Raw genomic sequence first — 57,671 nt, forward strand, 5'->3', positions numbered from 1 at the left:
TTGAATTTCTTGATGTTCAGCGGTTAATGCCTTAGCTTTTTGAGGCGTATTTCCGGCTCGTTCTTCTTGCAGTTGAGTTACCCAGCGTCGAATCGCTGTTTGACCAACACCCACGGCGTCACACGCTTCTTGAATGGTGTATCCTTGATCTAAAACTAGAGCTGCTGATTCGTGTTTAAATTTAGGAGGATAGTTTTTATAGGCCATTTGTAGGTTCCTTTGTTTAGGGCAGTTTACCCTACAAGCTGGTACGAGATTATTAAACCACTACAAACCTTGCCAACCAGACCCATAATAATTGGGATGGCGATGACGGCTGATATCACTCCTTCTACACTCGGTGAGATATCCATAATCCATTCCTTTATCACTAATTTATCAATCAACGTATTGCCTTAAGAAGACCGTGAAAGAACCAATGTCAAAATCACTACACAACTATCTTGCTTGGCAATTATTTCCGTTATTTAATATGCCGTAAATCATCAGCCTCTTTTAATTTAACCAACTAATGATACGATTTCGACAATTTTTCGTTTCTCTAGCTCACCATACTGCCATAATTAGTCAGTTTCTCAATATTATCAGCCATGCAATAATTTCCAAGGACAGTCTGCGTTGGGGTTTATCGAATTAAAGAGATTAGATCGCTTCTGAATTGACTTTCTTTGATTGTATAAAGTAGTCGAAATCAACCCTATTACAGAAATTCCATATCGTAGACATATTTTCAGTAATCGCCGTCGACACTGGGTTTCATCCAGTTCATGCAATGACATCTTCTTTTAATGTATTCTGAGAGACGTTAAAATCATTAGCTGAAATCAGCTCACCACCTCTATCTCTCCTTAATTACCAATTTCTTCACATCTTCAATCACTTACAGTTCTTGAAATTGGCGACAGATGCTTGTATCGCGAGATTCTCTAGGTTAATCAGAATTTCCTAAAATAAATATTGTAAAAACACTTCATAAGCTAACATGATTATGGTGGGAAAATAACGCCGAATGCCATTGGCACCAAATTATTGAGCGGATAAATAGTGCGATCTTTTATTTTTCACATCCGAGAATTATCGGCAATGTCGTTTGGGCGAAAGCATCAATGGAAAAATCTGGTAATATTTACTCCAAGAGTAAAACAAGGGACACCGGTACAATACCAATGCGACTACATTATCAAGTCGCGCCACCCACGCACTGGACAATTTTTATACTCACGAAATACTTAATCTGAGTTAATTATTTTTAAGGTTTAAACAGGAAATTAGCTAGCTCCTCCAAAAAGATAGCCCTTTAACATATATAAATATAAGCCCGTCGCTAAAATAGGTGAAAGGTATAGAGCGTGATAAATACCTTCGAATGGTATAAGAATATAAGCTAGGGTCATGCCTACCACGCCAGATCCTAAACAGGTAATAATGACCCATGGTTTCTCTACCATTAACTGAGGTTTACACAATTTTAAATTCACTTGCGCAACACCGTACAAACCTGCGATACCTAGAACTGATAAACCGAAAAATATTAGACTAACATATCCATTTTCGAAATCTACGTTAAATACCAAAATTCCAAATGCAATCGAAATTATAAGTAAGCAAGCCGGCCAGAAAAAGCAAGCGAGCAGTAATATTCTAATTAATATTTTTATCATTACACTCATATACATATTTACCACCACGATAAGAATTACACGCTAGCGTGCATCATCCAACAGTCTACTTTCCTTTTTCTAAGAAAATTCACGCTGAAATTTTAAAATAACTATGAACCGCAATTACGGTATAACAACACTCAACGATCTACTAAAAATCAGTCAGTGGTGAGTTCAATAGGAATGCCCTTTTCTACCTTATGCCTAATCGATTTTTGTAAGTTTTTGACATAGTTAAAGCTTGACAACCCTGATTAGATTTATTGCTAAGATCGCGGACCGAATAACTGAGAACCTACCACGTTATTATGCGAGTGAAAAACGCTGAAGGGAGAAAATTTAAAAAATTTTAGTTGATTGGCACAATAAAAGCTCGACACTTTATAGCATTGAGACTTATAGTCTCAATGAAGTGATTTTAGATGACAAATAATGGACGAATTGAAACTAGAAATCTAGAAAGACACACTATACCTTTTGTAAGAACCTCGCTTGTAAATACCTCGAAAGAGAAGCTTTAAGTGTAAGATTGAAAAGATATTAATCGTTTTAGACTCGATTAATTCGATTAAATTTTTCACCTATAAACACAAGATTTTTTAAGAATAAATCCACTCAGTTATTTCCGTTATTTAATTTCAACAATTAAACGACCCTAAATTAATACACCCATGAACTGACCGCTTATAATTACCGAAAAATAAAAACAAATTTTAAAAACGAAAAAACCAGCAAGATGCTGGTTTTTAATATTCACAAAGCTGACTGATGTGAGCAGTATTATTTTTTGTTATGGTTAAAAAAATTACACCCCGATAACGTTCTCGGCTTGTAATCCTTTTTCACCTTTGAGCAAATCAAATTCAACCATTTGGCCTTCGTTAAGTGATTTATATCCATTCCCCGATATATTTCTATAGTGAACAAAGACGTCTTCCCCTTTCTCGTTACGAGTAATAAACCCATAACCACGCGCATTGTTAAACCATTTCACTGTTCCACGACTTCTGTTTGACATGCCTATAACCTCATTATTTTTATAAAACACAAAATAAAACAACTACCACAAAGATTGACACTCTGGCAGGAATTACCGAAAAGGATTAATTGAAAAACTCATCGCGCAATACGAATAATTAAATTAGGAATTTTTCAAACTAAAGTTTTGCATTAAGCGCATCTAAATTTCAACGAATAAATAAAAATAAAAAAACATCTTAAAATAACTTTGAGAAATTAAACAATCTGAGAAATAAAAAATGCAACCAGAACAAAACAGTATTTACAATAATGATGAATCAATTTAACCAAAACAAAAGGCGAAACAGACTAATTCACGAGCTTCACATAAAGTTGAAAGCAACTGATTTTTTTCGCAATTATTCGTCCAGCATATTTTGTATTTTTAAAAAATGCTTATGATTTGATATTGCTTCTTATTTTTATACCTTAACGCAATTACATGGATGCCCGTTTATTCCCATCAGATACTCTAAAAATTTAAACGCTTTGTAAGCTATTTTTTGTATTCTCACACGAATTTATTAAAAAAATAATGAAGTAAATAACAAATCCACATTTAAAATTAATATGATACCTATTAAAAATGTCCACGCGGATAACAGATTCGCTATTGCGTTTATATTTGGCACTTAAAATCACATACGCAATCAAAACCTTTAAATACGTCGATACTCTATAGCATTGATTATGGGATTTTTTCTACTGACAGTCTCGGCAAAATAACCGATTAGCTTCTTTTTTTTGAAAACGACTTACGAACTGAATCAATTAAGAAAGTGCCAAGTATTTTTCTTGGCAATAAAAAAGCTTCTCTTAATTGGTAATTAGGAGAAGCTTTTTTGGGGATGGTTTTATAAAAATCGCGGCCTAGCGCTGTGCTTATCTTTTTTCAGCTACCGCGTAGATTCCAGGGAGATTTCGGTAGTAGGTTTTGTAATCCATACCGCAACCGAATACATAACGGTCGGGTACGTCCAAGCCAAGGTAGTCTGCGACTAAATCCGTTGCTTTGCGATCGTGAATTTTTTGTATGAGTAGTGCTGTCTTTACCGATGCACAATTTTTCTCGCGGCAGTAGTTTACAAGCTCTTGCAGCGTTACACCTTCATCAAGAATGTCGTCAACAATAATAATATCTCTACCTTCTAGGTCGAACGTGGGTTCTGCGATCCAAGAAAGCTTAGCACCTGTGGTTTTACTGCCGTATCGCGTGGCATGGATGTAATCCAATTGTATTGGTGTTGTGATTTTTTCAATCAGTTTAGCGGTGGTCATTAAACCGCCATTCATTACACACAACACAACCGGTACTTTGTTTTCGTAATCGCGATCAATCGCTTGTGCCATATCCGACAAAGCTTGGTCGATGACCTCAGGTGAATGAATAAGATCTGCGGTCTCTAAGATGGCTTGGGCTTCTTGAGCGAGGGCTAAAAATTCTGTCACGACTTGGGTTCTTCTTTAATTAACGGGTTTATTTCTTGAGATGTGACGGCATCAGGCAAGCTTTCTAAATGCAAACTGCTGGTAGGGAAAGCTATTTCTGCTTGATTACTCCGAATGATGTTTAACACTTTAAACAACACATCTTGCTTAACTGAATGATAGGTCACCCAATCAGTAGTTTTGGTTAAAGTATAAATAAAAAAGTTAAGTGAACTTTCTGCAAATTTATCAAAATTCACAATTATCACCAGATTTTGATCAATATCGGGATGTGATCTCAACATGGATTCGGTCTGTGCCACGATTTTTGGCAACTTATCAGCATCTTGATAACGAACACCAATAGTCTCGTAGATACGACGATTGGTCATTCGTGAAGGGTTCTCGACCGCAATTTGCGTAAAGATGGCGTTGGGTACGTACAAAGGACGCTTATCAAAGGTACGAATACAAGTTATGCGCCAGCCAATGTGTTCAACCACACCTTCAATGGATTTGTCTGGGGAGCGAATCCAATCGCCAACCTTAAAAGGTCGATCTAGGTGGATCATTAATCCGCCAAAAAAGTTAGCTAGCAGATCCTTTGCGGCGAACCCAACGGCAATTCCGCCAATGCCGCCAAAGGCTAACACCCCAGAAATACTGTATCCACGCATCTGTAGAATAATGAGAAGCGTCGAGATCACTACGCAAACACCCAAAATTCGACTCAGAGCAGCGGCGGTGGTTGGGTCGATCTTATGATTTGCAGAAACTTCGTTTTGGTAAATTTTCTCGGATCGGCGAATACCGCGAATTAAAAACCAAGCCAATAACAGGATAAGTCCGTATTGTCTGGCCGAAAATGCGTATTCAACAATTAGCTCTTGATCGCTAAAAGGTAGTGAAATGGCAAAGCTGATACCCAGCAGAAGAACCGCGAAGTTGAGCGGGGTTTTAAGGGCGTAAAAAAGGCAATCATCCCAAGGATTGACGGTTTTTTTGGCTTGGCAAAGCGAGCGCCTTAATAGCTTGCGCACCAGCCACGCGACAATCACCGTAGCCAATAACAAAAGGCTACACTGCGCGACCGGGTTTTCGACTAGTGTTGCGTACAATTGCGCCATAACGTTTACAGCTCGTTTGCTAGCCGGTCAAGGATATTCATTCTACGTTGGCTGAGTTGCGGATTAAATTCGTAACTGCCGTGGCAAAGCATGGTTTTTTTAATGTTTAACGCTTGTTTAGAAAGCGCAAAACCATCTAAACCATCAACTATTTCGGTGGCGCCGGATCGGTTGTTACACATCAAAACAAAATCACAACCGGCGGTTAACGCAGTAGCAGCTGCGGCCAAATAACCACCAGCTAATTTCGCACCGGCCATGTTCAGATCGTCGCTAAATATCAATCCATTAAAACCATAACGCTTTCTTAATATGTCTTTTAGCCATAGCGCCGAAAACCCGACAGGATTGCCATCGACATCTTCAAAAACGATATGCGCAGGCATTACTCCGGCAAGGCAAGACTTTTTAATCAGCTGCTCGAAAGGAACTAGGTCCCGAGCGGCGATCTCGGCAAGAGGCCGATGATCTCTCGGCAAATCAATGTGACTGTCAACTTTAACGAATCCGTGACCCGGAAAATGCTTACCAACAGCCTGCATACCCGCTTCGTTCATTCCTAAAATAAACGATTCTGCCAGCGCAAGCGTTGTTAAAGGATCGATAGAAAAGGAGCGCGAGCCAATAGCGGGGTTTTGGTTGTCGTCTAAATCTAAAACTGGCGCTAAGGTGTTATCGATACCGCAAGTTCTGAGCTCAAACGCTAACAGCCAACCCAGTTCACGAGCCAATGACAGGCCTTTTTCTGCGCTCTGCTGGTAGAGCTTTGATAAAGACGCCATAGGCGGAATGGTTGTTACGCCCTCCGTTAAGCGCTGCACTCGCCCGCCTTCTTGATCGATACAAATCAGCAAGTTTTCGCGGATATTTTTAATGTTGCGACATAAATGAGCGGTTTGTTTGGCCGTTTTAGTGTTGCGGGCGAAGAGAATGACACCACCCACATTTGGATGCATCAAAAGCTCTCGATCTTCCGCCGACAACTCGGTACCGGCTACATCAAGAATAACTGGCCCGGCACTTAAAACCTTGGCATTACCCATTTATAGATCCAATTCGAATAAAGATTACGCAATTAAAAAGCGGGCACACTAATATTTAGTCTGGGAGGTGTCAATAATTGCGGCTACAAAAGAAAAAAACTTCGGGCATAATTCAATTCTACATCGTGCGTTTCTAATCAACGAACATTGACTAAATTCTGATTTACTGGTTGCGTGTACAGTAGAAACACTGTATAAACTAAAACACTGTATATAAGACCAGCCCAGTGCGGCCAACACTGTTTTTAATTTGAAGAAACAATTGCAATAAACTTTGCCGTTTCGCCTTAAAAACTACCGCCCCACGTTTAAAGAATCAGCATATTAGACATGATTAAACTAACCGCTCGACAACAACAAGTTTTAAATTTAATTCGTGAACATATAGATGCAACCGGCTTTCCTCCTACGCGTGCAGAAATAGCTCTAGCACTTGGCTTTAAATCAGCCAACGCCGCAGAGGAACATTTGCGTGCCTTGGAGCGAAAAGGCGCTATTGAGATGGTGCCAAGTGCCTCTAGAGGTATTCGCTTAAAAGAACAGGTTGAGGAGTCTGGTATACCCATTATTGGCTTGGTGGCAGCGGGTTACCCAATTTTGGCGCAAGAAAATATCGAAAATTATTGCAATATCGATAACGCTTTTTTCTCGCCCTCAGCAGATTATTTTCTTCGCGTTCGCGGCATGAGTATGAAAAATGCCGGAATTCTAGAAGGTGATTTATTAGCCGTTCACAAAACAACCCAAGTAAGAAGTGGGCAAATTATTGTTGCCCGTATTGATGATGAAGTAACCGTAAAACGTCTAAGACGCGGTAAAAACCGCTCTATAGTTGAGTTGCTTCCAGAAAATGAAGAATTTGACATCATTACCATTGACCTTCGAGAGCAGGAATTTGCTATCGAAGGTATAAGTGTCGGCGTTATTCGACAAACCCAATAATTCGATTTTTAAGTACTTATATTACTGATACGGAGTAATAAAATGGATTCTGCACAACAAATGTCTCTGTTTACGGACTCCTTAGTCAATCAATTCGGCTTTATCTCAGAAACAACCGCGTTTACTAGACAGTCAATTAGAGCACTATCCAAACGTGCATCTAATACAGAAACAGCATCGCAAAGCGGTGCTGTTTTAAGCAACATTACTCAATTGGTAATTTCTAAATATTGTTCGAATTTAGATCAACTATTGTTGCCAATGATTGCACGTCAAACACAATTAGCGGGTAATCGATGGGTAAGCTGGGTAAGCGATGAAGTTATTGATAAAAATGTATTGCTTGACTACGGCGTAAATCTAAAAAATCTTCGCATTATTTATCCTAACAATACATCGGATTTATATTCCGTCACCGAAAAAGCATTAATAACAGGCACAAGCCATTGTGTAGTTGCCGTTTTTGATGGTTTTAACGACCAACAACTTGAGCAATTAACCCAAGCAGCCAACACTGGTAACTGTTCTGGATTACTGGTTACGCACCAGAATTAACAATCTGAATAAGCCTGAATAAGAAAGCTACTGTGAAACAAGGTTAAATATATTTATTGTTCTTACGTTAAGTAACTGTCTGCAAGCAATACAACGCATCTACAATTATTAAAACATTTATATAAATACAGAATTAACAACAGTGTAATTGCTTTGTTTATTCGGTCGCCACCCCGCTCTTTCAGTCTTATTTTTAATGACTGCCGCCTAAGCAGGCTTAAAATTTCTTAAAACTAAAAACTCAATTTTTTACAAAAACTGATTAATTCGAAATATAGATTCCCCAACCTAATTATTTATTGACTTTTAAGTCACCATCATTAGGTACAAAAAGAAACACAAAATACTTCTAAACAATACTTCTAAAAAAGTATTTCTGTTAATCACAGCCATTTATTTTCGAATTAGATCCATTCACAAAAATATTTACGGCATAAGAAACTCATCAAAACATAAGGTTAAGAATCTTTCATTAATGATTCCGTAGTTTAATCAAAGGAAAGTAGTTGAAAATACAATTTCCAATTCGCTCACAACACAACTCACAACACCACTCAGAACCTACCTCACTTATACTTTCTAAAATTGGCAACTCATACCTGCATCGCTCGAATCTCTGAGTTAATTGAAGCGTCGTTTAGAGTTTACTAATAATTGAAAAGATCAAATAAAACTAAAAAACTCTACTTGATCATTTAAGGTTCAGGCTAATCTAAACCAATTCAAACAAGATACCAAACAAACCACCTCGGTTTTTAACGCGCCCGGTATAAGCTATAAAAATTACTCCTTAGTCGATACTTCAAAATAAAAAACACACCAGTGCAGGTTAAGATGTGTTCGAAAATTTTTAATCAGCTTTTATATATGGATGAATTAATTTATAAAACTCATCGATGATTTGATCAGAGAGAAAAAAATTGACAATGCGAGTTCTAATATCTGGGTTAGCCAAAGTTTTCCATACACATAATCGTTTATATAAATAAAAATACATAATTTTAATGCTTCACAAAAATCGACTTATCACAACAAACAGTAAATAACGTTGCAATGTCCATTTGTCGATTAAATTAAAGATGTGTAAATCAAAAGCATTTAAAGATTGAAGATAAAAAATACTCGAATAAACATATATTCACAGGTAAAACATCATAAAGCATAAAATATTTACTTTTTCATATTTAAACAATATCTCACAAAATTGATGTAGCGCTTGAAACTGGAGTAATTTAATTAGCATAATTTCCAAAACCGAAGCCAAATTTTTTGGATAATAATCACTTCTATTTAAGCAAAGAGATAAAAAATGAGCTTAGTCACGCGAATTTTCACACAAAGAGCTCATTCGAGTCAGTTATCAAGACTTTTCTGTCTTCTTGGTGTAGTTTCTATCGCTTTTTTAAGTAATTTATCTCTAGCGGCGGAACGCCTAACTCTTACCGGTTCGAGCACGGTTGCACCGCTTGCGCTTGAGATGGCCAAACGCTTTGAAAAAAATAACCCTGATGTACGTATTGACGTTCAAACCGGCGGTTCATCCCGCGGGGTGAATGATGCTCGCGTCGGCCTTGCCGATATAGGTATGGTTTCTAGAGCATTGAAAGAATCTGAACAAGACTTAACCGCTCACCTCATTGCACTCGATGGTATTGGTATCATTGTTCACTCGTCGAATACTGTCAAAGAGTTATCTCGTCAGCAAATTATCGATATCTATCAAGGAAAAATTCGTAATTGGGCAGATGTAGACGGCCCCAACCTTGAGATTACGGTGGTAAATAAAGCAGAAGGTCGTTCTACTTTGGAACTTTTTCTGCATTTTTTTGAGCTAAAAAATAGCCAAATTCGTCCTCAAGTTGTTATCGGCGATAACCAGCAAGGTATTAAAACCGTTTCTGGTAATCCTGGCGCCATCGGATATGTGTCCATCGGCACCGCAGAGTTCGAACACAATCGCGGCACCCCCATCAAGCTTTTACCAATGGATGGCAAAGAAGCCACCGTAAAGGGCGTTGCCAGTGGCGAGTATCCGTTATCAAGACCACTCAATCTGGTTACCAAGGCGCAACCAGAAGGTTTTGCAGCAAGTTTTATTGAGTTTGCGCAATCTATAGACGTTTTAGATTTGATCGAAAATCAATTTTTCGTAGCACCTTAAGCCTATCCATTTTCTAAGTAGGTTCGTTACCGTTGTCGATAAAGCTTCGCCCATTTCAATGCGACAGTAAGCTCGATTTTGGCGTTGCCACAATCATGGGCGCCCTGTCGTTTGTCTGCGCAGCCTTGTTGTGTTTGATACTCGGCTTTTTACTGTACGAATCTTGGTCGTTGGTGGCCGATGGCCGCTGGTTAAGCTTTTTCAGTCAAACTGGATGGTACCCGTTAGAAGGCTTATTTGGCATGACGCCAATGATATTCGCCTCTTTGGTATTGACCTTTGGATCGCTGGTTATTGCACTTCCCGTTGGCTTAGCTTGCGCTATTTTTCTCGAATTTTACGCCAAGGGTTGGGTTAAAAAATCCTTTCAATCCCTCTTAAATTTGCTTGCCGGTATTCCATCTGTTGTTTTAGGCCTTTGGGGCCTAACTGAGCTTGTGCCTCTTATTGGCCAAATTAAAGCGCCCGGCACCAGCGTGCTTGCCGGAGCAGTCGTACTATCGCTGATGATATTACCAACCCTAGCGCTAACCAGTTACGCTGCACTGACCAGTGTCGATCGCTCGATTTTAGCCGGAGCGCAAGCACTGGGACTTACGCAAAAAACGCAAATCTTAGCCATCGCAGTACCGGCTGCCCGATCGGGAATTATGAGTGGCGTATTGTTAGCGAGTGCGCGAGCCTTGGGCGAAACCATGGTGGTTTTAATGGTTGCAGGCAATGTTGTACAAATGCCTTCTAGCCTGTTTGCACCAGTGCGCGCATTAACCGCCAATATTGCCTTAGAAATGGCTTACGCCCTTGGCGACCACCGCGCCAGCTTGTATGTATCTGGCTTGTTGTTGACGATTATTGTCTGGATTCTGGCTTATTTAGCCTCTTATCTTTTTAATAAAGGGAGAACCGTCTCCCATGATTGATCGAGCTTTTTCATTAGGTATCTATGCAATTATTGCGTTAGTGATTGCAACATTCGGCTGGATTATTGGCGATGTTATTATTAAAGGTATTTCGGTTGTCTCGTGGGAATTTTTAATTTCCGAACCCGAAGATGCTGGCCGTGCTGGCGGCATCGCACCCATTTTGGTTTCCACTTTATATGTATTAATTATCGCACTTGTTATTGCGTTGCCACTCGGAATTTCTGCGGCTATTTGGTTGGCGGAGTTTTCTCAAAATCAATCGCATACGCTACACGTAGGTATTATTTTGGATGTGCTCGCTGGAGTTCCATCTATCGTGTACGGACTGTTCGGCAATGCCTTTTTCTGCATTTATTTAGGCTTAGGATATTCACTCTTGTCCGGCGGATTAACGCTTGCCTGTATGATTTTGCCGGTATTTATTCGCACCTGTGAATCTGGAATTCGATCGGTACAATCTGACTGGCGTTTGGGCGGCCTAGCTTTAGGTATGCGCCGCTCTGTTGTGATTTGGAAAATACTATTACCAGCGGCAAAACCTGCAATCATCGCCGGACTCATCTTATCCATTGGCCGAGCTACTGCCGAAACAGCGGCACTGTTGTTTACCAGCGGTTATGTCGATCGCATGCCTGAATCAATTTTCGATTCAGCACGTGTTCTGGCGGTACACATTTATGATCTCACCATGAACGTAACCGGCGGTGATGAAACCGCCTATGGCTCAGCCTTAATATTGATTGTGCTAATTATTCTTTTAAATACTCTAGCCCAAGGCTTTATCGACTCTTGGTTTAAACGCAGTGGACATTACAGATGATTGTTGCAGAAACCCTAGCTCCCAGATTATCGGAAGACATCATCGAGAGTCGTGCACCCGCACACATCAAAGTGAACGAACTGGCTATTTATTACGGTAAAAAACTTGCCGTTAATGGCATTTCGTTAAGTTTACATCGGGGTAAAATTACCGCGCTTATTGGTCCTTCGGGCTGTGGTAAAACCAGTTTTTTAACCACACTCAATCAGTTATCAAAATTAAACAATCAAGTAACCGTTACCGGCGAAATACATTTTGACGGTGAAAATCTTACCCAAAATAATGTTGATCTATTAAGTCTTCGCCGCCGTGTGGGAATGATTTTTCAAAAACCGAATCCTTTTCCACTCTCTATTTTTAAGAATCTGGATATTCCACTGAAGGAACACGGTTTTAAAAATCGAGCCGAGAGAATCGAAAAAATAGAAAACGCCTTAAAAGCCGTTGGTCTTTGGGACGAGGTTAAAGATCGCCTGAATACCTCTGCACTATCGCTATCGGGTGGTCAACAACAGCGCTTGTGCATTGCCCGAGCGTTGGTTTTGGAGCCAGAAGTTTTACTGATGGACGAACCTTGTAGCGCGCTTGACCCCATATCGTCGGGCATTGTTGAAGAATTAATTTCGAGCCTGCGAGATAAATACACCGTGGTAATTGTTACCCACAATTTAGCTCAAGCTAAACGTATTTCTGACTATACCGCGTTCTTTTGGACGCAAAATGGTGCCGGCAAACTGATTGAATTTAATAATACTCGGCAACTTTTCTCTGGTCCCAAAGACGAACGCACCGCGGCTTATATTTCCGGAATTAAGGGCTAATAATAACGCCCTTATCGTTTACTGCTTTTTGTTTGCTCTGCCAACCACGCCTAGAATTCACTCGCCTAAAATCCACTCGAATATAAATCACAGTAATTATTCTCGATATCAGAATTCGCCGTTATTCTGAGCAATGTAAACCTTCCTCCCCCTTAATTCATCTTATAATTTTTGACGCTTTTGAAACCTCTGATTAACTCATCCATGATTTAATCAGAGGACAGCGTTTATCGAAGAAGATTGTATTAGGGAATAATAATGATTTATTTTACTAGGGCTGTAACATTATTTGTATTATTAGCGGCTTGGCTTGCGCTCAGTGTCTATGGTGGTGTAAGTGGATGGTGGTTATCTGCAATTGCGCCTAAAAATAATACCGAGTTATTTATTACCGCCATTGATGAGAAAATTAAATCTCAAAATCAAGGAAACACCGCGTTCATATTGATCGAAGATGGCAAGATCGCTACCGAAAAATACTATTCGAATAACGATAAAATTAATGGTGATACCCTATTCCCATTAGCATCCATGAGTAAATTATTTGCAGCCTACGGCGTAATGCAATTGGTTGAAGACGGCAAAATAAATCTCGATGAACCTATTGAGAATTATTTAACGCGCTGGCATCTGCCTGAGAGTGAATTCGATAATAATTTGGTGACAACACGTCTGTTGCTTTCACACACAGCAGGTTTAACCGATGGTTTAGGTTTTGGCGATTATACAGCAGAAGAATCTTTACCCTCTATCGAAGAGTCTTTACAACACCCTCGCGCCTCTGCTGATGAAAATAAAGTTATAGCAATAGGAATACCTCCGGCGACCCAGTGGCAATATTCCGGTGGTGGTTATTTAATTCTGGAATTATTAATTGAAGAGGTAACGGGAAAACCCTTTGCTGACTGGATGCAAACATCGGTTTTTAATCCCCTCGACTTGGATCGATCAACCTATAACTATTTGGGAGATTTAACCAATACAGCCAATATTTACAACGAAAACAGCGAAAAAATTCTCTTCTTTCAATATGCTTCAAATGCAGCAACAGGATTATCGTCAAGCCCAAACGATCTAGCGAAATTTATCGCAGCATTTTTGGATCAAGACGCAAACATCAACAAACCAATGAGCGACGAATACCACAAGCTCATGCGTGAACCCACTGGCTACGTATTAGGTGCTCCCATATGGGGATTGGGGGCAATGCTGTATGCGCCAACGAACAATAATGATTTTGTGTTTGGTCACGACGGCGCTAACAGTCCCGCTATTAACACCGCATTGCGGATCGAACCTAACGGCAAAGACGCAATCATCGTTCTTGCCAGCGGCAACGCTCAGCTCGCCAGTACCGTAGGTTATGAGTGGACGCTATGGAAAACCGGTTATCCTGATTTTCTCGCCTTCGACGGTGCTGTAAAAAGCGCGTTGGTGCCCGCAAGTATAGGCTGTTTAATCATTGTTATTCTTTTCATCGTCTTCTTAAAAAGCCGAAGCCGACGTAATAAGATATAAGCTGGTTTATAGAAAGCCCTGATTGAACCGGAGATATCACAGGCACAAGGATGTGTCGTCGATTTTTATCACTGCGTATGATTGGAATCGAAAGTGAGCGCCACTTTATGCGCTGAGCTAATATCAAATTATCTTTTACTGTATTTTTGTATAAGAGTACCAATCCGCTCAAAAGTGACTATCTTGTGAGGATTTAGCCGAAGTACTTATCCAATAATCTTAGGAAAGTCTTTTCAGGTGAGTTTCATTATGAAAATAGTTACCGGATGCGCCCTAACACTTGTTTCTTGTTTCGCCTTTGCGGAACAAAAGCTATCAACACTAACCGCAGATTTAACCAGCCAAGATAAACCACCGGTCTTGCTAGAGCTATACACCTCAGAAGGCTGTAGCAGCTGCCCAAGAGCCGATCGCTGGTTGCGTAAGCTTGATCAAGCCGAAGGCTTGTGGACCGAATACGTTCCTATGGCATTCCACGTAGACTACTGGAATTATTTGGGTTGGAAAGATCGTTTCTCGTCACAACGATATTCAGATCGTCAGCGCAAATACCAAAACGACGGCCAAATTAACTCCGTCTACACGCCTGGGTTTATCGTTTCTGGGCAAGAATGGCGCAGCTGGTTCAGCAATCCCTCATTGGAATACGTACTAGACAAAGTACAAACCCCAGAAAATAAAGCCGTATTACAGCTGAACGTTGAGAATGGACGTTACCAAATCAGTTATTCCGGTGAACTAAGTGACATCGGCGACGTTAATTTTGCACTGCTTGGTATGGGCATTAAGACTTCCGTAAAACGTGGTGAAAATCATGGCCGCAACCTTGAACACGACTTTGTGGTGCTCGATTGGCAAAAGCTGGATAAAAACCGCGATAACTGGACTGGCCAAATTGACAGTCAGTACGATCACGAGGTGGAAGGCTACGCTGTGGTTGCTTGGGTTGAAAACGCCGCTATCAATACGCCCAAACAAGTCGTTGCTGGCTACCTAAGTCGTTCAGAGGAATCTTAACACCGTTTTTATTACCCGCTTTTTTTAGACAAAAAGTGGGTAATAACCCCAAAGAAAACTTTTTTACATTTTTGTATTATTTAAGGAACCTCTGATTAACTCATCCATGATTTAATCAGAGGACAGAAATTGAAAATACGATTTCCAATTTCTTCACAATTTCAATCACTTACCGTTCTTGAAATTGGCGACACATCCTTGTGTCGAGGGAAACTCTAGGTTAATCAGAGTTTCCTTAAAAATAAAAATTTTTTACCTTATAAATATCAGAGTTCTTACATGTTTTTCGTCTAAATTCTCCGATATTTTTAAAAATAACAACTCAATATTCACTTTCACGTCACCTAATTTTCTTTAAATAACTTACGTCCTTGGTTACCCGCCAACGACGATTATCTTCCGGTGTATTCAGCCAATTTTCGTCACAGTTTAATGGCTATACTTTATCGTACAGGAAAGTGACATTTTATTTGACCAATGAAAGTTAATCGGTTAACGTGATTTGTATTAATAGCTTGGACGCTGGAGGGTTCACTATGAGCACAGATATCGCTAGTACTAAAGAAAGCATTGTACGAGATCACATCCGTCTGACCTCTCACACAATCGATTTGCCGAGTATTCCGCCCATTAATTGGGGCGCGGCTACTCCTCAAGAACGTGGCCCGGTAGTGGGTACCGTAACCGAGCGTGCGCACCGAAATTGTATTGGTAGCCATAGCGGTAGTTACACCATCTACCGAGCTTTATCCATTGCATCGGGTAAGTTTCCTAAGGCGCACAAGCCAGACTTAAACAATACCCAACCCACCGATACAATTTCTCCACAACCATCGTGGAGTATGCCCGATAAGATCATTTCTCTTGATCCTTGGGGCGCAAACATTGTTGAAGACTTTGGTGATTATTTAGAGAGTGGTTACAACATTCAACCAACCATCGCCGTTACCAAAGCACATTTACAGCTTCCTGAAATTAAAGAAGCCATTCGCGAAAAACGCCTAGAAGCTGACGGAAAATTTGTAACCGCTTCTGGTGATGTACGCGTTACTAAAATTGCTATTGATCCCGTTTGGCATTTACCCAGTATCGCTAAGCGATTTGGTTTAACCGAAGCGGCTCTGCGTAAAATTCTTTTCCGCGAAACCGGCGGCATGTTCCCAGAGCTTGTCACGCGATCAGATTTAAAAATCTTACTGCCACCCATTGGTAGCACTACCGCCTATGTATTCGGAAATGTTTCTGATCTTTCAAATCCAGAAGTAGAACTTACCTGTCGTGTACACGACGAGTGTAATGGTTCCGATGTATTTGGGTCAGATATTTGCACATGTCGCCCTTATCTTACTTACGGTATCGAAGACGCTGTTCGTACGGCTCAACGTGGTGGTGTTGGCTTAATTGTTTATTTCCGAAAAGAAGGCCGTGCATTAGGTGAAGTCACTAAATTCTTGGTGTACAACGCGCGTAAACGTCAAAAAGGCGGCGATAGCGCAGCAACTTATTTTGAACGTACTGAATGTGTTGCGGGTGTTCAAGATGCACGCTTCCAAGAATTAATGCCGGATGTATTGCACTTTTTTGGTATCACCAAAATTCACAACTTGCATTCAATGAGCAATATGAAACACGATGCCATTGTAAATAGCGGTATTGAAGTTATAAATCGCCTGAGTATTCCTGACGATTTAATTCCGCCAGATGCGCAAGTTGAGATTGAAGCTAAAAAAGCTGCTGGATATTTTTCTGTTGCCGGTGCCAAACAAGGTGAGCAACTCGAAAAAGTTAAAGGTCGAGATCTGGATTAATCAATCGCTATGTCTGTAGATGCCAAAACTCTAGAAACTCTGTTTCTACCCAAAACAATTCGTGCTCAAGCGCAGCGTATTTATAACGCTGCATTAGCGGGCGCGACCCACTTTGACATTCATGAAGACAAACTAGAGGCAACGGCTGATTACGTTTTAGAGATTATCAAACAAAATTATCCGAGCTTAGAAGTGCCCTACCACTCTCGCTGGCGGCACTATGAAGTTGGTAACCGTTTTCAACTGAACAGCTATTTCGCAACCACAGAGAGCTTTTTCCCTATCGAAAAAGCCAAAACCGGTTTGGATTTAATTATTCCATCGGTATTGGTTGACGCAGGCGCCGGTGAGCATTGGAAGTACAAATCTGCAAACACGGTAACCATTGGTCGCTCAGAAGGTTTGGGTTTAGCCAGTATGGATGCCTTTTTGGCCGGTGCATTTTCAGATCCGTCGCCACAAACCGGTCGTCCAAATACCTGTGCTGCGGGCTTAAAAGCCTTAAGCAGCACGGCATTTAAAGAGTTCTTTCAAGTTAGCGACGAAAATCCTCTGGCGGGTGTTGAGGGTCGTTTAACGCTGCTTTGGAATCTCGCCGAAACACTCGAAAGCAAGCCTGAATTTTTCCCCAATCAACGCCCCGGCGATTTAGTTGATTATCTGCTAAATACCTACGATGACGAAATTCATGCTGTGGATGTTTTGACAACTGTTTTACAAGCCTTGGGAGACCTTTGGCCCGGCAGACTCACCCTTAATGATAGAAATCTTGGCGACACTTGGGCTTATCAGCCGTTTGGCGAAGGTTTTGATGCGCTAGTTCCGTTTCATAAGCTCTCGCAGTGGATCACCTATTCTGTTATTGAAACGCTGGAAATGTCTGAAATTACCGTGACACACGTCGAGCAATTGACTGGTTTGGCGGAATATCGCAATGGCGGCTTAATGCTTGATAGTGGTTTAATCCGTTTAAGAAATCCTGCCTTAGCAGAAAACATGTGGTTACCGGCCAGCGAAATTATTATTGAATGGCGAGCATTAACCATTCACCTGCTTGATAAACTGGCGGCTCTTATTTGCCAAAAACTCGGAAAAACAGAAGAAGAATTCCCACTGGCAAAAGTGCTTGAAGGTGGTACTTGGGCGGCCGGTCGCGCTCTTGCAAAATTAAGAGACGCTAATATGAATCCGCCGCTTAACATCGTCAGTGACGGAACCGTTTTTTAACGTCTGTTTAAATCGACATTACTTTATTCGACAGAGAAATTTCATGCCTTTAACGCTTTTAGATCACCCAATCGCTCAGCATAAACTGGGCATTTTACGCTCTAGCGAAACAACCCCAGAACAATTTCGCAGCCTAATGTCGGAATTGGGTTTGATGTTATTTGTAGAGTCTACTAAAAACCTAGGCACTCGACCTGCAACGGTAAATGCACCTTTTGGCGAGGCTGAAGTCCGCTTAGCGGCAGAAAAGATCGCCTTAATTCCTATTCTTAGAACCGGCTTGGGCATGATTGAAGGTATTCAAAATTATTGGCCAGATGCCTCTGTGGGACACATCGGAATTTATCGCGATAAATTCCTCAACAACACGGTTGAATATTATTTCAAAACCCCTAAGAATTTGTCCGAATCAATCACCTATATTTTTGATCCAATTATTGCGACCGGTGATACCGCCATCGCGAGTATTGAGCGTCTAAAAGAAAGTGGTGCTAAACGTATTCGGTTCGTCTCAATACTGGCTTCCCAAGAAGGCATTAAAGCGATAGAAGATAACTATCCTGATGTAGAAATATTTACTCTTTCTGACATCGATGTCGTAACTGAGCAAGGTTATGTTGCGCCGGGAATTGGTGATGTGGGTTCACGTTATTACAATACACAATAGTGTAAACGTACTATACTACGCGACCTTTTTATTTAACGACTAACTCTTGTAGCTCAGTTTAATGTTATCAGCAGTGAATAACCCAGAACCTAGAATTCCTTTGACTAAGAACTCGCATATTATCGCCGTAGCCGGTGGCAGTTGCTCAGGTAAAACAACCATGGCTCGGCTGGTAGCTGAACATCTTGGTCCCGAGAACTGTGCCATTATGTATCAAGATTCCTATTATTTAGGACTCGAAACCATTACTAATTATGATCTACCTGAGGCCATTGATTTTAAATTAATGGCCGAACATTTAGATCAGCTGAGAAATGGGCTACCCATTGAAATGCCTTGTTATGACTTTACAACGCACCGCCGTAAAGTTGAAACACAGACATTATTACCAAAGCCAATAATTCTGGTTGATGGGATTTTAATTCTACACGCGCAACAACTTCAGAAAAGTTTTGACTACAAAATTTTTGTTGAATGTAATGAGCATGAACGCCGACAACGACGTTTAATTCGCGACATTCAAGAACGTGGTCGCACCGAAGAAGAAACACTGCGCCAATTCAACGAGCAAGTTGTGCCTTTACATAATGAACTTGTTGAGCCATCAAAACATTGCGCCGATTTTATTTGCATCGCAGAGAACGATACTCCGCCGGCACAATTAGCTACTGATCTACTCGATTACTGCAAAAAAATAATTGTTTAGTGAGTTCACTTTAAAAGCACTGATTAATCGCTTGGTGAATTAATCGGTGCTTTTAAACCATAAAACCTGCCAACTCTATCCGCTTCAAACACATCAAAATCCCTTGCTAGAAAATTTTCACTTCTCTTCTGTCACTTTAAAAATTCTATCGCGCTATTTCTTTCCTACAAACTTCTTAAAACCCACAGCCGTATTGATCTAAAAATCTGACTTTATTTCGTCGATCTTACTAAATATTTCGGCTTTAAAATAAAGAATGGATCTATAGGAACCTCTGATTAACTCATCCATGATTTAATCAGAGGACAGAAATTGAAAATGCGATTTCCAATTTCTTCACAATTTCAATCACTTACCGTTCTTGAAATTGGCGACACATCCTTGTGTCGCTAGAAACTCTAGATTCATCAGAGTTTCCTATAAGTACTTACTCATAAATATTTGTAGAAAATTCTGATGAATCTGGAGCTTGCAGCAACACAAAAATGTATTGTCAGTTTTAAGAATTGGAAATACTAGAAAATATGGACAAATTGCAACTCGAATTTTGAGTTTTATCTTCCAATTAAATCACGGTGGGGCTTGTCAAAGATTTCTGTAGAGTATTCGCACTCAAAAAAACAAGAAAATAAATTAAAGTAACAAATTGGCAGGAAAATAAAATGCTGAATCTAATATTGGGGAAGCCTCTCACAACAGAGCAGTGAGAGACCCATAGAACGTTAAGATGTTAGTGTTTAAATTGAATTAAACTATCACGCTCTAGAATTTCGACCGGCAATTTCACGTCTTTTACCGGCTCGTCGGGATTTTCAATGCGCCACAAAAGCGTATCAAATGCCGCCTCACCAATTTTACGAATAGGTAAATTGATGGTTGTTAAAGCGGGTGTAACCAAATTGCTCCAATCAATGGCATCAAAACCAATAACCGAAACATCGTTAGGAACAGCGACTCCGTTTTCGTGATATAACCTTAATAAACCAATGGCTAAGGTATCGTTCGCGGCGATTACACAACTAACGGGATTATTCAGAATAGTATCGGCACAATCTTTTGGAATATTAATACCGTATTCCGTGGACACTTCCCAAGCAATTTCAATATCGTTACCGAGGGTACCTAATAGGCCTTTCTTTCTTAATCTCGCCGCAGTAGAACGATCTGGACCCGATAAAATACCAATGCGTTTATGGCCTTTTTCAATGGCTAACTGCGCCTGAAGACGCCCGCCAAGTTCGGAATCGGCGTAGACATTATCAAAACCCACAATGGGCCGCTCCGTGGTTACCACAGGGCAAGTAAGGTTTTGGTCTTCAACGGAATTATCGTGTAACGGACACCAAATTAAGCCTTCAATGGCGTATTCAAGCAACCGGCCAATGCCAATGCGCTCTTCTTCGGCGGAATTTCTGGCATCCACCAAAAATACCGAATAGCCCTTTTTACTGGCAGTATCTACAACCGCTTGAGCCATTTCGGGAAAGAAAGGGTTACATAAATCTGGGAGAACTAAACCTACGGTGTAGGTCTTTCCGGTACGAGTTGCTTTCGCTAATCGATTCTCTTGATAGCCCATCTCCTTGGCTAATTGCTGAATCTTCTCTTTCATTTCGGCAGAAACCGAACCTGTGCCATTTAAAACATAAGAAACAGTTGCCTTAGAAACACCGGCGCGTGTTGCAATATCTTGAGTTGTGATCCGTTTTTTACGCATATCGATAATAGCCGTTTTTTGAATTCAGTCGCTTTTGAGCAGGTTTTAATCAGCCACATCCGTGAAACCTCGATCTACGTAAACAACTGAGATTCACTGAATATTCGTAATTTACACTAAAAATATTCTTAAAAAAATAATGGAAGATGTAATTTTTATAAGTTTAGTCGTTAAAGAACAGCTTTTTAATATTTGAAATAACAAATTGACATAGACCTTTAATCTGGAAATATCTGAAATTGTTACTCAAATAACCTTTCTAAATTAAAAACAATCTGACTCAAAGGACAAGAATTCGTGCCTAAGCTTTGTGAAACACTTAAAAATTCTCACCTATTCTGAGCACTTATTGAAGCATGCTACGTCAATGAAAATCGTGTAAGAAAATGATTTACCCAAGGTTAAAAAAATACTTGGCAAACTTAATGAGATAACAGAAATTGAAAATACGATTTCCAATTTCTTCAATATTTCAATCTCTTACCATTCCTGAAATAAGTGATATATCCATATATCGCTATAAAATTTCGGTTAATCAGAGTTTTTTAAATTATTTAGCAACAGAAAATTTGGAAATTTTAGTTTTCAGATCTTTTATGGCGTGCGCATTACCGGCATAAACAGCGGCTTCAAATAAATTTGAAATTTGTAAAATTTCGTCTTTTTTCTCAGGGAATTGCTCGCAAACTCTGCGTGTAAAAGCGCGATTATCTTCACCGGGTTTGCGCTCTACACCAAACTTTTTAAATTTACGGGCAAATCGATGGTATTCCCTAAGACCTGGCGCTAAAGGTCTTGGTCGACCACGCCACCAATAAACAAGTGTTAACAAAGCGACGAAACCAGCAAGACCGATGACCAACGATAAACCCGCTGCCCAAGATTTATTGCTGCCAAATAATTTACTAATTAAGCCTTCTTGTTTGTCTTGATTGTAGTTTAGAACCCATTTTTGCCAATTATAATTCCACACATCCAATTGACGGCGCAGTTCGTTTAAAATACCAATATGTTTATACGCTTCTATAGACAGCGGATTATTAACGGCTCGTTGAAATACGGCGTCCATTCCTGACTCGATACGACTTGGAGCAACTGCGGAAGTGGGGTCAACTCGCTTCCAGCCTTCACCGGCTATCCAAACTTCAGCCCAGGCATGAGCATCGGATTGGCTCACCTGAATAAAGTCTTGAATGCGTTCACCGCCTTGGTAGCCGGTCACAACTCTTGAAGGAATGCCCGCGGCGCGCATAAAAAAAACAAAGCTACTGGCGAAGTGTTCGCAAAAACCACGCTTAGTTTGAAATAAAAATTCATCAACGGTATTTCTACCCAAAGCAGGAGGTTCTAAGGTGTAGGTAAAGTCACGGGTTATGTGATTTAAAAATCGATTCACAATTTGCCAGTCATCCGTCGCTTCTCGACGCCATTGCTGCGCTAACTCTCGGGTTCGAGGATTAAAATCCTCCGGCAATTGCAGTTCGAGTTGACGAAGCCATGCGGGCAATTCAACGGCCAAATCGTATTGCAGGTTAGATTCAACCGTGTAGCGATAACGCTGATTAACAGCGCCTTTTTTAATCCACGTAAAAGTACGCGTCAGACCAGTCTCTTCTTGGGAAATATTGGCTAACGGCAGACTAAAAAGCCACGGTTGATTGGTTGGTTCGAGAATGACTTCGTATTTTATGGTTTCTGATTTGGGCTCAGCCCAACTGTACCAAGGTTGATGTTCTTGCGCGCCCTGCTCTACCCAATCGACTAATTCTGCACCGGGATAGGTTCCCCAGCGACTTGGAACCCAGGCACGGCCGTCGAAATGGGAAAACACCAAACCACGCCAATAAAGATCTCGATTCGCAGGAACATCGCCGTCAAAGGTTGCGGTGAATGCCCGGCCACCACTTTTCGAAAGCTTGCTAAAATCGCCCGGCGACATTGAATTGCTTACACCGGTAGTGGCATTATCTTTAGGTAAGGGTACTGCCCACAAAGAACCAATGCGTGGGAATAATAAAAATAAAATCAACATCACAGGAATGCTTTGCAAGACTATTTTTCCGGCCATAGGAAACGCTTGCGCCATGCTGTTTAAACGTTTGTCTTGATACAATGAAATCTGCGCGGCTAGCAACAAAATTAAACAGAACAAACCGTAGAGAAAATCGAATACCGTCTGTGAAAATAAAAATTGAATTGATGTCGTAAAATAACCTAAAAATATAACCGTAATGACATCGCGTTTTTTATGCATTTCCAATAACTTGAGCATTACCGAAACCATCAGTAACGCCACCATTGGATCTAAGCCATAAAAAGTACCGTATTGATAAAACAGCGCTACGGTAAAACCTACCGCCAAAACCGCTTTAATCCAGCGGTTTGGGAAAATCCAAGCGCCCCGGTACAGCTGAATTCGCCAAACTAAAACAGCCACCAAACCAATCATTTCCCATACGGGTAAACGCAGTGAATGCGGAATCACTACAGCAACCAATGACAATAATAACCACGCCATGCAGTTTCTGGGTATATGTTCGATTTTGGCCATGTAAATTAACTTAATCTTTAAACGTGTTTTAACTAAAGGAATCTCTGATTAACTTATTCATGATTTAATCAGAGGGCAGAAATTGAAAATGAGATTTCCAATTTCTTCACAATTTCAATCCCTTACCGTTCTTGAAATTGGCGACACATCTTGGTGTCGCAAGAAACTCTAGGTCAATCAGAGCTTTCTAAATTAAAAAATCCGGCTGAGAGTTCAATCTAAAAAATCGGCTCTCAATAAGCCAGTTGTATCGCTAGTGTTTTTTAAGGCTGTTCTGTAAAGCTTCGGCCTCGAATAACGCTAAATGCTTTAAGACGGTATTTAAATGCTGTTGACCACGATCGGGAGATAATTCTACGCCTGGTAATCGCAACCCATAATCGGCGTTATTTTTCTCGGCATCCACGGCTAAGTAGGTTAAACGAGACAGGCGATTTTCTCTGTCGAGTCCGACTAATAAATCCCAATCGAGCCATAATCGTGAATCAACAAAAGCACTGTAATTTTTGGTGAGCATACCTTGGCCACGAGCGTATTGTTTCCAGGCGACGTGTTTTAATGAGTCACCCTGTCGAAATTCGCGCAAGCTGTTAAAGTCTTCACCGCCATGAATGCTGTGCAGTTTACCTTCGTTTTTATTGGTAATAGCTTGTGGCATAGGGCCGCTGGCCAGTGGTTTTGGATAGGTTAAAATATTTACGTTTAAATCAACCAGGCTCCAGCATCGCCAAAGACCCAGCGGATGGCGAGATTCAATGACTAGCCTAGGCGGTTTAAACCAACCGCGGTATTCCGTCGGAATATACACGGTAATTCTTTTTTCGGTATCTTTAATAAAGTCTTCAACAACCACACTGCCCTTCGGCCAACTAAATTGCACGCTGTAGCGATCGACTCGTCCGGGATTAAACAGAAAATTAACTTCGGAAGATTCTCCGCAAAATACCGGTGTGGCACTTAAAAAGCGAATTTCACTTTGATGAAGATTTTTAAAGGTGTGCAATATACACACGTGAAATATCGCTAATAAAAAATACGAAAAAGCTAATGCCAAATTATTTTCGTAATTGGTACCGGCCAACCACACCAAACCGGTAGACAATAAATATCCCCAACCGGCCACGGTTGGTAATATAAAAAGTTTACGCTGTGTAAGTTGATGAGATAATTGCGCGGGAATATTACGTTCAAGAAGTCGCTCAAATTGCGCGCGAAAGTATCTGCGCGGGTTAAGCGAAAACGTCGACATTTTCTAGTACTCGCTCAACCAACGCGTAACCGCTCTGTCCCGAATAGTCCGCCGCATCACGCACTCTGTGTCCCACAACCGATGGCAGAAGGATTTGTAAATCTTCAGGCACAATATGACTACGCCCGTGCATTAAAGCCCAAGTGCGAGCACAGCGCATTAACGATAAAGCGCCACGGGTTGAGAGCCCGTAGGAAAACTCCGACGAGGAGCGCGTATAAGCAATTAAACGTTGAATATAGTCGAGCAAACTCGGTGACGCTTGCACCTTAGTAGCTGCGGCGTAAATCTTGTCGAGCTTATCGACGGTCATTAAACATTTTAAATCTTTGATTTTGGTTCTGGGATCTTCGCCGGCTAATAACGCCCGCTCTACGGTCGCGTCGGGATAACCCAAACTGATACGCATTAAAAAGCGATCAAGCTGTGATTCTGGCAGAGGAAAGGTGCCATCTTGGGAGCTGGGGTTTTGTGTGGCAATAACAAAAAACGGATGTGGTAATTTTTTCGCTTCGCCATCTACCGTAATTTGCCCTTCTTCCATGGCTTCAAGCAAAGCACTTTGGGTTTTCGGTGATGTTCGGTTAATTTCGTCGGCTAATAACAGTTGTGTAAATACTGGGCCCGGATGAAATTCGAATTGTGCGGTGCTTTGGTCAAAAATTGAAATACCGGTGATATCAGACGGTAACAAATCACTGGTGAATTGCACACGAGCGTATTCAAGTCCCAAAACCTTTGCCAAGGTCTGCGCCAAGGTGGTTTTACCCATACCCGGCTGATCTTCAATTAACAAGTGACCTTTACTGAATAAGCAAGCCAACGCCATTTTTATTTGATGTTCTTTACCATGAACAATCTTACTGATCTCTGCTACCAGTGAATTAACTAATGCTTCCATGAATACCTAATCGTTTGCAGTGAAATCTGAGCGTAAGGATTATCGGCCAGAGGCCTCTGCTCGCCAAACCCAAAGTTTGACAGCTTTTACAATCTTAGTTGCCATTAAGCCGAGAAAGACGTCGTTGAACAAGGAAAAGAGAATGAACTCGTGAGATTTGCGACGAGTTTTGGCTTTTTATTCCACGAATGTTGTGTCTAGAAAATATTTCTTAACCGAAGAACTAACCAAGCCAGTTATAATCGTCATACACTTAAACTCAAGAGGTATAAACTTTGTACAGCGGTAAAATTCCTCCCGTCGCTTGGGCTTATATAGCATTGATCATCGTCTCGATATTACTGCCTATTGCTGTGGGCGTGATGATCACCAAGCTCTATCGAGTATTCCGACCAATTCAGAAAAATCAATTGCAGGGATTAGCCGCCGTTGGTCATAGCGAGCGCGATGGATTTTTTAAGATGGTTTTTATTGGCTGGTTGATCTGCTTGCCAATTTACATTGTGGTTTATCAGGCTTTTGCGAGTTAACGGCGAACGCTGAAAAATAAAGAGAAGAGAGAAGAAGCGAAGTTGCGCCTTATAGACTGCTCTAGAAGGCGCAAATCTGAGACCGAGATCTAACGATTAACCATTCAGCGCTGCTACGCCGCGCTCTAGATCTGCAATTAAATCTTCAATGCTTTCGAGTCCTACCGAAATTCGAATCAAACTTTCTGTGATCCCGGCAGTACGCTTATCATCATCGCTTAAACGACCGTGAGTGGTTGTCGCAGGATGAACGATGGTAGTTTTGGCATCGCCTAAATTCGCCGTCAAAGACATAATTTTGGTGGCATCGATAAATTTCCACGCTTGCTCACGACCACCAACAACACGGAACGATAAAACACCGCCAAAGGCTCGTTGTTGCTTGGCAGCCAGCTCATGGCCCGGATGAGATGCTAGACCCGCATAGAATACTTTTTCGATAACCGGATTGGCTTCAGTGGTTTTTGCGTGCAGCCAGTTCGCCAGCGTTAAAGCATTCGCGCTGTGTGCATCCATTCGCAAGCGAAGAGTCTCTAATCCTTTTAAAAAAACCCAAGCGTTGAAGGGGCTCATGGTTGGCCCACAGCTGCGCACAAATGCCAAAGCTTCGTCCATATCGGCGACATTACCCACAATCGCGCCACCCACACAACGGCCTTGACCGTCTAAATATTTGGTCGCCGAATGTACGACGATATCAGCACCTAAACTTAATGGTCGCTGCAACGCCGGCGTACAAAAACAGTTATCAACCACCAGCTTGCAACCGCCTTTGTGGGCGATTTCAGCCAACCGAGCGATATCCACAACATCACATAAAGGATTCGATGGTGTTTCGATAAACATCAAACGAGTTTGATCGGTAAGTGCCTGCTGCCACTGATCGTAATCTAGAGGATTCACAAAGGTTGTGCTAACACCCATTTTGCCCATGTATTTGTTGAACAAAACCGACGTGGTGCCAAACACACTGCGTGAACAAATCACGTGATCGCCAGATTTCAAAAGCGCCATGCACAGAGTAAGAATCGCCCCCATACCCGACGACGTCGCAACTGCGGCCTCGCCACCTTCAAGCGCCGCGATGCGTTCTTGAAACACACGTACGGTTGGGTTGGTGTAACGCGAATAGACATTACCCGGCTCTTCACCGGAGAAACGGTTTGCCGCCGCCTGAGCGGATTCAAACACGTAGCTGGATGTGGTAAAAATTGGCTCGCTGTGCTCACCTTCTTGGGTGCGACGAATTCCCGCGCGAACCGCAAGGGTGTCTATACCAGCGTCACGTAGAAAGTGTTCATCGTCAAAAATATCGTCAATCATTTGAATAAAATCACTTGGTCATTCGATGTTCAAAACCAGTCTTCAGCGCAGTAATTGCGAGAACCGGTCCGATGGTAAACGCACTCAGAACCGCTCAAAATTCTGTTACATAGACGAGTCGCTGCTTTCGTTATGAATGCCAATCAGCGCGTCTTCTTGACTGGACTGTAAGTTTTTATTCGACATGGCCGAATCATTACGGGCTGCGGCCAACTTGTCGAGATAATCTTGGTCAACGTCATCGGTAATATATTCACCCGTAAATACTGCCGATTCGAACTCTTCAATATTCGGATTACCGTCATGAGAAGCGGCAACAAGATCATCAATATCTTGATAAATCAACCAATCAGCACCAATCTCTTTACGCACATCTTCTTCCGATCGGCCATGGGCAATCAGCTCAGTGGCACTCGGCATATCAATACCGTAGACGTTTGGAAACTTCACCGCAGGTGATGCGGAAGCAAAATACACTTTTGCCGCGCCCGCTTCACGAGCCATTTGGATAATTTGTTGGCAGGTGGTGCCTCGCACAATGGAGTCATCCACCAACAACACGTTTTTACCTTTAAACTCTAGATCGATGGCATTGAGCTTTTGACGTACCGATTTTTTGCGTTGTTGTTGGCCGGGCATAATGAAGGTACGACCAATGTAGCGATTTTTCACCAAACCTTCGCGGAATTTAACGCCCAGATTTTGAGCAACCATCTGGCCCGCTACTCGGCTAGAATCGGGAATCGGAATCACCACGTGAATATCGTGATCGGGGCGCTCGCGAACTATTTTCGCGGCTAAACGTTCACCTTGGCGCAGGCGTGATTTATAAACAGAAACACCGTCCATTATGGAGTCGGGTCGAGCAAAGTAAACGTGTTCGAAAATACACGGGCGCAAGCGCGGTGCTTCGGCGCATTGCTTGGAATAAAACTCAGCATCTTTGGTGATAAAAATAGCCTCACCGGGAGCGACGTCTCGCAGCAGTTGATAGCCACTGGAGCTAAACGCGCAGCTCTCAGACGCAATCATGAACGATTTGCCTGCCGAGGACTTTCTGTGACCAATAACCAATGGTCGAATACCGTTAGGATCGCGAAAGGCCACAATTCCGTAGTCGGCGATCAACGCAACTACCGCATAACCACCTCGCACCCGTTCGTGAACTCGGCTAATTGCTGTAAAGATGTCATCGGGGCTGGGTTGGAGCTTATTGAGCTTTTGTAATTCGTGGGCAAAAACGTTTAGCAGAACTTCTGAATCAGAATCGGTATTGACGTGGCGTAGATCGGTTTTATAGATGTGTTCTTTCACTTCTTCGGTATTGGTTAGATTACCGTTGTGTGCCAATCCAATACCGTAGGGTGAGTTTACGTAAAACGGTTGCGCAAGCGCGGGCCCGGAGTTACCGGCTGTTGGATAACGGACATGACCGATACCATATTTACCGACCAAACGTTGCATGTGGCTTGAGCGAAACACATCACGAACCAAGCCGTTTGCTTTTTGTTGTGCAATACGGCCATCGTGACAAGTCATGATACCGGCGGCATCTTGACCTCGATGTTGAAGCATAGTCAGCGCATCATACAAATCCAAATTGACATTTGTATGGCCTACAACACCAACAATTCCGCACATAGAACTACCTCTATAAGTTTTACAGCTCAGTCTGAGCTGGTTAGAGCAAATTAAACCAGATCACAGAAAGCGGGTTTTACCCCAAAATCGACGAATATAAACCTTTGATTGCATCCACAATCTCTTTAAACCAGCTTTCCATTTTTAAAAACTGGGGAATCAAAGCCGATTCCTGCCACCAACCGTCTTGGTCGATGGGAATGTAGTCAGGTAGAGTGATAAGGATCGCCAGTATCACAACTACTGCTCTTAATAAGCCAAAGAGTAGTCCTAAAAATCGATCAGTACCGCTCAGTCCGGTAGCATCAACGAGTCCGCTGATTAATAATCTTATGATGCTGCCAACGATAAGCGTGGAGAAGAATAAAATCGCAATCGCTACTATGTCTCGAAGTGATGGCGTTTCAATATGTGGCGATAACACTTCGGCCAGCGGTTGATGAAACAAAACAGCGATTATTAGCGCGGCCGACCAAATGACTAGCGACAAAGCTTCCTTTACGAACCCACGCCAGAGGCTGATCAATCCAGAGATAACCAAGGCTGCAACAATAGCCCAATCGGCCTCATTCATAGCAATTCCAGTGACTTATTTCTCAAACAATACGGGGATTCAAAGTGGCCATACTCAAGAAAGCTCGCGATTCTAACAGAGCGGTCACAAAAATCATCAAAAAGCTGAACTTGCTGCACCGTTATCGGACAAGATTTTCCTCGAATAATGTGCTTGCTTTAGGGTTGATAGCGCATAATTAATGAGTCGATACGATATGCGGCGTCGATTTTTACTTTAATGTCTGAGGCGTCATTGCGATTAATATTGGGACCAACTAGAACGCGGTACACGGTTTTGTTATCGCTTTGAAAAGGTCGAACAAACGCCTTGAAGCCGTCGTCGATAAGCTTTTGGCTGTACTCCTGGGCACGCTCGCTGTTGGAAAAACTACCCACCTGCAAAACCCAGGCTTTTGGCAGGCCATATTCATCGAGTGAGGGGTTTCCGTCGGTTTCGTCAGCAGGTGGTGAAATAGATTGTTTTGGTTCAGAGATTTTTGGCGGCACTGATAGGGTTTCGGAAGAGCTAGTATTAGAGCCAGAGTTTTGCTGAACCGAATTTGGCACGTCTTCCGGTTGTTCTGGGACAGGTTGAAAGAGCTCATCAGGGTTTTCAACCGTGTCGATTCCCAATGGCTTACTTGGCTCTGGAATCGGTTCAAACTCAAATTTCGGAGCAATGGGCACTTGGGTGGTGGTATCAATCTCCGGTTCAACTTCACGAAACAGCAAACTCGGCAAAAAAATCACGGCGACGGCACCAAGCACCGCGGCACCAATAATTCGTTGTTTTACACCACTATCCAACGCTCTTTTCCCTCTTTAAGTTTCGGGTCAATCTTGCTGAAATTTGCGACATTTGACGGCTGGATAAATAGCAATTAAACCTCAACATTCAGTGCCCGCATTCCAGCTTCAACGGTGTAGAACGAACCAAAGATATAAAGTTCGACAGGATTGGTTCCGTTATCACTCAGATGTTCGAGTTTAGATAAGGCGGAGTCCAAGGATGACTTGAAGTCGTTGAAAACAACCAACTCCACCTGAGGATCAAGCTTTGGCCTTAATAACGTTGCTGTATTTTCCGGTGTAGATGCTCGGCTATTATCTTCAAGAGTTGGCAGGAACCATCCTAAAAACAATCCTGCCAAGGGTTGAAAAATTTTGGCCAAATCTTTATCGGCCATGGCAGCACATAGCGCGAGCCGCGCAACTTTCGGGCTTTTCTCAATACGACTTGCCATACTTCGGGCTGCGGCCGGGTTGTGTGCAACATCTAAAATAACCGTCACATTACCAATCTGAACACGATGATTGCGGCCAGCTAATTGCAAATTTTGAACAGTTTGCACAAGAGCTGGTTCTGCTGGCAATTGCCCCAATAGCGCCAAGCCAGCAATCGCTGAGGCAACACTGCCAATGGGTAAATTAGGGGTCGGAACAGAAATTTCTAGCGTATCACTGGCGTCTTTTTGCAACGATATCTGCAAAGTGCCGTCATTAACGGCGTAGCGAAATCCGCTAAAGCAGTCGTAAAGCCGAGCGCCGCATTGATCAGCATAAGCGCTGATCGACTGAGGAGGATCACAGTCGGCGCAAATCGCCGGTGTGTTCGCTCGGAATATTCCCGCTTTCTCTCGACCAATCGATTCTCTGTTATCGCCAAGCCATTGCACATGATCAATATCAATAGAAGTAACAACGCACAAGTCTGCATCGATGATATTGGTGGAGTCTAATCGCCCACCGAGCCCAACCTCTAAAACAATAAAATCAACCTTGTGCTCTTTGAACAAGTACAAAGCCGCTAACGTAGAAAATTCAAAGTACGTTAACGAGATATCGCCTCGGGCATTATCGATGGCGGCAAATGCAGAGAGAATATCGGAATCCGTCGCCGAGGCATTATTAATACGAATGCGTTCGTTATAGCGAAGTAGGTGTGGAGAGGTAAAACAACCAACGGTTTTACCTTGGGCAAGCAACAAAGATTCAAAGCTTTTAACGCAGGAACCTTTGCCGTTAGTTCCAGCAATAGTGACGATTTGCACTGGCTGCGATTTTAATCCAGCAGTATCAATCGACATATTACTGGCAACAGCAGCAATTCGGTTGAGACTCATGTCGATGGCTTTCGGATGGAGCGTTTGCTGCCATTGCAGCCAACCATCAAGAGTCTCGTAACGCATGAACTGAACTAACCTAGAGAAGAATTCTAATTAGGAAGCGATGGCAACGCCGGTAAACTTAGAGAGCAAACTTGCGACTCGATCACGCATATCGTTGCGATGAATGATCATGTCAATGGCGCCATGCTCCAGCAAAAACTCACTGCGTTGGAATCCGGCCGGAAGTTTTTGACGAATGGTCTGCTCAATAATCGCAGGACCCGCAAAACCTGCACGTGCGCCCGGTTCAGCCGCATTGATGTCGCCCAGCAATGCCAAAGATGCCGATACACCGCCATAAACGGGATCGGTCATGATCGAAATATAAGGAATACCTTCTTGCTTTAGTCGCTCAATAACGGCACTGGTTTTGGCCATTTGCATCAGTGAAATCAGCGCTTCTTGCATGCGCGCACCACCGGTTGCCGAGAAGCACACCAATGGTATTTTTTCTTTCAAAGCCAACTGTGCCGCACGGGTGAAACGCTCACCAACCACGTAACCCATAGAGCCGCCGTGAAAAGCAAATTCGAACGCTACCGCAACTACCGGCATGGTTTTTAAAGTACCACGCATTGCGATAAGCGCTTCTTTTTCACCGGTGGCTTTTTGTGCTTCGGTTAAGCGATCTTTGTATTTTTTGATATCTTTGAATTTCAAGCGATCAATGGGTAATACATCGGTTGCTAATTCTTCGCGACCATCTTGATCCAAGAAAATATCGAGGCGACGACGAGCGCCAATGCGCATATGGTGATCACACTTTGGACACACATCATTGTTGCGCTCAAGCTCTGGACGGTACAAAACCGCTGCACATTTAACGCACTTTTTCCAGAGGCCTTCAGGTACCTTGCTGGTACCGCGCTTACGCTGAGACATGATTACGTTGGGTTTAATTTTTTCTAACCAACTCATAATTTTTCTGCTTTAAAAATTAACTTTTACTCAAAATCAACACTTGAAGAATCAAGCGCCTAATTATTCAACCGGAAGCAATTATTGCTCGTCGATGGCCTTACGAATAGGTTCGATAAGATCACCAACAGCTTGTGCAATCATTTCTGGACTTTCGTTTTCTAACTCGCCCATTTTGGCAACTAATAAACTTCCTACCACAACGCCGTCGGCACTTTTGCCAATGGCTTTCGCAGATTCACCGTCTTTGATGCCAAAACCTACGCAAATCGGCAAATCAGTCATCGTACGCAATTCATTGATGCGTTGATCAACTTCAGCGATGTTTAAATGGCCGGCGCCGGTCACGCCTTTTAAAGACACATAGTATAAAAAGCCCGAAGCCATGGAGACAATTTTTTCTGCTCGCTCTCGTGGCGTGGTTGGCGCTAATAAGAAAATATTTTCTAATTCGGCGGTTTTTAACTTATCAATTAATATTGGGGCTTCTTCTGGTGGCAAATCAACCGTTAACAAGCCATCAACACCTGCGTTTTTTGCGTTTTCTGCAAAAACCTCGGCGCCCATGCGCTCAACCGGATTCGCATAACCCATCAACACAACGGGCGTATCCTGATTAGTTTCGCGAAAACTTTTAACAACAGCCAAAGTATTTCTTAAACTGGTTTTATGAGCTAGAGCACGCTCATGACCGCGCTGGATAACTGGACCTTCTGCCATTGGGTCAGAAAAAGGCACACCAAGTTCGATAATATCGGCACCCTTCTCTACCAGTTTGTGCATGGTTAGCAAAGTTACGTCTGGGTTTGGATCGCCATTAACAATGTAGGTAACCAGTGCTTTGCGGCCTTCGGCTTTGAGATCACTTAAGCGTTTCGAAATTCGATTCATAGTAGTGAATGCTTAATAATATTTTGGGGTAGAAGCAGCTCAATGCAGAGCTGCTCACTGAATATGCAATACGAAAATCAGACGACAATACCGTCGATTTCGGCAACGGTGTGAATGTCTTTGTCGCCACGGCCCGATAAGTTAACCACGATTGTTTGATCTGGCGTCATTTCACGAGCCAATTTATCGGCATAGGCAATGGCATGACTGCTTTCAAGCGCAGGGATAATACCTTCTACTCGAGTTAGCATTCTAAAGGCATTAAGCGCCTCCTCGTCATCAATGGCGCCATAATGCACGCGACCGAGGTCTTTCAACCAGCTATGCTCCGGGCCAACACCGGGATAATCAAGACCGGCAGATACCGAGTGGGTTTCGATAATTTGGCCGTCTTCGTCTTCCATCAAATAGGTTCGATTGCCGTGCAAAATACCCGGAATGCCTTCATTTAATGGCGCCGCATGCTTACCACTTTCTAAGCCGTAACCGGCTGCTTCAACACCGTACATGGCTACGGTTTCGTCGTTCAAAAACGGATGGAATAAACCAATTGCATTCGAACCGCCACCAACACAGGCCACTAAAGCATCTGGTAAGCGTCCGGTAAGCTCAAGGCATTGGCTGCGCGCTTCACGACCAATAATGGATTGGAAATCACGCACCAGTTGCGGATAAGGGTGTGGGCCAGCGACGGTGCCGATAATATAAAAAGTATTATCAACATTAGTTACCCAATCGCGCATGGCTTCGTTCATTGCATCTTTTAGGGTTTTAGAGCCTGAAGTTACGGGAATAACCTCTGCGCCCAGTAGTTTCATGCGATACACGTTCATTGCCTGACGTTTAACGTCTTCGGCGCCCATGTACACAATACATTCCATACCCAAACGAGCGGCGATAGTTGCGGTAGCAACACCGTGTTGACCGGCACCAGTCTCGGCGATCACACGTTTTTTGCCACTGTGTTTCGCTAGCAGCGCTTGACCAATGGTGTTATTAACCTTGTGCGCGCCGGTATGATTTAAATCTTCTCGTTTAAGATAAATTTTTGCACCACCGGCGTTCTTGCTCCAGCGCTCTGCAAAATACAACGGTGAAGGACGACCCACAAAGTAAGCAAGATCTTTATCGAACTCGGCTAGGAATTCTGGATCGTTCTTTAGACGCTCGTACATTTCGGTCAGATCGTCTAAAGCAGAAATTAGGGTTTCGGAGACAAAACGACCACCATAAGGGCCGAAATGTCCGGTTTTGTCGGGGAAAGCGGCGTAGTCAACATTAGCTGACTGAACTTTAGCCTGGCTCATAGCAAAATCTCGAAATAAAAATGAATACTAACGAAGTTCAGTTTTAGATTAATTTTGGAATGAACTATCGCCAGGGCGGATGTTTAACCGAATTAATAAACGACATCATTTTAGTGACGTCTTTTTGACCGGGAGAACTTTCTACCCCGCCGCTCACGTCAACGGCGTAGGCTTCGGTGCTTGCTAGCGCACCAGAAACGTTATCGGGATTCAAACCACCGGCCAAAATAAGTGGGTATTTACAATAACGAGGGAATCTCTGCCATTCAAAACTCTGCCCTGTACCACCCGGAACTCCAGGCTTATAGGCATCGAGTAAAAAGCCACTGGCGCCTGTGTATTTATCCATCAAAGCTTCAACTTCTAGCCCTGGCGCCATGCGAAACGCCTTTATGTAGGGTCGAGAGAATTGAGCGCAATATTCAGGGGTTTCGTCACCGTGAAACTGCAATAGGTGCAGAGGAACTTTCTCTAGAGTGGAATTAATAACATCAACAGAGGCATCAACAAACAAGCCAACCACAGTGGTAAAAGGACCAACCTTTAGGGCGATCTCTCTGGCAGTGTTAAGATCAACAAACCGAGGACTTTTGGGGTAAAAGACCAAACCAATAGCGTCAGCACCAAGCTCAACTGCTGATAAGGCATCTTCAACATTTGTCAGACCGCAGATTTTGACTCTTGGATTTGCAGACATTAAGAGATGCATTCCTCTAGGTATACAGAATGGGCAGACAACCAAATTATTCGACTATTTACACAGTTGTGCCTCAGAAAGCCGGCAATACTAACAGATTCTCATAACCGAATTCTACGAATAATCACAACAGTCTTTGGTGATTACCCTCAAACGAGAGCATTTCCCGCTCTGTACGAGTATGCGTGTGGGTTATAGATTTTTACTGCAAGTTTATAATACCGCACCCATAAACCGTTATCAGAGGTTAAGCACACAACCGGTGCGGAAACCTAATTAACCTATTCTTAATTAATCCAAGTACCTCTAGAGTTTCTTCTCTATTTTTCTGACAAAGTTTTCAACTTTTGACTGTGTGAGCCTCTCACTGGAGTAGAGCGATAGCATTGTGAAACTGCAATTCTTTGTGCAGGTTCCAACCAATGCTGTTTTAAGAATTCTCCGAACTGGACGCCTTAAAATAAAGAAATCAACCCACCAAGGTGAACCTAAGGTAGTAATTACTTTAACTTCTTTTAAATGCGTTAACTTAGGCGCTATGGGACCAAAATCGGCGGCATGTTGATATGCATAACCAGGAGCCCAAACACGGTCAAACCAACCCTTTAATATTGCAGGGAATCCAAACCACCAAGTTGGAAATAATATAACTAAAGATTGAGCGTTTTTGAGCTGAGCTAGATCTTGCCCAAGAGCTTCGCTATCAAATTGTGGGCCGTAATAGCTTTTCCTTTCACTTGTTGTTAATACAGGATTAAACTCTTCTCTATACAGGTCTTTGACCGTTACTTGGTAACCTTTAGATTCCAGGTGCTCGACAGACTTCTGAGCTAAGAATTTACACAAGCTGTTATCAAGTGGATGTGCTACAACCATTAAACAATTCACGAATATTTCCCTGTGTCTCTAGCCAAACAACCAAGCGCGCTAATTTGCGAAGTACCTTAAAGGATGGGTAAGAAAGCCCGGTCCCGGAATCGGAGTTGGAATAGCAAAGTGCGCCGGATATTCGACATGAACCAAATAAAGACCGTGTGGAGGCGCAGTAACACCACCGGCGGTACGGTCTTTTGCATCTAGAACTTCTTGCATCCAACCCAACGGTTTCTCACCAGCACCAATGGTTAACAAAACACCAACAATGTTTCGAACCATATGGTGTAAGAAGGCGTTGGCCTGAATCTCAATGATGATAAAGTCGTGCATCACCCCAATATCGATGTAATGGACTCGTCGAATGGGACTGACAGCTTGGCATTGTGACGCTCGAAATGAGCTGAAGTCGTGCTCACCCACCAACAATTGCGATGCTTGATACATAGACTGAATATCGAGTGTTCGCTTATCCCAAGTTACCTTCTTGTTGAAAATACCCGGCCGCGCTGGCGTGTTTTGGATGATGTATCGGTAGGTTCTACTGCCCGCGGAAAAGCGCGCATGAAAACTCAAATCCACGGATTTCGCCCATTTTACGGCAATTTGATCCGGTAATTTTGTGTTAACACCCAGTGTCCAAGCTCGCTCGGGTCGATCAACGGTTAAATCGAAATGGATCACCTGACCGCTGGCGTGCACTCCAGAATCTGTTCGTCCCGCACAAACCAAACTTATGGGTTCGTTAGCGATATCGCTCAAAGAGTCATGCAGTGCTTGCTGCACGGTTTGCGGATCGTGCGGTTGAATCTGAAAACCTCTAAAAACTGAGCCGTCATATTCAACCCCCAGAGCAATTCGCCTGACATTAGCAGGTACCGTCATACCGGGTAAAATCTCGCAATTAGGCGAGTACTCTTTACGTGCAACCATGTGACTTGGAAATATATTGATAAAGTGATCGGGAAAGTTATTGAGAAAGCTGTTGATTGGCGCGATATACCGACAATGACATATCCAATCCTGTAAGACGATTTTGTCGCGCTGCTATAAAAAAATACCCCAGACAAGCTGGGGTATTTTTAATTCAGCAATTTAACAAAAAATCTACGACGGTATTTTAGCCATTAAATCTTCAGCTTCTTGCTTTTGTTGATCGTTACCTTCACTCAAAACTTCATCCAGAATATCTCTGGCGCCATCGGCATCACCCATATCGATGTAGGCTTTAGCAAGATTCAGTTTGGTGTCAGATTCGTCGGTTCCCGCTAAAAAGCTCATTTCGGTATCGAGCTCGTTAAATTCAACTTCAGCCGAATCATCTAGGTTTTCATCTTGAATTGATGCAAGTGCTTCATCAAATACATCGTCAGACAAGTCCTCTAAATCGATGTCTTGTTCTGAAAGCTCAGGAATATCGATCTCAGACTCAGCAACATCAAGATCTTCTAGGTCAGAATCGAGCTCGGCATCGATGGTTTCTAACTCATCATCAATAGCAAGACCTTCATCTAAATCCAATTCAGAGTCTAACTCGAACGGATCATTACCTTCTAAATCATCTAGCTTTTCGTCAGCATCAACAGACTCAAGCTCATCTTCAATGTCAACGGAGGATAAGGCTTCCATCTCTTCATCTAAAGCTTCTAAATCAAGAGAGTTTTCTAGATCTGAAAGCTCCAGCACGCTGTCGTCTTCGATGGATAACTCTGGAGTTTCTTCAAGGCTCACCACCTCGTCGGAGGTGTCACCATCAAGCAAAGGTTCTTCAGCAGACTCATCGGCTTGTTCGTCAAAGGCAAGATCATTGTCAATGTCGGCAAACATGGAATCATCCAACTCGCCGCCATCCATACTTTCAAGATCTAAGCCATCGTCCAAATCGATAGATTCTTCTTCGAAGGCTTCTGTAGTTTCAAAAGAGTGTGGAGCATCAAAAGATTCTGGCGAGCCAAGATCTAAATCGTCGGTCGCAAAATCGAGTTCATCTTCGACAACATCGGTAGGCTCTTCAAAATCTAATTCAAGACTATCGACATCATCTAACGCTAAATCGGATTCATCCTCAGAAGTCTCTGGCTGATCATCCAACGATAAGTCCATTGAATATGGAGCAGATAGAGAGTCATCGGCCATATCCAAATCGTTATCGTCCAAACTCGTTTCTACGGTATCGACGGAGGCAGTTGCCTCCTCATCCATATCGAGATCAAGGTCGAATTCGTCAAGTTCCGAATCGGTATCGTCTGTAGTGCCCGCAAAATCAAGAGATACACCTAAAACGTCAGACACAGGTTCAGAACTATCTGCATCTAGATCTAAATTGAAATCAAAAGAGTCGTCTTCTAGATCTGGTGACATGTCTATCTCACCAAGATCCATACTTTCAGGCTGATCTAGTGACAAGGATGCATCGTCTAGATCGCCGTCAAAATCTGTATCAAAAGAAAGGTCTTCAAGTTCATTTTCACCAAGACTGGAATCAACTTCATGACCATCATCAATGCTCACAGATTCCGTGTTTTCATTGGTAAAATTATCGAAATCCAAATCTAGATCGAACGATAAATCTTCCGCTTCTTGATCCACCACAAGATCTTCTTGTGCTTCATCTAAACTGGAAAAGTCGGAATCTAAATCAAAGCCGTCGGCTTCAGCAACTTCGCTATCAGAGCTTGCGCCAGTAAAATCGGTATCAATATCGAAGCTATCAAAATCGAGATCATCGACCTCTTCGTTTTTGGTGTCGTCACCGGCCATTAGATCGAAGTCGAAATCATCATCTTCGGTTTCTTGTTCAGTAGACGAAAGCTCGTCCAGCAAACCAGATTCCGAATCTTGATCGCTATCACCTAATGCACTGAAATCTATCTCACCAAATCCGTCGGCCTCATTATTGTCGACATCCAAATCCAAACTACTGAAGTCTTCCGAGGCCAAGGCCGCGCCAGCAGCCACCATTCCAGCATAAGGAAGTGCGTTGGCGAATTGTGAGCGCAGTTGGTTGCCACGAACAATTCCTGAATTATCTCCAGATTCGTGAACCTTTTCGAACTGCTGATCAAATTTTTCAAGATTGCCGGATTCTGCGTATACCTCTAATAATTTCACTCTCGCATCAACATTGCCAGGTTCGGCCATTAACGCGCGTTTAAGCATATCTTCGGCTTGATCGTACTTACCGTAGGCGATGTAAATATCGGCTTCCGCGATGACTTCTTCTGGATTGATATTTGCCAAGGCCTCTTGAGAAAGAGTCTCTTCGTCATCAGACAAGTTAGGTTCTGTAGTATCGTCGTTATCCGCTAGACGAACTGTTTGATCATCAAAATCATTAGCAAAACTATCATCATCTGGCATTTCCAGATCATCGATATCATCTTCGGCTCGATCCGATTCGAAAGGATTTACAAGCTCTTCTTCAGCTATCGCCTCTTCTTTTTCGGCTTTTTTAGCCATCATTCGGCGAACAAGCAAAAGCACCAACAACAGCACGCCAAGCAGTGCGGCGCCTACAACGTAAAGATTGTCGAAGATGAAATCTAAAAAGCTAGGTTGCTTTGCTGGAGGCGCGGTAACAACCGTGCGTGGATTTTGTTGCGGTGGTGTTTGTACAACAGGTGCTGGAGCTTCAGAGACTTCAGAGTCGTCACTGGCATACTCAGCGCCATTTTCTCCGTCTTCGACATCAGAACCGACATCCGGCGAACCATCAACCGATGTCGTGGGCGATTCGGAATTGGCTAACTCATCATCAACGTTAGAAGCATCTTCAGAATTGGTTTCAGAAATATCTTCAGAAGACAAACCAGATTCGTCTGTAGGAATCTCAGCATTAGCGTTATCTGCCGAGGTCAACTGCAAAGCACGCAGCTGATCGTTAGATACAGAGAGCAAGCGCTCCATGGTTTCGATTTGCTGTTCTAAATCGGAAACGCGGCTTTTTAATTCGGTATTCTCCCTCTTTGAAGTATCGAGCTGCTCAAGAGTAATTGCTAACTCATTCTCCAGTGAAGAAACTTTTTGCGAGTCGGCACCACGAGCAGAGCCCGAATCTGAGGTGTTCGACGGGCTTTCATTAACGCCCAAAGAAACTCGGCCTTCAACAGAGGTACTTGTCTTTGATGGTGTGCGAGTTGGTGCGGTGGCACTCAAACCAGGACCATAGCTCTCGCCGGAACTCCATTGGCTGTTCTGAAAGGCAACTTCGTTTACGGCTTGGGTCTGACTTAATCCGCGCAGGTCCCCTTCAGAAGGCAATCGTAGAACCTGTCCTTTTCTCAACAGATTGATGTTGCCGTTGATGAACGCTTCTGGGTTCAGACGTTGTATCGCTATCATCGTCTGTTGAATGCTAAATTCTGAGCTTGGACGGTGGGTTGCGGCAATTTCCCATAGGGTATCGTCAGACTGAACCGGGCCGAAGGTACCGCCCTCGCCGCGATTAACCGGCGCAGCGCTGGTGTTAGCCGCTGTCGTCGGAGACGTAGATCTTGTTACGGGAGCTGCCTGCGAAGTAGTTGTTGTTGGAGCAGTCGATGTTCGCGGTGCTTGAGTGGTTTGAGTATTGCGAGTAGCCGCGGGAGCTTGCACAACTGGACTAGATTGAGCACTGAAGACCGGCAAATCAAGCAGCAAAGTGTACTCTCGAAGTACACGACCGCTTGGCCACTGACTTTCTACCAAGAAATTTAGGAATGGCTCGCGAACAATTTCAGTAGAAGTTACTTTTACGATAGGGCCCGAAGGATTATCTAAAACAACCTTAAATCGAAGATTATTTAGAAAGAAACTGCGATCGACCCCAAGTTTAGAAAACTCTTCGTTTGAAGCAATACCTACCAAAACTTCCTGATCGGTAAGATCACGAACTTGAAGCAATCGAATCTCAGCATCCAAAGGCTGATTCAGTGTTGAATTGACCTTAATCTCACCAAGACCTAACGACAGTGCTTGTTGAGACAGGCCAACACCGAGAAAAAGAAAAGTTAACCCCAGCTTACCAAGACGCATTGGACGCCCCTTTTGTTGTATCCATAGCTTCCCGACTAATTACAAATTAGCTTCAGGTGTGTTGTTTGAAACGCGAAAAATCACACCCAGGCACATACCTGTGGAATGAAAAGTTAAAGTAATTTCTCAGATAAATCTCGAATTCGCATTCACTTATACACGTAAGTATTCATTATAAATAGGATTTTCGCAATATTTGAGAATTTAAGCGTGGGCAAAAACGGTTGTTTCTTGCAATTATGTTGACCTAATGCACATTTTTTCAATGTCGGCCGATGAAGCTACTGCCCGGTATGAATTTTTAAATTTTTCGTAGCTAATTAATGAGACTCAAGACTCGTAATAGAAATGTCAATCGATTTGGTAGATATGCTTGAGTACTTTTATCTCAAGCATATCTAAATACATCCACTAAAAGTTATAAAGCCACTGCTTAACGGCTTTCGACTAGGATGCGTAGCATTCTTCTTAACGGTTCAGCAGCACCCCAAAGTAATTGGTCACCAACTGTAAATGCGTTTAAGTACTGATCACCCATACTTAGCTTACGCAAACGACCCACAGGAATATCCAAAGTACCGGTTACTTTAGTGGGTGTAAGTTCAGCCATGGTAGTAGCGCGATCATTCGGAACGACTCGACTCCACTCATTAGAGTTTTCGATTAACGTTTCAATGTCAGACAAATCAACATTTTTAGTTAATTTCAGCGTAATTGCTTGGCTGTGACAGCGCATCGCACCAATTCGAACACAAGTACCATCAATTGCCACCGGAGTTTGTGTTGCTAAAATTTTGTTGGCTTCAGCTTGAGCCTTCCACTCTTCTCGGCTTTGGCCATTATCGAGTTGAGTATCAATAAACGGTAACAAGCTACCTGCCAAAGGATGGCCGAATTCAGCGGTAGGGAATTCAGCAGAGCGCATTGTTTGAGCAATTTTCTTGTCAATATCTAATATAGCACTTGCAGGGTCATTCAACAGGTCAGAGACCGAATCTCTTAAAACACCCATTTGAGCAATGAGCTCACGCATGTTTTTAGCGCCAGCACCACTCGCTGCTTGGTAGGTCATAACACTCGCCCATTCAACCAAACCTTCTTTGAATAGACCGCCCAAACCCATCAACATCAGACTCACGGTACAGTTACCGCCAATAAAGTCTTTTACGCCATTGGCCAAACCATTTTTGATAACATCGGCATTCACTGGATCTAGAACAATGATCGAGTCTTGAGACATACGCAACGCAGAAGCGGCATCAATCCAATAACCTTTCCAGCCAGCAGAACGTAACTGCGGATAGATTTCTTTTGTGTAATCTCCTCCTTGGCAGGAGAGAATTACGTCCATATCTGAAAGAGCATCAACAGACATTGCGTCTTGTAGCGGTGGAATCTCCTTACCAATATCGGGCCCCTTACCTCCGGGGTTTGATGTCGTGAAGAAAATTGGCTCGATGTCCGTGAAATCGTTTTCGGATAACATTCTTTCTACAAGAACAGAACCAACCATTCCTCGCCAGCCAACAAATCCAACACGCATAGTTTTAACTCTCTCAAATAACATCAATAGATAAAAAAGGGGCGCAATTTTAGCACCTGTACTTGCTTGCGGCTATGAATTGTAGGCGTTGAATGTAAACACTGGGCAATTTGATCATCACATTTATTGATAAATAGGCAATCAAAAAATACTCAGTACAGATAAAGACGCTAACCACGCAGCCCTTTATTTCATTGAAATAACTGCACTTTTGGGTAGATTTTAACTTTCGAGCCAAACCTCATCGGCCCACTGCCAGATCGACTCCCAGATATCTCCGCTAAAATCTTGGTCTTCTATTCGCCAAAACTCCACTTGATCGGCAAGCGTCACAACGTAGAAGCCGTCCTCAACTCTGCACAGTGGCAAAAGATCTCTGGGTAACCCCAATTCCCAGGCTTGCGAAGCCATTTCGGGCAAATAGGTATGCAGTTCAGGGTCACTGAGAGTGACCGGCTCGATTGATCCTACCTCCATGTGACTTACAGAGATTAAGAAATCCCTGAACTCAGCGGGAAAAGACACCAACATTTCTTCTTGGGCATCGACGATATCATCCATAGTTGCCTGAGGAATCGGTAATAAAGTGCTTTGAGAAATGTTGGCTAATTTCTCTAAAACATCTTCTTTCATAATCATAAGTAGAACTTTCTTGCTGGTATAAGAGATTAAAGGGAATAGAAAACTCTGATTAACCCGGAAGCTTTCAGGTCTCGGATTAAACCTTGGATGCGTTAATCAGAGATTCCTATGAGTTTTGTACAAAAAATCGATAAGCTCAGAAATCCAACCTTGAGATAACAGGCTTCGCTAGCTAAATGAGCTTAAAAGGACGACCGCAAATTACAAATTAAATAAAAGCGAATGTAAACAAGCCTCTTTACCTGAGATTCTGCAAGAGCAAATTCGCACTGAATAAACGCAGCATTGAATCTGAACCGATCAGAACTTAAGAACTAGACCACGCACAGCGGTAATCACAATTTTTAGTGCAAACACTATTGGAACCTCTGATTAACTCATCCATGATTTAATCAGAGAACAGAAATTGAAAATGCGATTTCCAATTTCTTCACAATTTCAATCACTTACAGTTCTTGAAATTGGCGACACATCCTTGTGTCGCTAGAAACTCTAGGTTAATCAGAGTTTCCTATTTTTAAAAGTAGGCCGCATCCAAGGAGAATTCTGTTAAATTGGCTGGTCTTACGCAATGTTATACAAACGTTAAGAGTTTTAGCTAACGTTGCTGAAATTTTTTAAAAAATAAACAGTCGTTTTAAGCATCAAAAAGACGGGTAATTTATTCACTCTCTTTACCTTCAAAGGCATGTCTCAAACAGCGAATTGGAAGGAATTTCCCTCTTCGAAGAGTCTTCAAGTCAGTTAATCAGCAGGTAAAGTATTAAGCAACCACTATAAAAGTTATAAAAGACCATAAAACTGGTTGTAATCGTTCAAACAACTAATTACTTTCTGTCAGTGAAACTCTTCAAAACCGATTTGCTTAAATACTGGAACAATAAGGCGTTGACTATGGAACACAAAGTGCCAGCTACAGGTGACTCAGGTAGCAGCGAAGATAAACCTCAGCGATTCTTGGTAATCGAAGATGAAAAAGACATCGCCGACTTAATCCAATTACATTTAAGCTCAGCTACCACCCATGTCGAGAGCTCCCAAGATGGTCTAGAAGGACTCAGAAAGGCGACTACCCAGCGCTGGGATCTTATTATTTTAGATTTACAGCTTCCGTCAATGGATGGTCTGGAAATTTGTAGACAACTACGCAGCAATTACAATTATGTACCCATTTTAATGCTGACCTCTCGCTCTACCGAGCTCGATAGAGTACTTGGCCTTGAGTTGGGAGCAGATGATTATCTCACCAAACCTTTTAGCATTTTAGAGCTCAACGCGCGCATTAAAGCACTTTTACGTCGTGTAAACATGCTAAGCGACCCTAATCATGATTCCGGCGATGTGATAGTACGCGGCGATCTTATTCTTGATAAATCACGCAGAACCGTATCGTTAAGCAACAAACCTGTTGATCTCACGGCTAAAGAGTTCGATTTATTGTGGTTTTTCGCATCCCACCCAGGAAAAGCCTTTACACGACTAGAACTTCTACAAGAAGTTTGGGGCTATGGTCATGAAGGTTACGAACATACTGTTAACTCTCACATTAACCGCTTGCGCGGCAAAGTTGAGGCTGATCCGACAAACCCACGCTTTATTCACACGATTTGGGGTGTGGGCTATCGCTTTGAAGTGAAAGATGCTTAGCTGATCATTCTTTAAACACGCCAAACCACAGCACACAGTAAGGAATTAGTGATGTTTTCTAAACTGCCTCTGCACGGAAAACTAACGGCAATGTTAATTGCCTTTACGCTTTTCGCCACAGCATCAATTCTTGCTCTCACCCTCTGGAGTAACAGCCAATATCACGCTGAAATTACTCAATTGCTGAACAAAGAGCTGGCTAGATACATCATTGAACACCAAGAAGCCTTATTTGATAAAGACGGCGAGGTGAGAAAAGAAGCTCTCACCGACACCGCCATGCATACCATGATGATTAACCCGCTGGTTGAGGTCTACCTACTCGATCCAAACGGAAAAATTTTGGGCCACGCGTTACATACCGACGACGTTCAACTTACACGAGTAAATCTTTCTCCGGTTTCGTCTTTTTTAGACGGCAAATTAAACGGCCCCATTTACGGAGATGATCCGAGAGTGCCCAGCCAACAATGCATATTTTCGGCGGCACCCGTATTTTTAAATGGCGAGTTAAAAGGCTATTTGTACGTTGTCTTATCTAGCCAATCCTTCCAATCTATTGCCGAACAACTTACAACCAGCTACATCCTAAAAGTCAGCTTGGGTATTGTTGCCGCATTGATGATCGTGATGGTTATTAGCTTGTACATTGGCTTTAAACGCATCACCAAGCCACTTAAAAATCTTACCGAACAAACTCGTACCTTTTTTACCGAAGAGAAATGCGCGCTACCAAAAGATAAAGGTGTTCTTCCCCAAGATGAACTGCTTGCCCTAGAGGCAAGTTTTGGAGTGATGCAAAAACGAATTAAAGATCAGTTTAAAGAAATGCAGCAAAGTGAACATTTGCGCAGAGAGCTTATCTCGAATATTTCTCACGATTTACGTACCCCGCTGGCATCCATTCAAGGTTACATTGAGACGGTCATCTTAAAGCTGGATCGACTCGATAATCAGCAGAAGAAAGACTATCTAAAAATTGCGCTTCGACACAGTAAACGCTTGGGCAAATTAATTTCAGCGTTGTTTGAGCTCTCTAAACTCGAAAGTCGTAGCATGGCTGTTGAAAAAACACCGTTCTCGATTGCCGAGCTCATTCATGACATTGTCCAGGAATTCGACCTACACGCCGCGAGAAAAGGCATCACGTTTAAACTCAATCAAAAAACACCTAACCTTTTGGTGATGGGGGATTTGAGCTTGATCGAAAGAGTTTTTCAAAATCTCATCGATAACGCACTGCGCCATACACCCGACGGTGGGCAAATCAACATCAATTTATCTGAACGAGAGAATTCTGTTTTGGTGTCAATCCAAGATACCGGAGTTGGCATTGCCAAGGATGAAATTCCATTTATTTTTGATCGCTATTATAAAAGTTCGAATTCCGCATCGAAACAGGCAGGTACTGGCTTGGGCTTGGCAATTGTGAAAAGAATTTTGGAGCTGCATAACAGTACGATCAATGTTAATTCAGAACCTAACAAAGGTGCTTGCTTTACCTTTCCTCTTCCACTGGTTGCCGCGTAATCAGTAACTGCATAAATCAACCAGAAGTTGCGGGGCGTGAACCGTTCGCTCCCCGCATTTGCCGGTGTCGCTTTAATAACTCAATAAAATCAACGCATGGAATTGGGCGGCTGAAGAAATATCCCTGATATTCATCACATCCAAACTCGCGAATAATATCCAATTGGTCGTTCTCTTCAACACCTTCTGCAACTACTTTTAGTCCCAATAACTTACCCATATTTGCCATGGATTGAACCAAGACCTTATCGCTGCGATCGACGCTGATATCGCGCACAAAACTCTGATCAATTTTTAAGGTAGAAACAGGCAAGCGTTTTAAATAACTAATGGAAGAATAACCCGTACCAAAATCATCCAAAGAAAAACTGATTCCTTCTTTACCCAGCATGTTCATCGTTTCGACAGTGTCATCCACGTTACCGATAACAACACTTTCTGTCACTTCTATATCGAGAGTCTTTGGCTGTATTGGAATGTGCTGCAATATGCTTTTTACATCCTCCACAAAACTTGGATGCCTAAATTGTCGAGGGCTGATATTGACGCTCAAACGCATCTCTGGAAACCACAAAGACGCGGCCTGCCAGCTTTTAAGATTGCGGCAAGCCTCCTCAAGAATCCATTTCCCCACCTGAACAATTAATCCCGAGCTTTCTAATATTGAAATAAACTCACCGGGACTTCGATAACCTAATTCAGGATGCTTCCAACGCAGTAACGCCTCGGCGCCGGTCAAAAAACCCGTCATAACATCTACTTTAGGTTGGAAAAATAGCTCAAATTGCTCAAGCGCCAGCGCTTTATGAAGCTGCGTTTCTAACAAAATTAGCTTACGAGAATATTCCGCCATGGTTTCGTTAAAAAGAGCAATGCCGTCGCGACCGGTCTCTTTAACCTGAAACATCGCAGTGTCCGCATAGCTCAGCAGCTCATGAACACTGACATTACCATCCGGAAAAATAACCGCCCCAACACTTGCGGTGATGCGAAGCTCTAAATCTTTGTGAAAAATAGGTTGTGATATTTGTGCACGAATATTTTCACCAATTTTAACGGCTTTTTTCTCGGCGCTAGCAAAACCAGTGTCTAAAACCGTTAACACGGCCACGAATTCATCGCCGCCCAAGCGCGAGACAACATCACCTTCGCGTACACAAGCAGAAAGCCTTCGAGACACTTCTTGTAAGACGATATCGCCCACGGGATGACCTAAAGAGTCATTAATATTTTTAAACTGATCTAGATCTATAAATAATACTGCACCGAAATAATGATGACGTGCGGCGCGATGAATTTCGTTTTCGAGCCGATCAACCAATTGAATACGATTCGGTAAGGTTGTTAAAGGATCATGGTAGGACATAAATTCGATATCAGCGTCTTTCTTTTTACGGTCGCTAATATCCGACGAAACAACCAATACAACAGGCTGATTTTCATAACGCAATTTTACATAATGACTCTGCCAAACTTGCGGATTACCAAAACTGTCAACCCAACATTCTTCAGCTACAAAAATACTACGCCCTTCTTCTAAAACTGTACGATCATGCTGGGCCACACCAAGCAGCTTTTCTGCGTCTTTATCAACCACTTCAGAGAATTTTTTGTTACACACTTCATCAACAGACAAACCAAATGTCGCCGACCACGCCGAATTCGCATAAAGAATTTGTCCATTCGCGTTGCGAACACACAAATACACCGGTAAACAATCAATTAATTGACGAAGATGCAATTGGTGGTGCGCAAGTCGATCTTTTAGATGACCTTCAGATTTAATGACAGAAGCGAGTTCTGATAGCAAATGATTCGCAGAATTTGCCAAATCACCAAAGCTGTCTTGCCGGTTATCAAAACTTGCGATCCGATGATTTTGTGCATCGTTTAAACTCAAAGAATGCAATTCGTCTGCGAGTTTACGTGCAGGCTTAGAGTAATAGACGTAATAAAAATACACCAACAACAATAACAATAGACAATCCAATAAAACCTGAACTATAAAATCAGTAATAGCCGCCTTATACAACGGGGTATAAACACTATTCTGATCAATCTCAATGGACAAATTACCAAGATATTCGGCATTAATATCAGAATCCGTATAAAGCAGATCCCTTTTGTACAGAACGTATTGATCACCCAACAATTGCGTAAACCATATAAAAGCATTGTGCTCATCACTGATACTTATGTACTCATACACAGGTCTGTTTAAAGCGTCGGTAATGGTGAGCGAATGAATATTATTATTGTAGGAAATTTCACTGACTTGAAACTGAGATGCACCTTCTTCGGAGAGAATTAATCGATTGATTATCAAAGATTCTATAAGCGGTAATGTTTGGTTAAACGTATCGAACCACTCTTCTCTTTCTTGCGAGAATGTTCTGTTAACCTGATACATCGCCGAGACGATAACAACTATCAAAAATAGAAGGACACCCAAGCCAATAACACGGGAGTTATCATAGGACGCTAAACCAGATTTATTGGGGCTTTGCATTACAATTTTCTTCCACATTCTCCTAAACTAAGAAAGGGAGTCTGTAGCCTGAGCCGCTAAGATACGCAAAGACGAACAGTATGTTTTTCAAACCCTAAACACTTATATTTCGGAACGATTTATTCACATTTAGACGTAATTATATTTTTTTTATAATTACAAGAAAATAGTATAGTTAAAGATACTTAAACATTTCCAGCCCTTAAAATAATTTACGCGGAATATTCGTATTTATTCATCAAATATAAATTTTAAACCCAAGATTCTTTGAAAAAACAGACATTATAAGGTAACCCTTAACAGCATTTTTCTTGGTGTCAATTTAAACTCAACACAAACCTGTAAAAAATAGCATTGTAATTCGCTATAGGAATCTCGAATTACCCTCTCCATGATTTAATAGGAGAATAGAAATCGAAATGTGATTTCCGATATCTTCGTAAATTCAATCACTTATAGTTCTTGAAATTGGCGATACATCCATTTTCAGCTGAAAACTCTGGGTTAAACAGAGCTTCCTACAAATACAGACTGTTAGATAAGCCTAAAACAGCTAAATCTAAATCAGAAAAATATGCATTACCTGTTAATAACCCTTTTAATAAAATGGAGAAAATATCGATTCGTATCACGTTAACTATGAGCAATATCATTACCCATCTTTAATAATAAATACGCCACCAATCTAAATCTTCGAAATAAGAAGTTTCAGGCTTATAGACGACACGAATTTTATTGTAGGGACATTTGGGGCTACTCAATAGATCTGAAGCAAAAACATTCTGTTTGTATTGGCCAAAAAGGCAGAAGGTTTTACATCAGCCAGATATTTTTTAGCAACCGCTTGTAATACAAGGCCTGAGCAATAAAACAAGGAATGAACCAATCTACTAAGAAAATCAGCCAAAAAAGCAACGCTGATAATTCGAACCAGCTGATTTGTCATTGAATTAAAAGATTAAAATTGAAAATACGATTTCCAATTTCTTTATTATTTTAATAATTTATGAGTGCGAAAATTTTCGATAAATACTTGTAGTATCCAAAACTCTCGCAGTAACGGAAACTCTCAATTAAGCCGAGCCCCCGTCAAATAGACGTCACAGCAATATCTAAATAAGCGACTAGCGAACCGGCTCAATAATTTTAACAACTTCATCAGTTAAATATGATTCATTAGAGCTTGCGGGCAAATCTTTCGACCAAGGCATAGCACCCATTTCTAAATCGCTGGTATTACTATCAGCTATGCTTGATGATTCTCGGTCCAGTTTCAAATTTACGAAATCAAATAAATTTAAATCCGCCAATTGCGAAGGAGCCACTCGTTGCAGTGCGCCAAAAATAGTTTCCGTACGCCCGGGGAATTGTTTATCCCACTGTTGTAACATCGCTTTGATTGCTTGACGTTGCAAATTTTCTTGTGAACCGCACAGATTGCACGGAATAATTGGAAACTCGCGCAGTTCTGCCCAAGCCTCTAAATCGCGCTCACGACAATAACTCATCGGCCGAATAATAATATTACGCTTGTCATCGGCCAGCAATTTTGGCGGCATAGAACTCAAACGTCCACCGTAAAACATATTTAAAAATAAGGTTTCTACGATATCGTCTTTATGATGACCCAAGGCGATTTTAGTCGCGCCAATTTCTTCTGCAAACCCGTATAAAGTGCCGCGACGTAATCGCGAACAAAGACCGCAGGTTGTTTTTCCTTCGGGAATAACTTCTTTCACAACACTGTAGGTATCACGTTCGATGATATGAAAATCGACACCAATCTTTGATAAGTATTCTGGGAGAACATGTTCCGGAAAACCCGGTTGCTTTTGATCAAGGTTTACGGCGATTAAATCGAAGTTGATAGGGGCTGTTTTTTGTAACGCCATAAGGACATCAAGCATAGCGTAGGAGTCTTTACCGCCAGACAAACACACCATGACCTTGTCACCCGCTTCGATCATGTTGTAATCGATAATGGCTTGCCCAACCAAACGGCGCAATCGTTTTTGCAGCTTGTTAAATTCCAAACGACCTTTACGATCACTCACCATTGTCATATCAATTAACCTAATTCATTAAGAACGTGTTTCAGCGTAACCTTGCTAGCGAGGACTGCAACCCATGACTGCAATCGACAACACTCGCCCAAATCGGCTGGCATTGCGAGCCACGCCGGATACCTATATTCGCGTCCGAGCATGACTAAAAAGCCGGCTATTTTATCGCTATTCACTGCCAATGCAACGACCAATACAACGACCAAACCTTAGCAATCACGGTGCAAAGATTTCTTTGTTAAGCCAAGATCCCTACAATAGCGTGATTTCAAAATTTTTAGGTATGTTATGTCTGTACAAGACCCGCAAAAACTCGCTGAATCTCTTATTCAAAGAGATCAAGAATTTCTATGGCACCCCTACTCTAACGCCCTTGTTCCGTCACCGGTATATCCGGTTGAGCGTGCCGAAGGCGCTGAAATCACACTGGTTGATGGCAGAGTACTGGTAGACGGCATGGCCTCTTGGTGGTCTGTTATTCACGGATACAACCATCCTGAATTGAATCAAGCATTAAAAACGCAGATCGATAAAGTCTCTCATGTTATGTTTGGTGGACTAACCCACCAACCCGCGGTGGATTTGGCCGAAACTCTCGTAAACATGACGCCCACTGGATTAACACGAGTATTTTTCAGCGATAGCGGCTCGGTTGCCGTTGAAGTGGCCATCAAGATGGCTCTTCAGTACTGGCAGTCTCAGGGTAAAAAATCCAAACATAAATTGATGAGTCTTCGACGCGGCTACCACGGCGATACCTTTGCGGCCATGTCTGTATGCGATCCCGAAACTGGAATGCATCATATTTTTTCAGAGATTTTGGTAAAGCAAGTATTCACCGACTCACCCAGCGTGAAATTTAATGAGACCTTTGACGAGTCACACCTAAAAGATTTTAAAGAAACCATTATAAAAAATCGTGATCAACTTGCGGCGGTTATATTAGAGCCTATTGTACAAGGCACCGGAGGCATGAATTTTTATTCCCCCGAATTTTTAAAGCGCGTCAAACAATTGTGTGAGGAGCATAATGTTTTATTAATTGCCGATGAAATTGCCACCGGATTTGGTCGCACCGGTAAATTATTTGCCTGCGAATACGCCGATATTACACCCGATATTCTGTGCTTAGGAAAATCTCTAACCGCAGGTTACATGACTCTTGCTGCGACCCTATGCACCAACGAAATAGCTGAAAAAATTTGCACCGGTGACGTTCCTGTTTTTATGCACGGCCCAACATTTATGGCCAATCCCCTGGCGTGTTCCGTTGCACTAAAAAGTTGTCAACTGCTCCAACAACAAAATTGGCCAATGCAAGTCGCGCATATTCATCACATAATGATTCAAGAATTAACGCCCGCTAAATTCATAAAAGGTGTTAGCGATGTTCGATCACTCGGTGCAATTGGCGTGGTAGAGTTGGAAAATCCAGTTACTTTACACGATGTACAAGACTGGTTTGTACAAGCCGGAATTTGGGTTCGACCTTTCGGCAAACTGGTTTACATTATGCCGCCACTGGTCATCAGCGAAAATCAATTGCGATTTTTATGTCACCAACTGTTAACCGTAGTCGAAAGAATTTGTGCGTCTCAACAATAAAAACGCCAGAATCGAGACCAATTTAAGGGATGTCTAATTAATCTATAGGAAACTCTGATTAACCTAGAGTTTCTCGCGACGCAAGGATGTGTCGCCAATTTCAAGAACGGCAAGTGATTGAAATTGTGAAGAAATCGGAAATCGCATTGTCAATTTCTGTCCTCTGATTAAATCATGGATGAGTTAATCAGAGGTTCCTAAAGAAAATCGCGTTGACTTAGTATTGACGCAAAATGCGGTGCTAATCGCTACGCTCCGATTCAACTGTAGAAAAGTTGATCAGAGATTTCTCGAACTTATATTCCCGGAGTCTTATTGAGTCATGTTTAATTTGACTTCGGCCTTAATACCACAACCGCCGTTGTACACGGTTAATGTTTTACACATACCGTTTAATAAAGAAAGTTCTGATTTATCTTCACAAAAAGACACAGATGAATGACCACGATCTGACTCTTGGCCACAAAATGATTTTAAAGGACAAGAGCCAATCATAATATCGACGGCTAATAAAGGCTCCGGCTCTACGGTTACAGTCAGAATTAACTGAAATTCTGACGTAAACTCCTTCAAAGATGATGCTTTAACACAGGTACTTTCGCAAGAATAATTAGAGTGTGAAGTCTCCGAGTTAACGCCAGACACTTTCAGTTTTGCACCGGTGCAATTAGTAATTTTGACATTTAATAATTTCGTGTCTATGAGCTCGGCAACAACTCGAAATGCATTACCCTGCTGTTCTCTTGACAAACCTCCTGCGAGCATATGACCCAAAACATGATTGGTTAAACCTTCATTGGTGAAATCCGAAGGATTTAACTGCACAGTGAGTCGCCAAGGTAAAATTCCATTCTTATGTTCACCCAATGAAATTGCGTTAATACGAGAGGGAATTTTTTGAACGATATTTTTTGGAACTTGGTAATCTTCGTTAATGGATATTTCCACCATAGAAATATCGTCTTGCTGCTCGCCATCCGGTTTGAATAATTTAAAAGCATCCATCACTGCATCAAGTGGTTTTAACCTAGATGTTGTCACTGATGCTTCTAAATTATCTTCACCAAATTGCTCGCCTGTTTCATCTTGCGCCTCAATAACACCGTCGGTAAACATTAACATGCGAGTATTTTTTTCTAGCGCATATTCAACCGTCGTGCTATCAAACTCATTACCTGCGAGTACACCCAAAGGCATGTGTTGCGACTCTATGCGTTGTACCAGTTGATTATTGGCATCAAAGATTAAAATATCGTGCATGCCACCGCTCCACACACGCATAAAATCTTGTTCGGTACTAAGTTCAAGAATCACTGCACAACAAAACATATTGTCGGGCAAAATATGCAGTAATTTACGGTTCGCTTCAGCAGCAATTTCTGCAATAGAAGCACATTTGCTAGACATCGCATAAAAAATATCTGAGACCGGCATACAACCAATGGCCGCCGACAAGCCATGTCCGGTGAAATCACCTAAAAAAATGTAGGTCGAACCGGTTGCATTAATTGAAGCCAGATACAAATCACCACTAAAAGTGGTCATGGGTGAAATATATGGGCGGACAAAATCAAGCTGAGCCATAGCCGGATTAATAACATTGGCAAATACGTGCTCAACCACAGCGTGTTCACGCTCAACCATATCTTGGTGAAACTGTAGCTCTTTATTTTTTTGATTAATATTAGAGGTCAGTGAATATAAACGACGGTGTGCGTTTAATCGGCAGATTAGAGCCGTCTTGTTAAGAGGCATTGAAAGATAGTCATCACCGCCGGACGCAAAACATTGCTCCAAGGTCTCATCATCATCCATGGATGTGATAAAAATTACCGGCAAATAAATATCTTTAATGGTTTTTTTAATAATACGGGTAGCATCCAGACCGCTCATTTCTGGCATTTCTACAGCCATTAAAATAGCGCACAGATCTTCATGCTGTACAACCATTTCAACCGCCTCAGATCCATTTTTGGCTTCTATACAAGTAAAACCAGAATCTTTTAAAAGGCGCTGTAGAAAATGACGGTTCGCTTCGACACCGTCAGCGATCAGGAGCTTCAAGTACGTCTCCAGCGCTAGAGTATTTCGAATTGCTTATCAAAGTGAGCAACAATTAATATTTTTTTGATCTGCTCAGAGCAATTCGTCAACTTAATATCAACGGCCTGATCGGCGTAATATCTTTTCATGTTTATCATCATACCCAGCGCAGAACTGTCAACATAGCGGGTATGAGCAAAGTTTAAAGTAATATTATGAAGATCATGGTCTTTGGCTGATTCATAAGCAACTCTAAACTCACGACAATTTTCAAATTCAAAACGCTCATCCATTAGCAAGTTAAGTTCACCATGCTCTTGGTCAAATTGACACTCTATAGGCATACACTTTCTCTTTATTAAGTCCGTATTTTCGTTAAGTATTCGTGTAAGTTTAAATCTTTTTTTCGAGAACCTTGTTCGTTCAATAGAATAAATAGTCCGATCAAAAGTTGCTGTTCAAGTATTTAATAATAAAAACCCATTTTCTAAACATCAACGTGCAGTTATCGGCTTTTATTAGAAAAAATTTACTGTTTAGCAGCTAACAACCTAGATTTAATGAACAAGCTGTTAACATCATCAACATTACACTTCCATAATAAATTTAAAACGTTCAAAAACTGTTTTAAGTTCCAACTTATAGTCATGATATAGCCAAAAAACTTATAGGAACCTCTGATTAACTCATTCATGATTTAATCAGAGGACAAAAATTGAAAATGTGATCTCCAATTTCTTCACAATTTCAATCACTTACAGTTCTTGAAATTGGCGACACATCCTTGTGTCGCGAGAAACTCTAGGTTAATCAGAGTTTCCTATAGTCATTAACGCTTAGAGTCATGAAAACTGAGAGTCACAAAGGCCGTGTATAAATATATCGCACATTACTAAAATAGACGTTATGCCTATTTATTAAAGTGGATAAAAATACAATCCGACGTAATTTACAGATAATTTATGACTCAACTGCTTATAACCAAATTTCAAAACCGTCCTGCCATTTAAATATATAGGACAAAGAACCTGTTCTATTGGAGGTTTTAAAAAGAAGTAACCTATGACTAAGCGCATTGTTTGACGTGTATTAACTCAGCGACTTAATAAGATGGAAATTCCAACAAGGCGGGGATTATATCTATTTTCATAATTTATGCAGCTCTATTGCAACAACTCGCAACCGTGCAACATTGTGTTGTCTATTAGCAACACAATTAAATATTATAGAATTTAGGCGATTTACATCATAAAGAAATAAAAAAACTTAATCTCGTCAAAAATTGACGGCAAATACACGAATTTGTTTTAAGCACTAAAATTTCAATAATCAAAAAATCATCTTTCAGTAACATTTAAGCTTAAAAACTAAGAATATAAAGAATAATTTTGTTCAAACAAGAAAGAAAAAATTACGCAACAGGACCAAAGAAGGATATATAAAATAATTATAAATATTAAAAATTATAGAATTTATTTTATTTAATAATGTAGCGAATTATTCTCATGGCAAATGTTTTGATCAACAACTTAGGTTCAATCATTAAAACAGTTGAGCAAAGAATGCTGAATTAATAAGAATAATAAGAAGAAACCGAGATAAATCCGCGTTTTTTGCAGAAATGCATTTGTATCGACGCTTTCTATGCAAAAACCTTCTGATGCAGAAACCTTTCGATACAGAGGTCTTTCGATACAGATAAGTTATTGAAATCACACAGAAATTGAAAATCGATTTTTCATTTTTAAACCTCTGATTCAATAACACATGCATTAATCAGAGGTTTAAAAAACTGGTTGATTATCTATCGATAGGGCTTACAGCGCCTGAATCGCTTCAGCCACAGCATCGCCCATCTCCGAGCAAGACACAATCGTGCAGCCTTCAGACTTAATATCGCGCGTTCTTAAGCCTTTATCTAACACCGCATTGACCGCTGCATTAATTTTTGCCGCGCTTTCTGGTGCACCCAGCGAATACTGCAACATCATTGCCGCAGACATAATGGTTGCCAATGGATTGGCGATGTTTTGTCCGGCGATATCTGGCGCTGAACCGTGACAAGGCTCGTAAAAACCAGCGCTATTTTCATTCAGTGAAGCCGAAGGCAACATGCCGATGGAACCGGTCACCATAGACGCTTCATCGGATAAAATATCGCCAAACAAATTACCCGTAACCACCACATCAAACTGCTTTGGACGAATCACCAGCTGCATGGCCGCGTTGTCTACGTACATGTGCGTAAGTTCTACCTCTGGATAGTCTTTAGCGACTTCTTCCATGATTTCACGCCATAACACGGTAACTT

General features: G+C 42.0%; 45 protein-coding genes (1 of these 45 running past the window's edge). 16 read left to right on the forward strand and 29 right to left on the reverse strand.

The window, feature by feature from the left end; all coding sequences use genetic code 11:
* The 6 genes from ACYQ28_RS05070 to nagZ all read right to left on the reverse strand — a co-directional run.
* The coding region (locus tag ACYQ28_RS05070; protein ID WP_460048538.1) for a transposase at nucleotides 1–207 on the reverse strand (207 nt) is incomplete at its 3' end.
* A gap of 1,061 nt (nucleotides 208–1,268) precedes the next feature.
* Entirely contained in the window at nucleotides 1,269–1,676 is a 408-nt protein-coding gene (locus ACYQ28_RS05075; protein ID WP_460048539.1) for a hypothetical protein, read from the reverse strand.
* 790 nt (nucleotides 1,677–2,466) lie between these two features.
* The gene (locus ACYQ28_RS05080; RefSeq protein WP_460048541.1) at nucleotides 2,467–2,679 is read right to left on the reverse strand and encodes a cold shock domain-containing protein; all 213 of its coding nucleotides are present in this window, start codon (nucleotides 2,677–2,679) and stop codon (nucleotides 2,467–2,469) included.
* A gap of 884 nt (nucleotides 2,680–3,563) precedes the next feature.
* Complete coding sequence (locus tag ACYQ28_RS05085; protein ID WP_460048542.1) at nucleotides 3,564–4,130, reverse strand: hypoxanthine-guanine phosphoribosyltransferase; 567 nt, start codon at nucleotides 4,128–4,130, stop codon at nucleotides 3,564–3,566.
* The gene (locus tag ACYQ28_RS05090; RefSeq protein WP_460048543.1) at nucleotides 4,127–5,236 is read right to left on the reverse strand and encodes a mechanosensitive ion channel family protein; all 1,110 of its coding nucleotides are present in this window, start codon (nucleotides 5,234–5,236) and stop codon (nucleotides 4,127–4,129) included. The genes ACYQ28_RS05085 and ACYQ28_RS05090 overlap by 4 nt, the downstream gene beginning before the upstream one ends.
* A gap of 5 nt (nucleotides 5,237–5,241) precedes the next feature.
* Nucleotides 5,242–6,279: a beta-N-acetylhexosaminidase gene (gene nagZ, locus ACYQ28_RS05095; RefSeq protein WP_460048544.1), complete on the reverse strand. Its 1,038-nt coding sequence runs from the start codon at nucleotides 6,277–6,279 to the stop codon at nucleotides 5,242–5,244.
* Between the two features lie 330 nt (nucleotides 6,280–6,609).
* Between nagZ and lexA the strand changes: the two genes are divergently transcribed.
* From lexA to udk, 12 genes are all read left to right on the forward strand, one after another.
* Complete coding sequence (gene lexA / locus ACYQ28_RS05100; RefSeq protein ID WP_460048545.1) at nucleotides 6,610–7,221, forward strand: transcriptional repressor LexA; 612 nt, start codon at nucleotides 6,610–6,612, stop codon at nucleotides 7,219–7,221.
* A 42-nt stretch (nucleotides 7,222–7,263) separates the two neighbouring features.
* A complete protein-coding gene (locus ACYQ28_RS05105; protein WP_460048546.1) occupies nucleotides 7,264–7,776 on the forward strand; it encodes a hypothetical protein in 513 nt (170 codons plus the stop codon).
* A gap of 1,309 nt (nucleotides 7,777–9,085) precedes the next feature.
* Nucleotides 9,086–9,937: a phosphate ABC transporter substrate-binding protein gene (locus tag ACYQ28_RS05110; protein WP_460048547.1), complete on the forward strand. Its 852-nt coding sequence runs from the start codon at nucleotides 9,086–9,088 to the stop codon at nucleotides 9,935–9,937.
* A 32-nt stretch (nucleotides 9,938–9,969) separates the two neighbouring features.
* Nucleotides 9,970–10,857 (forward strand): phosphate ABC transporter permease subunit PstC, encoded by an 888-nt coding sequence (gene pstC, locus ACYQ28_RS05115; protein WP_460048548.1) that lies wholly within the window; start codon nucleotides 9,970–9,972, stop codon nucleotides 10,855–10,857.
* The gene (gene pstA / locus ACYQ28_RS05120) at nucleotides 10,850–11,680 is read left to right on the forward strand and encodes a phosphate ABC transporter permease PstA (protein WP_460048549.1); all 831 of its coding nucleotides are present in this window, start codon (nucleotides 10,850–10,852) and stop codon (nucleotides 11,678–11,680) included. The genes pstC and pstA overlap by 8 nt, the downstream gene beginning before the upstream one ends.
* Nucleotides 11,677–12,501: a phosphate ABC transporter ATP-binding protein PstB gene (gene pstB / locus ACYQ28_RS05125; RefSeq protein WP_460048551.1), complete on the forward strand. Its 825-nt coding sequence runs from the start codon at nucleotides 11,677–11,679 to the stop codon at nucleotides 12,499–12,501. Before pstA ends, pstB begins: the two co-directional genes overlap by 4 nt.
* A gap of 258 nt (nucleotides 12,502–12,759) precedes the next feature.
* On the forward strand, nucleotides 12,760–14,019 hold the full coding sequence (locus ACYQ28_RS05130; protein WP_460048552.1) for a serine hydrolase domain-containing protein: 1,260 nt from the start codon (nucleotides 12,760–12,762) through the stop codon (nucleotides 14,017–14,019).
* Between the two features lie 249 nt (nucleotides 14,020–14,268).
* Nucleotides 14,269–15,036 carry a DUF1223 domain-containing protein gene (locus tag ACYQ28_RS05135; protein ID WP_460048553.1) on the forward strand — a complete coding sequence of 256 codons (768 nt, stop codon included), beginning with the start codon at nucleotides 14,269–14,271 and terminating at the stop codon, nucleotides 15,034–15,036.
* Nucleotides 15,037–15,572: 536 nt separating this feature from the next.
* A complete protein-coding gene (locus ACYQ28_RS05140; RefSeq protein ID WP_460048554.1) occupies nucleotides 15,573–16,844 on the forward strand; it encodes a GTP cyclohydrolase II in 1,272 nt (423 codons plus the stop codon).
* Nucleotides 16,845–16,853: 9 nt separating this feature from the next.
* A complete protein-coding gene (locus ACYQ28_RS05145; protein WP_460048556.1) occupies nucleotides 16,854–18,071 on the forward strand; it encodes a DUF1688 family protein in 1,218 nt (405 codons plus the stop codon).
* Nucleotides 18,072–18,114: 43 nt separating this feature from the next.
* A complete protein-coding gene (gene upp / locus ACYQ28_RS05150; protein WP_460048558.1) occupies nucleotides 18,115–18,738 on the forward strand; it encodes a uracil phosphoribosyltransferase in 624 nt (207 codons plus the stop codon).
* A gap of 100 nt (nucleotides 18,739–18,838) precedes the next feature.
* On the forward strand, nucleotides 18,839–19,444 hold the full coding sequence (gene udk / locus ACYQ28_RS05155; RefSeq protein WP_460048559.1) for a uridine kinase: 606 nt from the start codon (nucleotides 18,839–18,841) through the stop codon (nucleotides 19,442–19,444).
* Between the two features lie 730 nt (nucleotides 19,445–20,174).
* Here udk and ACYQ28_RS05160 read toward each other — a convergent pair.
* The 4 genes from ACYQ28_RS05160 to ACYQ28_RS05175 form a co-directional block, all read right to left on the reverse strand.
* Nucleotides 20,175–21,161 carry a LacI family DNA-binding transcriptional regulator gene (locus ACYQ28_RS05160; RefSeq protein ID WP_460048560.1) on the reverse strand — a complete coding sequence of 329 codons (987 nt, stop codon included), beginning with the start codon at nucleotides 21,159–21,161 and terminating at the stop codon, nucleotides 20,175–20,177.
* Nucleotides 21,162–21,711: 550 nt separating this feature from the next.
* Nucleotides 21,712–23,712 (reverse strand): transglutaminase TgpA family protein, encoded by a 2,001-nt coding sequence (locus ACYQ28_RS05165; protein ID WP_460048561.1) that lies wholly within the window; start codon nucleotides 23,710–23,712, stop codon nucleotides 21,712–21,714.
* 253 nt (nucleotides 23,713–23,965) lie between these two features.
* Entirely contained in the window at nucleotides 23,966–24,961 is a 996-nt protein-coding gene (locus ACYQ28_RS05170; protein WP_460048563.1) for a DUF58 domain-containing protein, read from the reverse strand.
* The gene (locus ACYQ28_RS05175; protein ID WP_460048564.1) at nucleotides 24,942–25,862 is read right to left on the reverse strand and encodes an AAA family ATPase; all 921 of its coding nucleotides are present in this window, start codon (nucleotides 25,860–25,862) and stop codon (nucleotides 24,942–24,944) included. Before ACYQ28_RS05175 ends, ACYQ28_RS05170 begins: the two co-directional genes overlap by 20 nt.
* Before the next feature lie 275 nt (nucleotides 25,863–26,137).
* Between ACYQ28_RS05175 and ACYQ28_RS05180 the strand changes: the two genes are divergently transcribed.
* Nucleotides 26,138–26,392 (forward strand): hypothetical protein, encoded by a 255-nt coding sequence (locus tag ACYQ28_RS05180; RefSeq protein ID WP_460048565.1) that lies wholly within the window; start codon nucleotides 26,138–26,140, stop codon nucleotides 26,390–26,392.
* A 96-nt stretch (nucleotides 26,393–26,488) separates the two neighbouring features.
* On the opposite strand, the gene ACYQ28_RS05185 is transcribed toward ACYQ28_RS05180, so the two are convergent.
* The 14 genes from ACYQ28_RS05185 to ACYQ28_RS05250 all read right to left on the reverse strand — a co-directional run bounded on the left by ACYQ28_RS05185 (nucleotide 26,489) and on the right by ACYQ28_RS05250 (nucleotide 43,960).
* A complete protein-coding gene (locus ACYQ28_RS05185) occupies nucleotides 26,489–27,715 on the reverse strand; it encodes an O-succinylhomoserine sulfhydrylase (RefSeq protein ID WP_460048567.1) in 1,227 nt (408 codons plus the stop codon).
* Between the two features lie 105 nt (nucleotides 27,716–27,820).
* Nucleotides 27,821–29,356 carry an amidophosphoribosyltransferase gene (gene purF, locus ACYQ28_RS05190; protein WP_460048568.1) on the reverse strand — a complete coding sequence of 512 codons (1,536 nt, stop codon included), beginning with the start codon at nucleotides 29,354–29,356 and terminating at the stop codon, nucleotides 27,821–27,823.
* 76 nt (nucleotides 29,357–29,432) lie between these two features.
* A complete protein-coding gene (locus ACYQ28_RS05195; RefSeq protein WP_460048569.1) occupies nucleotides 29,433–29,930 on the reverse strand; it encodes a CvpA family protein in 498 nt (165 codons plus the stop codon).
* Between the two features lie 158 nt (nucleotides 29,931–30,088).
* Nucleotides 30,089–30,718: an SPOR domain-containing protein gene (locus ACYQ28_RS05200; protein ID WP_460048571.1), complete on the reverse strand. Its 630-nt coding sequence runs from the start codon at nucleotides 30,716–30,718 to the stop codon at nucleotides 30,089–30,091.
* A 74-nt stretch (nucleotides 30,719–30,792) separates the two neighbouring features.
* Nucleotides 30,793–32,100: a bifunctional folylpolyglutamate synthase/dihydrofolate synthase gene (locus ACYQ28_RS05205; protein ID WP_460048573.1), complete on the reverse strand. Its 1,308-nt coding sequence runs from the start codon at nucleotides 32,098–32,100 to the stop codon at nucleotides 30,793–30,795.
* Nucleotides 32,101–32,130: 30 nt separating this feature from the next.
* Nucleotides 32,131–32,997 carry an acetyl-CoA carboxylase, carboxyltransferase subunit beta gene (gene accD / locus ACYQ28_RS05210; RefSeq protein WP_460048574.1) on the reverse strand — a complete coding sequence of 289 codons (867 nt, stop codon included), beginning with the start codon at nucleotides 32,995–32,997 and terminating at the stop codon, nucleotides 32,131–32,133.
* An 81-nt stretch (nucleotides 32,998–33,078) separates the two neighbouring features.
* On the reverse strand, nucleotides 33,079–33,888 hold the full coding sequence (gene trpA, locus ACYQ28_RS05215; protein WP_460048576.1) for a tryptophan synthase subunit alpha: 810 nt from the start codon (nucleotides 33,886–33,888) through the stop codon (nucleotides 33,079–33,081).
* A gap of 77 nt (nucleotides 33,889–33,965) precedes the next feature.
* Nucleotides 33,966–35,195: a tryptophan synthase subunit beta gene (trpB, locus tag ACYQ28_RS05220; protein WP_460048577.1), complete on the reverse strand. Its 1,230-nt coding sequence runs from the start codon at nucleotides 35,193–35,195 to the stop codon at nucleotides 33,966–33,968.
* 64 nt (nucleotides 35,196–35,259) lie between these two features.
* On the reverse strand, nucleotides 35,260–35,892 hold the full coding sequence (locus ACYQ28_RS05225; protein ID WP_460048578.1) for a phosphoribosylanthranilate isomerase: 633 nt from the start codon (nucleotides 35,890–35,892) through the stop codon (nucleotides 35,260–35,262).
* A 306-nt stretch (nucleotides 35,893–36,198) separates the two neighbouring features.
* The gene (locus ACYQ28_RS05230) at nucleotides 36,199–36,780 is read right to left on the reverse strand and encodes an NAD(P)H-dependent oxidoreductase (protein WP_460048579.1); all 582 of its coding nucleotides are present in this window, start codon (nucleotides 36,778–36,780) and stop codon (nucleotides 36,199–36,201) included.
* Nucleotides 36,781–36,819: 39 nt separating this feature from the next.
* A complete protein-coding gene (gene truA, locus ACYQ28_RS05235) occupies nucleotides 36,820–37,698 on the reverse strand; it encodes a tRNA pseudouridine(38-40) synthase TruA (protein ID WP_460048580.1) in 879 nt (292 codons plus the stop codon).
* Between the two features lie 174 nt (nucleotides 37,699–37,872).
* Complete coding sequence (locus ACYQ28_RS05240; protein WP_460048581.1) at nucleotides 37,873–41,778, reverse strand: FimV/HubP family polar landmark protein; 3,906 nt, start codon at nucleotides 41,776–41,778, stop codon at nucleotides 37,873–37,875.
* 433 nt (nucleotides 41,779–42,211) lie between these two features.
* Entirely contained in the window at nucleotides 42,212–43,321 is a 1,110-nt protein-coding gene (asd, locus tag ACYQ28_RS05245) for an aspartate-semialdehyde dehydrogenase (protein WP_460048583.1), read from the reverse strand.
* Nucleotides 43,322–43,543: 222 nt separating this feature from the next.
* Nucleotides 43,544–43,960: an SMI1/KNR4 family protein gene (locus ACYQ28_RS05250; protein ID WP_460048584.1), complete on the reverse strand. Its 417-nt coding sequence runs from the start codon at nucleotides 43,958–43,960 to the stop codon at nucleotides 43,544–43,546.
* A gap of 897 nt (nucleotides 43,961–44,857) precedes the next feature.
* Here ACYQ28_RS05250 and ACYQ28_RS05255 point away from each other — a divergent pair.
* Together ACYQ28_RS05255 and ACYQ28_RS05260 are read left to right on the forward strand one after the other, a co-directional pair.
* Nucleotides 44,858–45,610, forward strand: coding sequence for a response regulator transcription factor (locus ACYQ28_RS05255; RefSeq protein WP_460048586.1), 753 nt, complete (start codon nucleotides 44,858–44,860; stop codon nucleotides 45,608–45,610).
* A gap of 51 nt (nucleotides 45,611–45,661) precedes the next feature.
* On the forward strand, nucleotides 45,662–47,140 hold the full coding sequence (locus ACYQ28_RS05260) for a sensor histidine kinase (RefSeq protein WP_460048588.1): 1,479 nt from the start codon (nucleotides 45,662–45,664) through the stop codon (nucleotides 47,138–47,140).
* 16 nt (nucleotides 47,141–47,156) lie between these two features.
* Here ACYQ28_RS05260 and ACYQ28_RS05265 read toward each other — a convergent pair whose 3' ends face one another.
* Together ACYQ28_RS05265 and ttcA are read right to left on the reverse strand one after the other, a co-directional pair.
* The gene (locus ACYQ28_RS05265; protein WP_460048589.1) at nucleotides 47,157–49,649 is read right to left on the reverse strand and encodes a sensor domain-containing protein; all 2,493 of its coding nucleotides are present in this window, start codon (nucleotides 49,647–49,649) and stop codon (nucleotides 47,157–47,159) included.
* Between the two features lie 1,124 nt (nucleotides 49,650–50,773).
* Nucleotides 50,774–51,706 (reverse strand): tRNA 2-thiocytidine(32) synthetase TtcA, encoded by a 933-nt coding sequence (gene ttcA, locus ACYQ28_RS05270; RefSeq protein ID WP_460048932.1) that lies wholly within the window; start codon nucleotides 51,704–51,706, stop codon nucleotides 50,774–50,776.
* A 294-nt stretch (nucleotides 51,707–52,000) separates the two neighbouring features.
* On the opposite strand from ttcA, the gene bioA reads away from it, so the two are divergent.
* On the forward strand, nucleotides 52,001–53,317 hold the full coding sequence (gene bioA, locus ACYQ28_RS05275) for an adenosylmethionine--8-amino-7-oxononanoate transaminase (RefSeq protein WP_460048590.1): 1,317 nt from the start codon (nucleotides 52,001–52,003) through the stop codon (nucleotides 53,315–53,317).
* Between the two features lie 312 nt (nucleotides 53,318–53,629).
* Here the strand turns inward: bioA and ACYQ28_RS05280 are convergent, their stop codons facing one another.
* The 3 genes from ACYQ28_RS05280 to leuB form a co-directional block, all read right to left on the reverse strand.
* On the reverse strand, nucleotides 53,630–55,381 hold the full coding sequence (locus ACYQ28_RS05280; RefSeq protein ID WP_460048592.1) for a SpoIIE family protein phosphatase: 1,752 nt from the start codon (nucleotides 55,379–55,381) through the stop codon (nucleotides 53,630–53,632).
* A gap of 14 nt (nucleotides 55,382–55,395) precedes the next feature.
* Entirely contained in the window at nucleotides 55,396–55,704 is a 309-nt protein-coding gene (locus ACYQ28_RS05285; RefSeq protein WP_460048593.1) for an STAS domain-containing protein, read from the reverse strand.
* 1,473 nt (nucleotides 55,705–57,177) lie between these two features.
* Nucleotides 57,178–57,671, reverse strand: partial view of a 3-isopropylmalate dehydrogenase gene (gene leuB / locus ACYQ28_RS05290; protein ID WP_460048594.1) — the end only. The gene runs 592 nt beyond the window's last position; 494 of the gene's 1,086 nt are visible here — the last part of the coding sequence; its start codon lies beyond the right edge, outside the window; it ends in the stop codon at nucleotides 57,178–57,180.

The organism is Sessilibacter sp. MAH1 (assembly GCF_054658315.1).

Coding starts and splice junctions, on each gene's coding strand:
- pstB (WP_460048551.1), top strand. CDS start 11,677: ATGATTGTTGCAGAAACCCTAGCTCCCAGATTATCGGAAGACATCATC.
- nagZ (WP_460048544.1), bottom strand. CDS start 6,279: ATGGGTAATGCCAAGGTTTTAAGTGCCGGGCCAGTTATTCTTGATGTA.
- ttcA (WP_460048932.1), bottom strand. CDS start 51,706: ATGGTGAGTGATCGTAAAGGTCGTTTGGAATTTAACAAGCTGCAAAAA.
- ACYQ28_RS05185 (WP_460048567.1), bottom strand. CDS start 27,715: ATGATTGACGATATTTTTGACGATGAACACTTTCTACGTGACGCTGGT.
- ACYQ28_RS05075 (WP_460048539.1), bottom strand. CDS start 1,676: ATGTATATGAGTGTAATGATAAAAATATTAATTAGAATATTACTGCTC.
- ACYQ28_RS05130 (WP_460048552.1), top strand. CDS start 12,760: ATGATTTATTTTACTAGGGCTGTAACATTATTTGTATTATTAGCGGCT.
- purF (WP_460048568.1), bottom strand. CDS start 29,356: ATGTGCGGAATTGTTGGTGTTGTAGGCCATACAAATGTCAATTTGGAT.
- ACYQ28_RS05110 (WP_460048547.1), top strand. CDS start 9,086: ATGAGCTTAGTCACGCGAATTTTCACACAAAGAGCTCATTCGAGTCAG.
- ACYQ28_RS05175 (WP_460048564.1), bottom strand. CDS start 25,862: ATGGAAGCATTAGTTAATTCACTGGTAGCAGAGATCAGTAAGATTGTT.
- ACYQ28_RS05170 (WP_460048563.1), bottom strand. CDS start 24,961: ATGTCGACGTTTTCGCTTAACCCGCGCAGATACTTTCGCGCGCAATTT.
- ACYQ28_RS05160 (WP_460048560.1), bottom strand. CDS start 21,161: ATGCGTAAAAAACGGATCACAACTCAAGATATTGCAACACGCGCCGGT.
- ACYQ28_RS05250 (WP_460048584.1), bottom strand. CDS start 43,960: ATGATTATGAAAGAAGATGTTTTAGAGAAATTAGCCAACATTTCTCAA.
- asd (WP_460048583.1), bottom strand. CDS start 43,321: ATGCGTGTTGGATTTGTTGGCTGGCGAGGAATGGTTGGTTCTGTTCTT.
- trpA (WP_460048576.1), bottom strand. CDS start 33,888: ATGAATCGAATTTCGAAACGCTTAAGTGATCTCAAAGCCGAAGGCCGC.
- ACYQ28_RS05090 (WP_460048543.1), bottom strand. CDS start 5,236: ATGGCGCAATTGTACGCAACACTAGTCGAAAACCCGGTCGCGCAGTGT.
- ACYQ28_RS05265 (WP_460048589.1), bottom strand. CDS start 49,649: ATGCAAAGCCCCAATAAATCTGGTTTAGCGTCCTATGATAACTCCCGT.
- ACYQ28_RS05105 (WP_460048546.1), top strand. CDS start 7,264: ATGGATTCTGCACAACAAATGTCTCTGTTTACGGACTCCTTAGTCAAT.
- upp (WP_460048558.1), top strand. CDS start 18,115: ATGCCTTTAACGCTTTTAGATCACCCAATCGCTCAGCATAAACTGGGC.
- truA (WP_460048580.1), bottom strand. CDS start 37,698: ATGGTTGCACGTAAAGAGTACTCGCCTAATTGCGAGATTTTACCCGGT.
- ACYQ28_RS05165 (WP_460048561.1), bottom strand. CDS start 23,712: ATGGCCAAAATCGAACATATACCCAGAAACTGCATGGCGTGGTTATTA.
- ACYQ28_RS05225 (WP_460048578.1), bottom strand. CDS start 35,892: ATGTCTGCAAATCCAAGAGTCAAAATCTGCGGTCTGACAAATGTTGAA.
- ACYQ28_RS05260 (WP_460048588.1), top strand. CDS start 45,662: ATGTTTTCTAAACTGCCTCTGCACGGAAAACTAACGGCAATGTTAATT.
- ACYQ28_RS05285 (WP_460048593.1), bottom strand. CDS start 55,704: ATGCCTATAGAGTGTCAATTTGACCAAGAGCATGGTGAACTTAACTTG.
- ACYQ28_RS05080 (WP_460048541.1), bottom strand. CDS start 2,679: ATGTCAAACAGAAGTCGTGGAACAGTGAAATGGTTTAACAATGCGCGT.
- ACYQ28_RS05135 (WP_460048553.1), top strand. CDS start 14,269: ATGAAAATAGTTACCGGATGCGCCCTAACACTTGTTTCTTGTTTCGCC.
- ACYQ28_RS05195 (WP_460048569.1), bottom strand. CDS start 29,930: ATGAATGAGGCCGATTGGGCTATTGTTGCAGCCTTGGTTATCTCTGGA.
- trpB (WP_460048577.1), bottom strand. CDS start 35,195: ATGAGCCAGGCTAAAGTTCAGTCAGCTAATGTTGACTACGCCGCTTTC.
- lexA (WP_460048545.1), top strand. CDS start 6,610: ATGATTAAACTAACCGCTCGACAACAACAAGTTTTAAATTTAATTCGT.
- ACYQ28_RS05145 (WP_460048556.1), top strand. CDS start 16,854: ATGTCTGTAGATGCCAAAACTCTAGAAACTCTGTTTCTACCCAAAACA.
- bioA (WP_460048590.1), top strand. CDS start 52,001: ATGTCTGTACAAGACCCGCAAAAACTCGCTGAATCTCTTATTCAAAGA.
- pstA (WP_460048549.1), top strand. CDS start 10,850: ATGATTGATCGAGCTTTTTCATTAGGTATCTATGCAATTATTGCGTTA.
- accD (WP_460048574.1), bottom strand. CDS start 32,997: ATGAGTTGGTTAGAAAAAATTAAACCCAACGTAATCATGTCTCAGCGT.
- ACYQ28_RS05255 (WP_460048586.1), top strand. CDS start 44,858: ATGGAACACAAAGTGCCAGCTACAGGTGACTCAGGTAGCAGCGAAGAT.
- ACYQ28_RS05240 (WP_460048581.1), bottom strand. CDS start 41,778: ATGCGTCTTGGTAAGCTGGGGTTAACTTTTCTTTTTCTCGGTGTTGGC.
- ACYQ28_RS05205 (WP_460048573.1), bottom strand. CDS start 32,100: ATGCGTTACGAGACTCTTGATGGTTGGCTGCAATGGCAGCAAACGCTC.
- ACYQ28_RS05140 (WP_460048554.1), top strand. CDS start 15,573: ATGAGCACAGATATCGCTAGTACTAAAGAAAGCATTGTACGAGATCAC.